Raw genomic sequence first — 57,671 nt, 5'->3', positions numbered from 1 at the left:
AGCAGGCAGATTTCCCTTTTCATAGCGTATCGTGTGTGCTACGATATAGATAAGTTAATACTCGTCAGGAGACTTGGAGAGACCATGAACCGCTCGGCATCCGCCGCAGCGATGTTCGTGGTCTTTTTTTGTACCTTATGATGAGTCGGTTGGCAGATTGCATCGTGAATATATACAAAGCTGGAGGGATACATGATGGGAGAACAGGGATTTGCTGCGCAGGAGAGAACCGCTGTCTTGGAACGTATGGGACATGAGCATTTTGATATATTAATCATTGGCGGCGGCATTACAGGGGCGGGTATTGCGCTGGATGCGGCGGATCGTGGTTTGAAGACAGCATTGGTGGAGATGCAGGATTTTGCAGCAGGTACGTCCAGCCGCTCGACCAAGCTAGTGCATGGGGGTCTTCGTTATTTGAAGCAGTTGGAAGTTAAGATGGTAGCTGAGGTGGGGAAGGAGCGGGCAATTGTATTCGAAAATGGTCCACATGTGACCATACCGGAGCGTATGTTGCTTCCTTTTCACAAGGGCGGCACGTTTAACGCATTTACCACCTCTATCGGGCTGCTGGTATATGATTTCCTTGCTGGTGTTAAGCGTAGTGAGCGCCGTCGTATGCTGGACATCCAGGCTACACTAGAGCGCGAGCCTTTGCTGAAGCGTGATGGACTGAAGGGAAGCGGCAGCTATGTGGAGTATCGTACAGATGACGCTCGCCTGACGATTGAGGTCATGAAGGAAGCTGTTACACGAGGGGCGCTGGCGGTGAACTATGCCAAGGCTGACAAGCTGCTGTATGACAAAGGACGAATAAGCGGTGCAAGCGTAACGGACCGGGTAACGGGAAAACCATACGAAATTCGAGCTTCGCTGGTTATTAATGCAGCTGGACCATGGGTAGACACGCTACGGGAAATGGATCGCTCCAAGGAGGGTAAGGTGCTACGCCTGACGAAAGGTATTCACCTAGTGTTCGATGCTGAGCGCTTTCCGCTCAAACAGGCAGTGTACTTCGATACACCGGATGGACGCATGGTATTTGCCATCCCGCGTGATGGAAAAACTTATGCAGGTACGACTGACACGGTGTATGAGGGGGATACGGCGCATCCCCGGATGACCGTCGAAGATCGGGCGTATGTGCTTCAAGCGATCAACGGAATGTTCCCGGATGTGAAGCTGACTGTTACGGATGTAGAATCCAGTTGGGCAGGGGTACGGCCGCTCATTTATGAAGACGGTAAAAGCCCTTCAGAAATTTCACGTAAGGACGAAATTTGGGAATCCCGCTCAGGTCTGATCACGATTGCAGGCGGCAAGCTGACGGGCTACCGGAAAATGTCCGAACTCGTCGTGGATCGTGCGGTACGGGAGCTGGGGGGCTTGCATGGGCAGAGCTTCCGGGCATGCCGCACCAGACACATCCCGATTTCGGGTGGCAGCGTAGGCGGCTCGGCGGGCTGGGACGCGTACGTAGGTAAGCAAACCGCAGCAGGTGTTGCACTCGGCCTGTCGCCTGAAACGGCTAGAGCATGGGCAATCCGCTATGGCTCCAACACAGAGCGGCTGTTTGCGATAGCGGCACGCAGCATGAAGGAGACTACCGAGAAGGAAGCGGCACTGCCTGTGGAAGTGCGTGTCCCGCTCCTGTATGCGATGGAACAGGAAATGACGGTGACACCGTCTGATTTTTTCATACGGCGAACGGGAGCACTTTTCTTCCAGATTGACGAGGTGAAGCGCTGGAAACAGCCCGCCATCGCATGGATGTCTGAACATGCAGGCTGGAGCGCCGCGCAAGAACGACAATATACGGCTGAGCTGGATGCTTACCTGTATGAAGCTGTAACGCCTTTAGAGGTACAGGTGAAACAAGGTGACGTTAAAGCCATCTAATAGGAACGAGGATGCGTATCCTTTACCGCTCCGCTTCTCTACCATCGTTTCGTTCTCACCGCTGCTTTATGCGGAAAAGGGGCCTACAAAACAAAAGCAGCGATTCTCTATTTTTAAGAGAATCGCTGCTTTTGTTGTATGCAGATTGTTTACAGCATCAAGTGGAACAGGAACGGGGCGGCTGCCAAGGTAAAGAGAGCGGCGAGCACCATCGAGATGCTGGATATCGTCCCCGTCAGCAAACTGAACTCGAATGCTTTGGAAGTGCCCGTACCATGAGCACCGGTACCGAGCAGTACCCCACGGGAGACTTCATTTTCGATACGGAACAGTTTTACAATCACTGGACCGATAATAAGACCGCTCAATCCGGTCAGAATAACGAATACAGCTGTGACCGTCGGATTGCCGCCAATCGTTTGCGATACATTCATCGCAATGGGTGTCGTAATGGAGCGAGGAATCAGGCTGCTCAGCAGGGAAGAATTCAGGTGCATCCACTTGGCAAGCGCCATGGAGGACAACACGGCTACAACAGATCCAGACAGCACGCTAAGCACGATTTGGGTAGCGTGTTTTTTTAACACTGGGAAATATCGGTACAAAGGGACAGCAAATGCAATCGTAGCTGGCTGTAGCAGCATGGACAGCAAGTGGGCGCCCGAATTATAAGAACGGTAATTCACACCCGTCAGCGTCAAAATCAAAATGATAACAACAGGTGTAATGAGCAATGGAGACAAATACACCTTGGGCAGTGTGCGGTACATGCGTTTGGCCATCCAGTAAATAGCGAGTGTCAATACAATACATAGAAGACCGATCATGATGATTTATGCTCCTTTCGTTTACCAAGCAGACTGGCGACCATACCTGTGCAGGCCATCACCAGAAAGGTGCCGAGCAACACGACCAGCATAATGCTCATACCATCGTGTTCCAGCATCGGCCAATAATTCATGACGCCGACAGCGGAGGGAATAAAGAATAATAGCAGCTCGGCCAGCAACCAGTTTGCGCCAACTTCAATCCAGCTTAGCCGGACCAAGCCGGTTTGCAGCAGAATAAAAAGGATTAGCATACCAATGATACTACCGGGTATAGGCAGGTGGAGCCAGGAGACTACCGCGTTCAGGATGAGCGAAAAGGCCATCAGGACGGCGATCTGGAGGACACCGCGTATGAAGCTTTTCATATATAATGACTCCTATCTTTGTGATCGGTTATTTTCAAACTGTAATGAAATTTTACATCACAAGCTTTCATGAGTAAAATGCATATAAAGAATATAATCTATTCCGTTTATCTATGGGAGAAGGTGTAGCTTTGGATATCCGACATTTACAATATTTTTTGGAAGTCGCGCGGTTGCGTAGCTTTACAAAGGCAGCCCAGAGCATGTTTATTACCCAGCCGACGATCAGTAAGACGATTAAAAGTCTAGAAGATGAACTGGGGGTCGCTTTGTTCGACCGAATTGGCAAAAGAATCGAATTGACGGACGCGGGAAAGGTCATTGAGCTTCAGGCACAAGCAATTGTAAAGTCCTTTCAGAGCCTGTCCTCGGAGCTGAGTGATTTGATGAACCTGAAAAAGGGACATATCCGTATTGGCCTGCCCCCTATGGTCGGATCGAGCTTTTTTCCGCGTGTCATTGGAGAATTCCATAAGGCATATCCTGATGTGACCATTCAATTATTTGAGGACGGGGCGAAGAAAGTGGAACGGGACGTAGAAGCCGGGGCATTGGATATCGGGGTGATCGTGCTGCCCGCAGTTGGAGATATGTTTGAGACATTTCTGTTTGTGGAGGAAAAGCTGAATTTGCTCGTTCATCCTACGCATGCATTGGCAGAGTGCAAGGAGGTACCGTTATCTGCGTTGGCGGAGGAGGCATTTGTACTGTTTCGTGAGGATTTTACGCTGCATGACCGTATCATTGCGGAATGTGTTCGTGCCGGCTTTCAGCCGCGTGTAGTGTACGAAAGCTCACAATGGGATCTGATTAGCGAAATGGTTGCTGCAAACCTGGGAGTAGCTCTGTTGCCGGAGGCCATTTGCCGAGATCTGGATTCTGAGCGCTTGCGTGTTCTTCCATTGGTAGACCCCGTCATTCCTTGGCATTTGGGGATGATTTGGCGGAACGATCGCTACCTGTCCTTTGCCGCCAGAGAATGGATATCGTTCACACAGCAATTGTTGCGGACGGAATAGGGCGGGAAGTAGTCAGTCCGCGAGAAGGTGAGTACGATGCAGAATAAAAAAGCTGCCCTGAGGGGCAGCGATGTAGCTTGCTTCTATGAGTGTGTTTGGTTTATTGCACGCTTGGTGTGAAGGTACTTGTCCATAATACGGTCAAGTCTGGAGGATTTGTCCAATACACGTTCATCTTTTAATCCGTGTAAGTCAGCCATGCGATTCAGTTCACGGCGTTCTTTTTCCATGAGTTTTTCCAATTGTTCGAGGTTCACAAAGCCCACCCCCCATGTCGATTGTAAGGCATGTCTCCACTAGCGGCAGAAGTTTTTTTGATAACGATGTTATTTCCATTTTACCACTTTTTATTAACAATAATCCAGCTTTCCTGACATTTAGCGACTAATATCTATGGTTTTGCCAGTTCTACCCGATTGCGTCCTGATCGTTTAGCTTCATACAATGCCTCGTCTGCTTTTTCCAATAAACGCCTCGATGCAATAACAGGAGAGCTGCCTGCCCCGATGGATACGGTTAAGGAGAGTATGGTTCCGTCATTCAAGAGAAAACATTCATTTTCCACAGCTTTCCGAATCTTCTCGGCAAAGTTTGCCGCCTTTTCAGTATCACAGTCTCCGAGTAGAATTGCGAATTCCTCTCCGCCCTTACGGGAGGGATATGCTCTTGTTGTAGATTCCCGATTTAACAAAATTCCCAGTTGGCTTAAGACTGCGTCTCCGTTCAAATGGCCGTACGTATCATTAATTTTTTTAAAGTGGTCAATATCTAGCATCACAAGTCCAAAGGGTTTTTTTGTAGTCTTGGAAGCATGAAGTACCTCTTCGAACAGCGCATCAAAAGCACGCGGACTGTATAGCCCGGTTAAATGATCGCGGTTCGCAGCCTCTTCCAGCAGGTGAATAGCCCGTTCTGTTTTTTTGATATGGGACATCATAAAATAAGTGAACAAGCCGCCAAGAATCTTCACGGTTGTGATCATTATTATAGATTCTAAGTTGGGTGGATCATCCACAAAAAAAGCAGATAACAGCGACACAACAACAGCCCCAAGCACGGCTGACATCCATTTGCCGAGGGCTAGCTTTTTTTCTCGAATAAAGATAAGTGAAAGGACTAGTGTCATGAAGCAATTAACCGTAACAGTCAGAGTAATATCCGTCCATCCCCCTGTGATGTAAATACGATACAGGATGACGATCAGGGTGGTCAGCAGACCGGATACCGATCCTCCTATATAAACAGATATGATAATCGCCAATTGGCGGAGATCAACCACAAAGTGCCCACGGATCCATAAACCGGTCATCATTAACAGAATGCTAAACACGCCCAGCATTAAACCGTTTAATATCTGATGAATGAGTGCATGATTTGTCAGGTAACGTTCATATTTCCGGGAAAATAAATTTCCGAAGAATAAGAAGCTCGTTAATAACGCAAAATTGTTAATTAATTCTTTTAACATATCCCTATCCTTTATGCTGTAATGAGAGTTGTAGTATCGTGGGGAATAAAGCAAAAGGCCTCGTTTCTATATTTCGGTAAAAAGTAGGCATGAGTGAATACCAATCGACCATTAAACGATTCTTCTGTCCCTTACGTTTCGTTTATCTACGTGGTACAGTGAAAGGACTATGACCGGAACGGGTGATCGTATGAAGGAACCAATTCACATATCGGTGCGTCCACTTGTGGAATATGTGCATCGGAGCGGCAGCATTCATAGCGGCTTTCGATCGAATAGCAGTATGCTCGAAGGAACTCGCGTGCATCAGGTTATCCAGAAAGGTTACAAGGAGCATGACCGCAAAGAGGTACATTTACGTACAGAAATTCAGTATAAGGACGAATTGTTTATAATTGAAGGCCGCTGTGACGGACTGATTGAGCTGGATGGCGTATGGACGGTCGATGAAATTAAATCGATCTCTTTGCCTCTCGAAGATATTCAGGGTGACGGTCAACCCGTACACTGGGCGCAAGCATTTCTGTATGCCTATATGATTGCTCGTGAGGAACAACATCATTCCATGCAGGTCCAGCTTACTTATGTGCAGGCACACAGTGAAGACATTCGCCGATTTAGGCGCGAGCTATCCTTTACTGAGCTGGAAGCTTTCGCGCAGGAGATGATTGCTGGTTATGCACCGTATGCATTCCTGCTGAGAGCACATGCGGAAAAGCGGGATGCCAGCATTGCTATGTTGGACTTTCCCTTTGACACGTATCGTTCGGGTCAGCGAACGCTCGCGGGTTCGGTGTACAAGACGATTGCCGAAGGGGTTAACCTGTTTGCCAAAGCGCCTACGGGTATCGGTAAAACGGTATCCACTTTGTTTCCTGCGATCAAGGCGATCGGTGAGGGGCAGGTTAGGCGAGTATATTATGTAACGGCTCGTACCACCACTCGGGCAGCAGCTGAAGAAGCTTATGCCAGAATGCAGACCCAAGGGCTGCACATGCATGTGGTGACTTTGACTGCGAAGGATAAAATTTGCTTTAAGGATGAAAATGATTGTGACGCTGGATCATGCAGCATGTGCGAGGGCTACTACGACCGGATCAACGGTGCGGTATCCGATATTTTGGCGAATGAGACGTTAATGACCCGGGCGGTGATTGAGCGTTATGCGCGCAAGCATAAGGTTTGTCCCTTTGAATTTTCGCTGGATGTGGCGTATGCCTCGGATGGTATAATCAGTGATTATAATTATGTTTTCGATCCACGGATTTCTCTGAAAAGATTGCTGGAGGAGCACAAGCGAAAAGGTGTCGTACTGGTGGATGAGGCGCATAATCTGGTAGAACGCGGCCGGGACATGTTTTCGGCGGAAATTTTGAAATCTTCTTTTTTGGAACTGAAACGAGAATTTAAGCTGCTAAGCTCGGAGATTGCTGCGGCTGCGAGTGCAGTGAACGCACATATGATTACGCTGCGCAAGCAATATGCAGACACAGGAAAAGCAGTGGAGACAGTAGCGCCGCAAGAGGTGCTGGAGCTGCTGGTGCCTTTTGTGGAAGCTGCTGAACGTGAACTGGTAACGGGGAGTAGTACAAGTCGCGCAAGCAGTGAAAGTACGGCCTACGCATTGCTTCTGGATACGTATTTTACTGCTCAGAATATGCTGCGGATTGCTGCTTTATATGATGAACGGTACGTTACTTATGTGGAAGCAGGGCGCAGTGAAGTGAGGGTCAAGCTGTTCTGCCTCGATCCTTCTCACTTGCTGGGACAAGCTATTAAGGGCTACCGCTCAGCCATTTATTTTTCCGCGACGTTGACACCGCTTGCTTATTATCGGGACATGCTCGGAGCAAACGAGGAAGATTATACGTTACAGGTTCCTTCCCCTTTCCATCAGGAGCAATGGGATGTACGTCTGCTGCCGCTCTCCATCCGTTATCGGGATCGCGAGCGTTCCAAAGGGGCGATTGCGGATATGCTGGCTGCATTGGTTGTGGAACGGAAAGGAAATATGCTTGTGTTTTTCCCGTCCTATCCATACCTGCGTGAGGTATATGAGGAGTTCATGCTTCGGGACGTGTCCGCAAATACGTTGGTACAAAGTCCGGGGATGACCGAACCAGAGCGGGATCGATTCCTAGAGGCCTTCCAGCCTGGGCAAGAGCACACCTTGCTTGGCTTTGCCGTATTGGGTGGTGTGTTTGCTGAAGGTGTTGATTTACCCGGGGATCGCTTAAATGGGGTAGTCGTCGTCGGCGTTGGCTTGCCGCAAATTGGAGCAGAGCGAGATGTGCTGCGGGATTACTTTTCGGAACAGGGACGGAATGGTTTCAACTATGCGTATGTATATCCAGGGATGAACAAGGTTCTTCAGGCAGGTGGCAGGCTTATCCGCACAGAGCACGACGAAGGGTTGTTGGTCCTGGTAGATGATCGTTTTGCCAAGGAACCGTATGCTTCTTTGCTGCCAGATGAATGGAAAAGCTACCGTCTGACGGAACAAGCGGGATTAAGGAAGGAATGGATAGACTATGAACTTTAATTTTCATAATGACTCCATACGCGGGGTGCTGCGTAGCTTTGGACATGAGGATGCCGAAGTAGATAATATAGAGACTTTTGTGACATTTGCGCGCTTGGCTAACGGTATTTTCAGAGAAATGGATACAGATTTGACCAAGTTGGGGGCTTCTCAGGGTCGGATTATCGTGCTTAGCCTGTTGCATTGCCACTCGCCGCATCGCATGACACCATCGGAGTTAGCGGAAAAAGCGGATGTCACGCGTGGGACCATGACGGGACTGATCGACGGATTAGAGCGAGATGGCATGATTGAACGTGTGGCTCATGAGAGTGACGGACGGATGGTGACTGTCGGATTAAAAGAGGCAGGACGAGAGCTATTAAGTAAGATAGTGCCTTATTATACGAAGTTGATCCGGTCGTGTATGTCTGAGTTTACGCCGCAGGATCATCAGATGATGAAGGGTTTGCTGGGGAAAATGAAAGGCGGTTTTGAGCGGTCCTTGCCGAAATGCTGAATTCCTGATATAGGGAATAAGGAATAGGAGAGAGAACATGTTCTTTTATACAGATGAGGTCTATGAAGACCGTGATTTTGGATCAATGGATGCCAGAGAAGGTGAGTGGAAAAATTGTGAGTTTACCCGATGTCGCTTTCGGGGTGTGGAGATGAATGAGTCCCTCGTGGAAGGCTGTACTTTTGTGGACTGTGATTTTACCGGAGCCATTCTGAATGCATCTCACTACAAGGAGTCGGCTTTTACCAATTGTTTGTTCACCAGCGCCAATCTGTTCGTAGTCCGGTTTGATAACTGCAAGCTGGTAGGTTCAGATTTTGCGGGGGCCAATATGGATGGTATTACAATTACGGGCGGAGATTGGTCTTATACGAATTTGCGTCATGCAGATTTAAGAAAACAAGATTTGCGAAAAATACGATTCAAGGAAGCCGACTTATCCGAATGCAATTTGGAAAAAGCAGATTTACGAGAGGCGGATCTTAGCCGGGTAAGACTGCACAAAGCCCATCTTCAAGGAACAGACCTGCGCGGTGCGAAGATGGATGGTGTGAATTTTAAAGATCTGGACATCACCGGAGCCAAGTTGGATATCGAGCAGGCAGTAGCGGTGGCCCGCTCCTATGGAGCCAAGGTAGAAGGCTAAAAAGCACGGGATACCGAAGCTGGTTTTGATCTGGAGTACCCCGTGCGGATGAAATGGATGGCTGACTCGAATGTGAAGAACTTAATCTTTAGGGGGTGCCGGCAGTAGTGGGGTTGCTGCTTCCGGGTCCCGGTTTGGCAAATGATCAACTCCCACAGGCTCTAGAGGCTGCTGTGGAACCGTCCAGTTGCGCGCGATATCTGCGGCAGTTCGCTGTTCCAGCAAGCGTTTGGCTACTTCATAACATTGATCGACATGCCGATTGCCAATGGTTCGCATAGCAGTAAAGCCAATTGCCGCGGCTAGCCCTTGCCCCAGAAGGGGAACAAACTTGCTAACCTGCTTGGTAGCGATCCGAATGCCCATCTTTTGCAAAATCTGCACGATAACTTCACGGGTGATGAGTCGCCCAATCAGCTTGCTGCCAATCGAAGTGATAAAACCATACACCATGGATTTGGTTTCTGCGTCCAGACCTTCCAGCTGCTTCTCAGATAATCCGAACTTTCCATTAATGGCTGGCAGTAGCTGCATCAAAATGCCAACATCAGCAAGAACGTCAGCCCCTGGAACTGGAACTAATACCGCTCCACCCGAAGCCGCAGCTCTTTTTGTCACCATGGATTTACACTCTTTACGGATCTGCTCCAACTCTTCTATTGTTTGGGCTGTCATATGCATCTCTCCTTCATACGCTTCCGATTAGGACCCATGATTCTACCCTGTTATTACACACATTTCTACCTATCTTAAGCATGGCGCAAGCAAAAAATCCCTGATTCACGCACTATCGCACATTTACTCCTGTGAAGCGATCAGGCATAATGAAGGGTGGTTGCCGATAAGAACAAGCCTGCTTACGGGGATAAAGGAAGGAAGAGACAGATGAGTCAGACAAACGTTTATTTTAATCATGATGGTGGAGTGGATGATCTAGTATCCCTTTTTATGCTGCTTCAGATGGAGCAGGTTCATTTGACCGGAGTATCGGTGATTCCAGCAGATGGTTATCTGGAGCCTGCGACGGATGCCAGCCGTAAAATTATTGATCGTTTTGGACAAAATAAAGGGCCTGTGGAAGTCGCAAAGTCTAATTCACGCGGTAAAAATCCGTTTCCTGCCGCTTGGCGTTTACATTCCTTCTATGTGGATGCATTACCCGTACTGAATGAATCGGGGCGTATGGAAGCACCGCTTTCATCCCTGCCAGCTCATCAGCATCTGATCGAAAAGGTACGCGGAGCTGAAGGCAAAACGCTGTTGCTATTCACTGGACCGCTAACCGATCTGGCGCGGGCGCTGGATGAAGCACCGGATATTGAAGCAAAGATTGAAAAGCTGGTATGGATGGGCGGCACCTTTGAAAAAGGGAATGTGGAAGAGCCGGAGCATGACGGCACAGCAGAGTGGAATGTATTCTGGGACCCAGAAGCGGCATATCGGGTGTGGCAAAGCGGCATCACGATTGATCTGGTAGCGCTGGAAAGCACAAGCAAAGTACCATTAACTCCAGCAGTACGCAATCGTTGGGCTGCCGAGCGCCGATATGAGGGTGTGGATTTCCTAGGCAACTGCTACGCGGGATGTCCGCCGCTCGTCTATAGCGAAACGAACTCAACCTACTACTTGTGGGATGTACTGACCACTGCATCCGTAGGACGCCCGGACATTGTCAAGAAAAAGACGGTGCATTGCAGCGTGATCGCAGAAGGGCCAAGTCAGGGCAGAACGGTGGAACAGGCGGATGGACGTCCTGTGAATCTGGTGTATGATACAGACCCGGAAGCCTTCTTTACGTATATGGCGGATTTGGCCAAACTGGCTGCTCCCAAACGTTACTAAGTCTGGCAATGTACAGACGTGCGGCATAGGGCGATAATACTGCCTAGTGAGACGTACCCATAACATAAAGCCCGTGAACGTTATGCGTCACGGGCTTCTATTGCATGATATCTCTATATATCACAAGCTAATCTCTGTTTCAGGCAGACTCCTGGTATATTTTCAGGGTGAATTGGAGCGTTATCTCCGTCCCGCTACCAGGTTCACTCCTCCCTGTCATCTTACCCTTCATTCGTTTTAATAGATGTTTGGTAATCTGCCAACCCAAGCCTGGATTACCATATGAGGGGGAGTATCCACGGTCATGTTCAAGCCACAATTTCAATTTATTCGGAGATATACCGATTCCAGTATCCTTCACCTTTAATTCCAGTTCAACCTCAGGTGCATCGGTCACAGATCGGGTGGTTGCAGATAAAGTGACGGCTCCTGTGCTTGTAAACTTCACTGCATTATCTACCAAATTAATCAGCATACGGCGAATTTTAGCCTCATCCCCGATAAAAATAGGTGAGCTGGTGAGATTCCAGTCAAGCTTCAACTCTAGATTCCGCTGTGCGGCTACCTCTGTATACAGACTCAATACATTTTCCATCATCGTTCTCAGATCAAACGGATCTTCAATATCATCGATCTGCCTGGACTCTATATTGCTGTAATCCAAAATATTACTCAACAACGTCATAAGCGAGCGACTGCTCGACTCCATGATGCTCATATATTGCTGTTGTTCCTCTGTTAACTCTGTCGTCAGCATGAGGTCGGTGGCTCCCCATATTTCGGTTAGCGAAAACCGAATTTTATTACTCAGGGAAGAGATCAAATCCAGCTTGCTCAGGGCAGAGATCTCAGCATCTATCTTTTCTTTCTCCAGTTCCACCACATAACCCAGAAATACAGCCATAGCCTGTAGGGCCTTCAATTCGGATTCTGTCAAATGTACAGATGGTGCGTCCAAGATACAAATGGTTCCGTAAGCCTGACCATTTTTCATGCGAATAGGGATTCCTGTAAATGAGTGGTTTCCCATGGTTTTAGTCACATCTAAATCGCATGTGTGCGGGTGAATAGTCGTTTCTGAAATCGTGAGGTGATCCGCAGGATGATCCAACACCAGACTGCAATAGCTAAGCTCAAAAGGGAGCACATCCCCTTTCTTAACGAGTATCTCTTCCCGGTTAAATGAATCAACGATTACATTCGTAATCCCATCATTAGCGGCAATAAAAATGGTGTTTACATGTAGAATATCACTTAGCACATCAATGACGTGCGCGGTAGCCTCTTGAATACTATTATAAAAACCTGTAGGTGAAGTAGTCATGTATCTCCAATCCTGATGCAAAGTGGTGGTTATCCAAAAACTTTAGCAGTTTGTGTATCCCATTCTCGATCCTCTGAATGTGCTTTTGGAGCGTATTGTTAATTATACATGATTATTTCATTATAAACCGATCTTTCTACTTCCATTTACCTATTCGCTTGCGCAAACCTTCATTTTTTAGGTCTAATGCTAGCCTTTCTGGGAAGGTTTTTGTTTGTATTATTACACATTCACGAAAATATATGATTATTTTCATTCTATTTTCATAAATTCATATGTAATCTCATGATATGAAAATTGTGTAATAAAATAGGAGGATAGAACCGGTAATATCATGTAAATATTCTATATAATAGGTTCAGAGGTGGAATTATGAATAGACAGGAAGCCCTAGAACACTTCCATAAGACCTATGCGGAAGATGTACTGAATGAGAAATTACATCAGGCAGCGTCTTTATATGAGCATAGAAAAGAGGAACTCATTTTTTCTTTTATTCAATCCTTTCAATCGATCTGCCTACAAGCCAATTTCACAGAAGTGGCCAAGACAAGGATCGGATACATTACTTATTCTATGAGGCGCACGTATCTGGTGGATCGCAACTATAACTATGTCGTCGAAGCCTATGATAAAAATTGGTTCTTTGATCCTCAACCTTGTTATGGAATCTATGATGCAGGCTGGGCATTCAGCTTTTTAGCAGAATTGGAGGATGAATTGAATCAGCTTCGAAAACCTTATATGAACAAGATTTTTCAGCCTGATGTGGAGCGATTTGTACTCCAGGCTGCAGGGGAATTTCATCAATATATTCTGAAATTAGCGAAAGATGCTATTCAGCAGGTTGTACATTTACCTGAATTCAAGGCCTTGAAATGTGAGGACGATTTGGAAGTAAGAATAGGGGAGTATAAAGGAATCAGTGAGGTGGTGTATTCAAGAGCTTATGGAGTACTACATGATTCAACAGGATAATCGTATTACGGAGTATATGTATCCAGTAGGGACGAATCGCCGGCAGTTATTGGAATGGGCAGAAAGCTCATCATGTGCCGATGAAGAATCTATTTTACAATTTTATGTATCAGGTGATGCGGACTATATTGATTTTATAGAGCATCCGTTACCCATCGTTTCGGAACAACTAAAGGAAATCTTTGATATATATCAAGCCGGATTAAGCTGGAAGTTAGTTGTTTTTGCCGATATGCAGCGAATGCAGCAAACAAGGTATTGGCTGGCAAATCCGCCTAGCCTGATGTGTTTATCACCACGCAGTGAATATCATAGGGACGGTACACTGAAGAAAATCATTTTAGATGAATATGCAGTCGAGAATCATAAAATATTCAGGGTTCAGGGTGCCAATCATCATATCATTGTAGACCTCGATGTGGCTGAATGTATTTTGAAGTTCAATCTGGCAGGCTTGAAATTACAAAAGGTCGATACAGAGGGGCCATCTATACAAAGGAGAGTCTAAGAATGAGTGAGAGCTATGTAGTGGATGGGGCACAGATACATTGCAGCTATGGAAGTCATACAGGAAGATTTAGTGTTTCAGCTAACAGGGGAATTAGTATTGGTGACAAACTACAAGGGAATATTCAGGATTTTCACCCGCAGACGCATATCCCTTCTTTCGGAATGTGTCGTAGTATGCATAATCCTGCAGTCTCTTCTGCTAACAAAGGGAATTCCGGGAAAATCATTCCGCAGTCCTGCAAACCGAGCGTTTCTATGCCTTGGTTGAATGGAAAAAAGGATGTATACGTAGATCAATCTCCGGCTCTGATGAGCTGCTCCACGAACTTATGCATGTGGTGTGGAAAAATCTCGTTCACCACAGACGGGCAGGAATAGTTAACAGATTGTAGGATTTGCATCACATGAAAAGCAACCGGGGGGAGTAAGATGGGACTGGCAGGAACTGTGCTGACTTATGGAAATATTAAAGTAAATGCACCGTATGAGATTATCAGGCTGCTTGATTTTGAATTGACACAGAAGATAAATGAGCACGGCAAGGTGTACATTACTGCTCTCATACCGGATGAGGACCATGCGAAGTATGACGGTTTAGCACATGATGAGGATGTGCTAGAGGTATATGAGATGGATGAAGACCGAGGGACAGTTAGCATCTTTAAAGGAATCGTCACCAATATTAGAATTGCATTCAAAAATGGCGTATATCACATGTACATCGAGGCTGCCTCTTTTACATATCTGATGGATCAACAAAGGAAAAACCGTTCGTTTCAAAACGGAAAATTGACATATTATCAACTATTCCGCGAACTCATAGATGCCTATCCACATGGGGATTTTATTGACCTGACGGACAGCAATCAAAAGTTAGATGGCTTTACTATTCAGTATGGGGAGAGTGACTGGGAGTTTCTGAAAAGAATGGCTTCTCATCTACAAACTGGACTGATTGCCGAGATTACGTCCGTGTTCCCGAGACTATGGTTAGGTGCCTCAAAAGAACAGGTGAAAGGTGAACTGCGCAGCATTAACTTTTCCCTCCAAAAAACAAAGTCAGGCCCCCGGTATACATATGCTGAAGTGGAGGATACGAAGCGTTTTGAACTTGGAGATGTCGTCGTGTTTCGACGAAAGCATTGGGTTATTGATCAAATTCATGCAGAGATGAAGCAAGGTATTATGACATATGACTATGTTCTCGTTCCTGAAGAGGGTATTCCGAGGGAGGTCATACATAATCAGTTTATTAAAGGTACCTCTATTGAAGGGAAAGTTATTGATTTAAATAGTGAAAACGAATCCGTTAAACTTCATCTGTCCGTGGATTCCATGCAGTCCAAAGTTGAAGGGTGCTGGTTTTCTTACCCCACTATGTATACCGGAGATGGGATCGGTTGGCATTGCATGCCTGAGCTGGGGGATCATGTCCATTTGTATTTTCCATCTAACAAAGAAAAGGAGGCTCGTGTAGTTCAATCCCTGCGTAAGAGAGACTACAAAGGAGATGAAATCAGTCAACCGTCAAGAAAGCTATTTCATACCAAAACACAAAAAGTGGCGAGATTCGATGATAAGGAATTAGCCCTCTCCACCCAGAAAGACAAGATACTGGTACGCTTAAACCCTGCATCTGGTATTCATGTGTACAGCCATCACGATCTCACCTTTCACGCCGATACAGACCTAGTGCTGCATGGCAAAAAGGTACAGATGACCGCTACTCGCGAAATATCTCTGACGTGCAAAACTAGCTATATCCGAACCGATGGAGCACTTCATATCAAGGCTAGTAAGTTCATGAAAAATCAGGTACCTGATGCCGAACTGAAAGCTTATAAATCCCTGATTCAAGAATTGAAGGGAAAAGGGTATCCGCAATGGGTGCAGAATTTGCTGCTTCAATTTAAAACGGACTACTACAAAGCCGTGGCAGCCGGGGACAAAAAGGGGGCCAAGGAAGCAGCGCCCAAGGCCAAGCAATTGCGTCAGCAGGTGGCAGAAATAGATCGTATGCCTGCCTGGGCCAGAGCGCAAATGCATGAATACACGTCCCAGTGGTGGGAAGCGCATGGAGCCAACGACAAAGCCAAGCAAAAGCAGATGCATCTTCTCGCGAACCAACTGCGTGACAACGTGCTAATCAACGAGCTGATTCGTGGTCATTCAGCCAAATCCTATCTGGATGCGAATCGGCTGGAGGAGCTGTCTGGGCAATATTCAGATGCGGCCCATAAGCTGACCGCTGCCGACCAAAAGGCTATTGCTAAGGAAGCGGCTGCCCTGCGTAGTAAGTATGGCGTGAACAGCCTGCTTGCCAGAGATAATTTGAACAAGCTTGCCAAGAAGTATCCAGACAGCTTCTCGTACAAGCTACCAACTACAGGCGATTGGGATAAGCAGCTCAACGCCGCTTTGCATGATTTTGCGAAAAAATACGGCCTGGAAAATAAGGGCTATGGTCGTGATGTGCTCGCAGTGTACCTGCATCAAGTAGCCAATGGTATCCTTCCATGGCCTAAGGTTAGCAAGGCTGCAACGCCAACAATTCCAGCAACGACAACAACGAAAACAGAACCGGGCAAGAAGCCGCCGACTACTCCTGAAAAGCCAACGCAGGAGGAACCAAAGCCTACTCCATCCAACAGTTCTGCCGAGGAAAAAAGGAAAGCAATTGTAGAATTCGCTAAGAAGTTTTTAGGCAAGATTCCTTACTGTATGGATACTAAAATTACAACGATGAAGCTGGACCCCAACAATCCACCTATTTATATGGACTGTTCTGATTTTAGTTCCTCGGTGTACTTTACCATATTAAATGTGCGTATAGGCGGTACTACAAGCGATCAAATCCATCGGGGAACAGAGGTTGACTACAAAGCTTTACGATCCAGTGGGGATTATAAAAATTTGAAGTTAGGTGATTTAATCTTATTTGATTGGGGGAGTGGGGGGAAAACCAAATTCAAAGTAGATCATGTAGGAATATATGTGGGAGATGGAAAGTTCATTCACGAGCATGGTAATGCACAAACTCTTGCTGAAATGAAAAAGGACCTCAAGCCATCTCATAATGTAACAATAGATAAATTAAACACAAATTGGGGAAAAGGTTATGGTCTTATATATTCAAACGTTATCGCAATTAGACGTATTATACAAGATGATGGCTCAATAATTAACAAATAAGAAAATAAGAAAATAAGAAAATAAGAAAATAAGAAAATAAGAAAATAAGAAAATAAGAAAATAAGAAAATAAGAAAATAAGTAGTAGCTTAAAACATCATAATAATATTTGATTCCAAGGTATTCTCAGGAGAAAATAGTGCTGCCCCGTTTAGCTAGGTAGGCTTTATTGAGAACGGAAGAGGGAGTGGTAAGAAAGTGAATTTTATAAAAATCATATTGATTGTTACTTTTGTAGCCATTATATCGGCATGTAGTGGGTTTAAAGGAGAGGAAGCTTTCTCGTCTCCTCACCCCCAAGAAATATCATCACACAGGGTCACACAAGATAATAGAAATGTTACTGAAAAAGAAGCACGGTGGCTTTTAAATGGAGAAGAAGACCCATATCCGACTCAATTTTTGACCAATTTAGATGATCCTACAGGGAAGACCTATATACGAATCGATGACTTGGTAGATGCGATGCAAACTAAAGAAGAGCGAATAAAATATCGCGGCTCCCAAGTAACTGTCAGTAGAGTATCAAATGATGGAAGTCGAATGGCGATCGTAAGGACAATCTCTGATGTGGAAGAAGGGGGCGAAAAACACATTCTTGAGGTATATGATCTGAACTCAGGAAAAAAAGAGTCCGAGTTTGAACTGCCTTCAACGTCTTACCCTGTAGTCTCTCCTGATTTAAGTAAATATCTTTATGAGTTGAATGGGCAAGTGTATTTATATGATGCAGTAAAGAGGAAAATGACAAAAATAGACATTGGGAAACGTAAAATAGATTTAGGTATCATTAGTTCAGGATTATTTTCTCCAGATGGCACTAGATTCTGTTTTGAGGAAAATGACCAACCAGGCATCATTATGCTGAATCTGTCCGGTATTAGTGGAGTAAAACGTTTACTTACAGGGTCTATGGTTTCGCTTTTGCAATGGGATCAAGAAGATAAATTAATTTATACAATTTCTGAAGAGGACGACAATTACACAAAAGATGTCTATTCATTTGATATAGAGAGCGGAGAAAAAAGGTGGATAACTAAAAGTACGGCACCATTTATACTATCCCCTGATCAAAAATTGGCGCTGTCCGCAGAATACGAAGCATCAAAAATGTATCTGGTTCATCTGAGCGATGGAAGAAAGGAGGATATATCCTCTTTTACTAAAAACCAAGGAATACGCACGGCTCCAATACAGTGGATCGAAGCAAAAACCAATTATATGAAGTATAGCAACAAGGTTAAAGTGAAAAGAATTACTGCCTCTTCTACGCTACCTGATCAGGGTATTCGTTCTTTTAATGTGGACAATTTAACGGATGGAAATTATTCAACCTCTTGGTGTGAAGGAACCAAGGGGGGCGGAGTAGGGGAAACGGTAACTATAGATTTGGGTTCAACTCAAGAGGTGAGAGGTATAGATATAACCGATAACTTCATGTGGGTTAATAATAAGTATTTAGACGTAAGTAAAATCAAAAAAATGAAACTTGATTTTTCGAATGGGCAATCTGAAGTGTTTGAGGGCAGTGGGGCACGTTTCAAATTTGATGAACCTATACGGACTTCTTTCGTTAAGATTACCATCCTGGAAGTGAAAAAAGGCGCGGACTTCCCAAATACATGTATAGGTGAGCTGAAGTTATTGTGATGAACAGTAGAAAACGGAAAAAAACTGCAGTATGGATAAGTAAAATTACGTTATTGGTCATGATCTTTTCCATGCTATGCGGGTGTATACAATCGAATGAGGGGCAAAAAGTAGGACAGGAGCGGAATGAAACTTATGCTTCTGTCTCTCAGTCCAAGAAACCTCCTCCAACAAAAAGGGCTGTAAATTGGTTGCTCTTTGAAGCGGAAAATGAAAACATGCCTGTGGACTATCTCGTTGATATGGATGATCCTACAGGCAATACGTTTATTGATACAACTGATATTATTGATCGGTTGTACGCAAGTGAGAAAGAGGATTTCCCTAGAAGTGAGCTGGAAATAATGCGATTTTCTAGTGACGGCAAGACTATAGCACTGAGCAGATATACACATATGATAGATTACAGTGCCATCTTTATTTATGACTTATCCACATATAAAAAGTTGTATGAATTTAATATACCTGATAGGGAATACGTCGTAATATCACCGGATTTAAGTAAATGTGTGTACACCAATAATGGAGATTTTTTTCAATACAATATTCAGGGACGAGTCACTCAAAAACTATCTATTTCCAACTATACTGGTTCGGAAGAATCTATTGGATATAGTGTGTTTTCTCCTGATAGTTCAAAATTATGTATTGAAGATAATGGTACTCTATATATTTTTGATCTGATGGCGAATAAAGAGGTTCAACGAATCACAGTGACCAAGGCAATGCAGGTTTATCAGTGGCTTTATAATAATAAGATAGTTTACCGTTCCTATGATGACGAAAAGTGGTACATGTTGAATTTAGATGACGGAAAGAAGAGGATGTTGGCAGAATTCTCTGAGAACCCTGTTTTAACTTTAGATAACCACAGGGTTGCTTATTTGAACTCGAAGGGTGAAATGCAACAACGAGACATCCCAACAGGTCTGCCTATAAAATACTCCAATGTATTCCATAGGATAGGCTATAACGTGTCCCCTACACAATGGATACAAACTACAACGGATTTGATGAAATATCGGAAAAGCATTCCGGCACAGAAAATTGTTGCTTCATCTACACTTCCAGATCAGGCAGGGAACTCCTATGCTGCCCGTAACATCATGGATGGAGATGCGAGCACAGCCTGGTGCGAAGGGGTTAAGGGAGACGGGATCGGGGAGTGGATCAAAATTGATTTCGGCTCTATGCAAGAACTGAAGGGGTTTGAGCTTATTAATGGTTTAGCTAAGTCATCCAAAGCTTTCCAAGCAAATAATAGAGTTAAACGAATGAAACTAGAGTTTTCAAACGGGCAGACCATGATGATAGATAATGATTTTATAAGCAACGAATTTCTTGATAACCCCATTCATACCTCTTTCGTGAAAATAATGATTGAGGCCGTAGAGCGAGGAAGCAAATATAACGATACCTGTATGTCAGAGATACGATTCTTTTAGTATTCGTTAAAAAGGAGAAGACATATGAAATGGAAAGAGCCAACGTTTGGTGCAACCCCTATGTTGAGAGCTTTAACAACTGCTAATGCACACAGGAAAGCACAGGCATTTGATCTTGCAGCAGAACAGAAAAAACAAAAACTAAATTACCCAGACTGGGCCCAGACCTGGATGCGTAAATACAAAGAAGATTGGTATATTGCTCAAGTCAATGGTGACGAGGTAGGTATGCGTAAAGCGCAAAAACTGGCAGAAGGACTTCGAAGCAAATTACGCGAAATGGCCACATTCCCCAAGTGGGCTCAAGAGCAAATGCAAAAAGAAACCGTTGGTTGGATGACTGCGGAGGCAAGTGGAGATATCAGGGAAAAGCTGGCTGCCGAGAAGGCGGGACGAGCTATACGCGAGAAGCTAGGTCTGATTGATACGAGTACTAAAGCACCACCAGAAGTACCCGTTACCACCGAATCGAAAGATGAACCTACAAAAACGAACGTAAAGACTCCGGCTGGAAAATGGATACCTGCTGAATTTCAATATAACGGTAGTTCTGAAGCTGAAAAAACATTCAAAAGACGCTCATTAAATTTCACCAAAATGAAATGGAATCAGGAAAAGTTGCATGGTTTATGGGAAGCTACAAAGAAGATACAAGAAACATATGATATTCAGATTGATCCCCGTTTTTTGTTAGCAATTATTGTTCAAGAGGGAACTGGAAGTTTTAACACTAGTAGTACAAATAGGGCGGCTGATGGTGAGCATGGTGCTGAAACTAATTATGCCAAAGATTTGATGAAAGCCAATAGCCTGATATTCGGGAAAATATTAGGATATATATATTATGGTCAGGAATTTAGGCAAGCAGTAGTAAAAAACAATAAATTGAGTGGTATTACAAGCAAAGGAGATGTTTTCCAATACTGTAATTGGTTCACGCCGATTCTTAGAATGAAATCTAAGCGAGTTGAATGTGGCATATACGCTAGCGATAACCGTTGGGGTGAGAGTGTGCGGAAAATATACAATACCTTTAGTGGGAATGAAGCTTCTAACTATGAACAATATTTGTTGAGTCTTGATAAAAGTGTAACTCAGAAAATTGCTGCATCCGAAGGTATTAAGCTTCCTAATTTTAAATTTAAACCTACCCAAAATGGTAACGATAGCAGAAAAAATGATACGAATGAGTGGAGTATCGTCGGTGAAAGATAAATCACAATTCGAAATGAGGAAAAGAAGTGTACAAACCAAGTTACGGTTATTGCATTATAATGCTTATAATGATTTTTGGAGTAACTGCGTGCGGTTCTACAAGTATCAATAATTATAAAAGTGAGAAAACAGTTAGCGTCAAAGACGAGAGCACATGGAACTATCGAAGTGAAAAAGTCGAAAAAGCCCAGAATATTGCTTCTGCCGATCCGGAGTCCCTTCAGGACGACGACTTTGAGGTCTCATATCGATCACATAAGATTGATAAGAATACGGATATTAAAGAACTTATCCATAAGTGGGGTTACAGTGAAGGATTTGAAGCTAACAATAGAGGATATAATAGTGGGAATGGAACATATAGAAGATGGAGTCTGTCCTATCCTAACTATGAGGAGCCAGAAATAAGATTTGTAGTTTTATCTAAGATTGAACTTGAAGGGGAGGAACTGGTGGATGGTGAAAGCTATTTAGTAGCCGTGAGTTTGGAGAATCCCAAGTTTAATACAAAAAGAGGCTTGAAGATCGGTGATACCCTTGGCAAAGTACTACAGCTCTATGGCAAACCGAGTATTGTAACAAATGGGAGTCTGCTTTATTCCAAGAATGGCTTACATTTGAGGATTCAGTGGGATACTGAAACGGAAAAAGTAAATAATATCTTCATAGAATATAATATGGAGAAATCCATAGAACAGCAACGTAGTGCTGATTATGTAGAAGAGGATGCTCAGCCCGACCCTGATCTAGAACCATATACTATTCAAAGGGAACAATCATTTACCACCACTCTTAATGGATGGGGAGAAGTAAAGTTTATATCCACTTTAAAAGATGAGGATACGAATGATCTGATTCAAGCAAAGTTTTTTTTGGAAGTTAACAGTGACAAAAATGTGGAAAACAAGATCCTGTACGAATTCCCCGAATTTTATGGTAACAAAGGTAGAATGATCGACAGGATCAAGGCAGTAAGTTTTAAGGATTTGAATCAGGATGGACGTACAGATATTGTTATTATTGCTGATTATATCACCGGAGTTAATGCACACGGAATAGAGACTCTACCTGTCGCGGGAATTTACTTTCAGAAAAAGGACAAAACGTACACTACCCTGCCTGAGTTGGATAAGAGTATCAATCAAACTGGACATAACCGAACACTTCAAAATGTCATTCAATACGTAAGCAAATAACGTATAAACGTTCAATGAACAATGTGAAAAGGGAGTTTTTTGAAATCAACTTTATAAAACAAAATAAAATACTATTTTTAATATTGTTATTTAGTCTGCTATTGAATGGATGTTCTGAACAACCTACGAATGAGAAGCAGCAAGCAGTTGAACCCATCAAACCTAGCACTCAAATGATAGAGAAAAAAGCTGTGACTGAACCAGAGTCTGCTGCTCAAAAACAAGATTGGAATAGCAATATTGTGAATCCGATTAATAAAAGAAATGAAAATAACGCCATAGATTCTAACACATTAGATCAGTTTATAAAGAAAATCCAACCCCCAAATGAGCAGCTTCAGAAAATATTAAAAGAAGATTTGGACCATGATGGAAAGCCGGAATATGTACTTGCTTTTGGATTAGAAAAAGAGGAGATTTACAACATATTTGTAGTCCGGGAGGATGATGGTTATCACATCATTGATAAACTAGAGGACCCGGTTATAGTTGTGCATCTAAATACAGATGTGAAAATCATGAAGCTGGATCAAACAGACCAAAAATTTATCGTTGTATACTCTATAGGCGACGGAGGGGCTTATTCAGAGGGATTCTCCATATACACCTTGGAAAATAATCATATCAAGAGTATAAATTCTGATTTTCCTAATGCTACTGGACAAGGAATTCGAACGTTAAAAGATACCGACCATGATGGTGTATTTGAAAGTGTCGATTATTACGAGTTTAGCGACACTCAGGAGCATACCATCGTGGTCTATCAAAAATATGATGGAACAGGACCTGAAAAAAAGGAGATTTTGTATAAAAATAAAAGTAAACAGTTTGTATATCCAAGCGATCCTAAGGCTGTGATATTGAACTACTTGGAAGTTGATTATCTTATGAAGTGGTTTGATTTACCTTTTCCTGAAATGGACCAGCTCACCGATCCGGCAGCAAGGCAAACGTATGATTTTGAGGATGCCATCGATTTATCCGGTTTAGCATATTTATCTTACCCGGTGTTGGAACTGAGTATTAATGAGGTTAGTAGCGATGATAACCGAAAAATATTTTTGGTAAAATATGATTCATTAGAAGAAAGAGCGAAAAAGGAAATTACGTTTACGTTAGAAAAACAGTCAGATAAATGGAAGATTATAAGTATAGAGATAAACGATAAATTGTAGAAAGCGTGATATCCAGCATGAATTACTTGAAGTACTGCCGAACTTGTTGCGTCCTGTTACTACTCATTTCCTGTGTGGTGCTGAATGGGTGCATGAAAGGACAGTATTCTCCAGCAACTGAAACAAATCATGCACTATCTCTCCAAAATGACGATAAAACGATTTCCTATTCGAAAAAGCTGGACACGCTAGTGAAAAAACTCCATATAGTCAACGATGAAAATAAGGATTCTGATACCAGACAAAATAAGCTTGAGGAGTTCACACAGGAACTTAATTTGTTGTTAAATGAGCCTGAAAGTGTAGAGATGAAGGATGAAGAATTAGTAGAAAAGTTCGATAATAATCTCACTATCTTAACAAAATCGTTTCCGTTAAAAAGCGGGCAGCTAAACGTTAGGGTTATGAATTATAGAGCACCTAAAACGGTGACAGGTACGATCGGAGATAAATACACATTTATTCAGTGGTGGAGTACGAAACGACTTGTACATGCCCAGATGATTGAGGATGGCGGGCCAGAATTGACTACAGACTTCGTGGTTCGGGATTCAGACAAGGGAATACAGCTGTTGTTAGGGGGATATGTTTCAATATATCATCCAGATCCCGTATTTGTTGCGTTGTGGGAATTCTCCGGGCAAAAATGGACACAGAAAGAAATAGTAACAGATAAGATAAAGCTTCCGGATGCGTGGGAATTGAACGAGGATATAGATGAGTTTATTTTAGAGAGTCGACAACATGATAGCATAGGTATCGAGGTTTTAGACCACGGCGATGGTTTCTTCATAAACAGTGATGATTCTGAACAAAACCTTATCATTAAGTTCTCCAAAAGTGGAGAAGTCCGTATTGATTCCGAATATAGCACTGCCTTGAATACTCATAGTGAACGGCAAAGCTATGAACTCATTCAAGAGGAATATTCAAAAAATGGGATCGTGATTAAATACCCTCAAATTATAAAACTCAAGGATATTGCAAAGCAGAAATCTTTAAACAAAATTCTTAAGGCTGATGCTTTAGAAGGATTACAAAACTATGCGGATTCCAATTCTGGAGTCCATGTCGAAATTGATTATGAGATCAAACGAGAAAGTGAACGATTCTTGAGTGTTCAATATACGGGTATTCATTATGTGAAGGACGCAGCCTATCCTACTCATATGTTTTATACGACGAACCTGGATATGAAGCAGGTTTCAAGAATAAGATTGAGAGATCTGATAAAAGTCGAGAAACCTTTTATTGAGCTTATAAAAAGCGGGAAGATTACAGCTGTTCAGCCAGAGCAACAAGGGTTAATCGGTGATTTCACAAAAGATGATTTGATTCAATTGTTAACAAATGCGGATGTAACCAAAGGTTCGCTTGCGGAAGTAGAAATGGAATCGTTTAGTTATTTCACAAATGATTTATTGGGGATGAGTGTACCTATGGCACATGTGGTAGGGGACCATGCGGAGTATGAAATTCGTTTTGCACAAATTCCAGAGAATATTAGGCAAAATGAGGAACTATGGAGTGAGTTAAGTTCCGTTGAGGATCAGTCTGTTTCCACAGTTGGCGGTGAAAAGTTGAATACCGACCAATATGAAATTGAAGAGTCGCAGTCTTTTCAAACTACTTTCGAAGGCTTTGGGAAAGTACGGTTTGTATCGACATATGGGTATTCGGAAGGTTTTCGTAAATTCTTTTTCTTCCTATTGGATGGCCAAGGACATATTCTGTATCCATTCCCCGATTTCTACGGGAACCGTGAGTGGGTTGCACGTTACGGAGGAGTAGAAGCAGTGGCCCTCAAGGATGTGAATAAGGATGGATTGAAGGATGTTATCATCATTGCCGATGTTGACAACGGGATTCATGGACCTGGTAGAGCTGACCAATTCCCTATAGCGGACATTTATTTTCAGAAAAAAAATAAAACCTTTACCACGCTCTCTGCATTAGATGAGGCTCTCAACGATCAGGGACATAATCAAACCATTAAAGATGTCATTCAATACGTTAGCAAACAACGGATTAACGTAAACTAACCGACAAAGAGGAGCGGTAACATGGGATATCCAATCATAAAGTATAACGGAACGGTTTTATCTCTTAAAAATCCGAAAGTTAAAGTTGTACAGAAAATGAATGAGCATGTGAAAGTCTTTTTGACAGGTGTGTTAACGGGTGCCCAAATGGAAGAGTACACAGATCATATGAAGGCAGGGGCGAAGTTAGTCGTTTCTTATGTGAATGATGATCAAAAGCAGATTGTATTATTTAGGGGATTAGCCACGCAGTTCAGAATCAAGTTGGTGTCCAATGTAGCCTATTTGGTTGTCGAGGCCCTCTCCTATACGAGCCAGCTGGATGAAGTGCTTCATAGACAATCCTTTCAAAATGTGAAGATGAAGGTGCAGGCATTACTTGAACATGTACTCAAATCCTATCCCAAAGCCAATTGTACGAGCCGCTTAAAAGATCAGCTTTTACAGGAATTTACGGTGCAATTCGACGAAACGGACTGGTCGTTTCTAAAACGTATAGCGTCTCGGCTTGGTTGGGGACTAATACCTGATCCGATTGGTGAAAAACCTCAGTTTTATTTTGGATTACCGGATGGTGTCAATCAGCGTGAGCTCAGGCAGTATAACTACTCCATGACGAGAAAAACCAAACCAGGAGCCAGCAAGGATGACAACCTTTTATATTATAAAGTGCAAACGACAGGGGCTAGAGATGTCCTGCTGCAAATTGGGGCGGAGGTTAAATTTAAAGGGAAAGCTTTATACGTCCTGCAGTCTGTTGCGTTTATACGACATAGTGCTTTGTGGCATGAATATGTGCTGACTACAGCGGATGGAATGAAACAGGATTTGATTGTAAATGAGGACATTCGGGGCATGTCATTGAAATCCAAGGTCATTGGAATCGAGCAGGATCATGTGAAGGTTTTCTTTTATGAAATGGATAAGGTCAAGCCTAACGTCAAGGAAACCTTCGCTTTTCCAACGGCTACATTTTATACATCGGAAGGGAATACAGGATGGTACTGCATGCCGGAGCTGTTTGATTTTGTAGATATCTACTTTCCGACCGCTAAAGAAAAAGACGCTATTGTGACCCACTCGATCCGAAAGAGATCCAAAGGCGGTGACTTTATTAAGGACCCGTCGACGAAGATCTTTATGACCAAGTACCGCAAAGCTATTATTTTTGAGAAAAATGAAATTTTAATCACGGGGAACGACGATGAAGTGGTGATTCGACTGCTGGATGACCATGGAATTGAACTGCGAAGCAAAAAGGATATCCGTGTAAAAGCTGACGGGAACCTGGTATTCAACGCAGGTAACACAATACAGGTCACCGCGAAGGATGCCATCGGTTTAAAATGTAAAACGAGTTTGGTCGAAATGGACGGTAACATCAAAATGACTGGAGAAAAGATAAAGACGCAATAACTAATCCATCGTGAGAGGGTAAAGAATATGGCTAAAGTAACTACAGGAGCAATCGTGAATGAGAAACCGCCTACCCAAGAAGATATGATTCAAGAATGGAAACGTAAAATTAGCAAAGGAGAATATCCTTTTATTCATGTAACTAAGCATAGCACCAAAGGTGAAGAGCGCTAAATATGACTAACGACGACTGGAAGAGGCCCCTAAGGGGCCTTTTCTGCAATCATGGTTCAATATTCTACTTCTTTTTAGGATTCCTACTGTCGATGAACCAAGCAGGTCCTAATACATCTAGGACTTCTTTTTTTTCAAAATCGTAAGCAATGGATATCGAGTGACCTTCATGTCCTTTTATATAGCCGATTAGATAAATCGTGTTATTAACATAGCTACCTATATAGTCATAACTCTTAAATATGAAATCTGCCCTATAGTATTCCTTAATGTACTCTTTTCCAATAGGTATGCCTGTCCGAACGATTTCTTCTTTTTGGCATTCGATGCGTACTGCATGTAAAAGAAAACTCCTACCAGAATGACAAGTGATATAAAGACAAAAAGCCATAGTTGTTTCTTTTTCAAGTTGAAGTATTCTCCTTAAAATTGAGCTAAATATGCTATAAGCTTTCTTAGGAATAAGGTGCATTCTTATCTATAACCTTACTATTAATAAACCAATCCGGTCCCGTAACATTGACGATTTCTTTTGAGTCCAAGTCATAGGATATCCTAATTAAGTCTGTATCGTTTCCTTTTATATAGCCGTAAAGATGTACTCTTGCAAAGACACTGTTTTCTTCAATATTGTAATTTTTTAATACGAAATCCGTATTATAGTGAGTTTTAATATATTTGATACTGACAGTAGTAGCAGACTCCACTACCTCTTCCTCTTGAGCGGTAGAAAAACCACAACCGCCCAGAATGGTTAATATTATGATGAGAACTGTGCAACATTTAAGGATTGTGTTCATTTACGCAACATTCCCCTAACATGCTATTTATAATTTAATGTGAACTACAACCAGAATGCAGTGAACAATGACGTGGTTCTTATTTTTGTTGCAAATATCTCTCAGTAACAGGAAGTATTTTAATGATATTACTTCTTCATATTTAGGAAAAAGTCATCTGTTAGAGGGCATTTGAATACAGACTTGATTTTAGAATGGCGGAACAATCTTATTAGGATTCCTACTGTCGATGAACCAATCCGGTCCAGTTACGTAGAGTACCTTTTTTTTCTTATAGTCGTAATTTAGTGAGATTATCTGACCTTCATGTCCTTTTATATAGCCACGAAGATAAACGGTAGAGTTAACATAGCCGCCAATAAAGTCGTAATTTTTGTATATAAACTCGGCATTATAATGTTTTCTAATGTATTCTTTTCCAATAGGTATGCCAGATTGGACGTACTCTTCTTTTTGTACATCCTCCGTATATTGCATGTAACAAAATATTCCAACGAGGATTGAAACTACTATAAAGATGCTTCCCCAATCCTTTTTCTTCTTCAAGTTGAATTCTTCTCCTTAGTATCTCCTGACTATAAACTCATAACATTACTGCTTTTTATAATAATAGTAGGATAGCTCATTTATTTAATAAAAGGATTAGCTCGGTACAACGTTTAAAAATTGTGTTCATATACGCAAATCTCTTCTAACATACAGTTACAAAGTCCTAATCGTTATTAGGTATGAACTGCGACCCAAAATGCAGTAACCAACGACTTTATACTTATTTTTACTTTCAACTATACCGCAAGTAAACAGGAAGTATTATAATGATTTCACTTCCTTAGATTGGAAAAATATATTCTTGAACTGGAATGAATCATATGTGTTTTTTTTTTTGCATACAAATCTTGATATTTAAAATGGTGGAACATTCTTTTTAGGGTATCGACTGTCAATGAACCAATCCGGTCCGGTTACACTAAGCACTTCTTTTTTTTCAAAATCGTAAGCGATAGATATCGATTGATCTTCATGTCCTTTTATATAGCCGATTAGATGAACCGTATTATTAACATAGCTACCTACATAGTCATAACTCTTAAATATGAAATCAGCCCTATAGTATTTTTTGATGTACTCTTTTCCGATAGGTATACCTGTTCTAACGGCTTCTTCTTTTTTTATATTTGATGCGTAGTGCATGTAATAGAGAGCTCCTATTAGGATGAAGAATAAGATGAGAGCAGTAACCCAAATTTTTTTTCTTTTCAATTTTTAGATGCTCCTTTTTTGAAAGTATCAACTTTTTCTAACTTTATAATATATTAGGTGATTAGACAAGGTGGGGTAATAATTGCAGTATATTAGTGAAAAAACATACTGGAAGATAGCAGATGAGGCTTACCTATTGGATATTGATCCAAAGACTTATAAAAATGAAGATATTCCTGGTTGGAGGGTTGTTGATTTAGACGAAAAACTATTACATGACACGAACGGTTCTGGATTTGATGCGACCGTTTTTCACAATGAGAATAGCAATCAGGTGATTATAGGATATAGGGGAACTGAACCAGGGGGAAGACCAATATGGAGTAGAGCGATGGACATAGGAACGGACATTAGCGATGTTGTGGGCGGACGAGCGAAAAATTTAAATCAAGTTCACGATTATTATATAAATAATCAAGAAGAGATAAAAAAGCTCCCCCCACAGGTACAAAGTTCATTTCATCAGTATGAGTCACAGTATCAGGATAATCAATTTACAAAAGCCCAAACACTGTATGACGAAGTGAAGAAGAAGTACCCCGCTGCTGAAATTTCTACGACAGGCCATTCTTTAGGCGGTGCAGAAGCAGAATATATTGCAGTGAAAAATGGTTTATCATCCGTGAGTTTTGCTGCTCCGGGTATTGTACATTTATTGCCTGAAGATCTTCAAAAGAGGGTAAAAGCAGGAGAATTCAAGAAGACTAATGTGGCTTTTGCCCATCCCGGAGATAGTGTTGGTGGGGGAGCCACTAAGGCTAACCAACATGTGGGGGAAACGTATCATATTGGGAGTGATTATAAGACTGCCAATGTAGCCAAGTTTACTATTCCTGTTTCAATTCCCTTGGAAAGAAAAACCGAATTGGAAAGACTAATTCTTGGCCCAAAATGGACTCCTATTGTTTATGTTCCGATTACATTGCCTATGATACAGCAAGATGCATTCACCAAATTCTATAATTCTGTATTAGGTGGAGAGAACACTCATAGCATGGGAAACTTTACGTTTGATGAAAATGGCAATATCAGCAATCCACTGTACACGATGGACGGTCAATTGGTGGAAGGCAATCCACGGGTGCAGGCATACGAGCAAATGCTGGCCGCGCGAGCAGAGCTCAAGGAAGTCATGGGCGATCTGGTTGAACGCTATGGGGGACAAATGGGGGCCTTCGGGCAGTTTGCTGCTACTGCACTGGGTGTGAATTTGATGGGAGCAGGACAACAAGATGGTCGCACTAATGGTGGGGCATATTTTGTGGGCAACAGAAATGGAGGCACAATTCAATTAACACCTGAGGAGCTAAAGCATGCGGCTAATCAGATGCGTTCTAGCTTGCATGGATTTTCCAGTGATACCCGTGCGTCCATTCAGTTATTTCAGGCTCATATCGGGACAAGTGAAAGTCAGTCTTTGACCCCGCTTGCGCATAGTGCTACGGCGACACTGGATCGGATTAATCGCTGGTATCAGGAATCGATTACAGAGATAGCAGAATATATAGATCGTAAGGGCCAAGAATTTACGATGGTGGATCAATAAGAAAGAGCAGCTGGAAGAACACAACGGGAGGCGAAAGAGATGAGCAGAATATCTTTGAGCCTGGGGGATCTGCGTAGGGCTGTTCAGCAATGCGAGCAGCTAAAGCAAAGACTTCAGCATCAGGAGCAGCAGATGAGAAATATATATGGTAGGCTGCAAGACTGGCGGGGCGAATCGGCTGCTGAATTAACACGTAAAATGGAGACGTTTCTCCAAGGCACAACTGTACGAATACAGGAATTGGACGACCATAAAGAGCAGTTGAAACGTTATATTCGGAAAATGGAAGAAGCTGATCGGCGTGAGGAGAGACGCAAACGGGCTGCACAATGGTGATACAGGCGGACTGCAATAGTTAGGAGAACATCATGAAAGATCAAAATGCATTTGTCATTTTACTTATATTGAATATCGTTTATGGCTTAACGCTATTTGCCTATCCGGCCATGCTGATGGTGGTCGCATTTTCTTTCGATGCACCAACAGCTGGAGATTATCTCAGCAATTATATTTTTGCCTATGTCATAATGAGCTACCCGATAGGAATATTCATATCATGGAGCTGTTGGTATTTTTATCATCGTTATGCTTTTAAGAGGGCGTGTATCATAGCTAACTTTATGCTGCTGTGGCCGGCTACTCTTGTAGTGTCCTCGTGGATTCAATCGGCTTTTTCTTGAAGGGGTTCCCATCTGGCCAGTCAGCTACATAACATAAAAAACCGTACAATCGCTAGGGGACTCCTGCGGGGTACGGTTAAATGCATTTAAGTAAAAACTACATATATAGTAGAAGGAAAAAAATTTCCTCTGGAATGACAACGATAAAACTTTTGGCCAGAGATTTACCGGAGTCTACCTTAAATTACCCTGTGGGCGAATATAGCAGCGTTCGGAAGCTTGAGGATGAGTTAAAAAAGGTGTAAAAATGTTGAAAAGCTACAAAGTTCGACATATTGTTCGCTTTTTCGCATCATATGTGATTGGATTAGGGATTTTTGTTTGCTATTTATCGTATATTTATGTATAATCTATCGTGTTGAAAGATTGATTGTACGTAATATGCTGATGAGGGTGGGTTCATGACGCTGCTCGACAGTAACGAAAGCAAGAAGCGGATGTGCCAGATTTACAATGAAGTTTCAAAGGAACTGTTCGGCTTCGGGACCACGCTGCTGCGGGCCACCGTTGAGAACAACATTGTTACCTTTGTGGCGAAGCACCGGCGTTCTCCACGCTCGGCGGCATTGGAAGTGGAAGCCCCCGGCTTGAAGCTGGAAGTGGATTTCCGAATGTCCATGCTGTACAAGAAGAGACTTCGCGAGAAGCTGATTGAGGATATGGAGCTCGATATAGATGCTTTACTGCGTGATTATGATTCAGCAACGCAGTGGGCTATTACGAACATCATTCTGAAGGAATCCTAATAAAATTGGATATTCGGCTTTTCGCTTCGGATCTATCTGAGGGGAGAACCTGTTATAACGCGCAGCGGGATCAACTTATTCTTTGTTTACGAAGAAAAGTATTCTTGTTTTACAAGAGTACTTTTCTTTTTTGTGTCATAAGGTGTGCATAATAAAAAATAGGGGGAGTTTCATATGAAGAAATGGTTTAAAGGGTTTATGGCTGTGACCTTGGCATCCGTGGTACTGGCAGGTTGCGGCAGTAATGCTACTGGCGGTCAGACAGATGGAAAAGATGGTTCAGCTGATGGGAAAAAGAAACTAGTTATTTCCACATGGGGCTTTTCCGAGGACTTTTTTAACAAAGAAGTGTACGAGCCTTTTGAAAAAGAACATAACGTTGATATCGTGGTCGAAATTGGAAATAACGCGGAACGGTTGAACAAAATCAGTCAAGGCAGCACAGACGTCGATCTGATTTATCTGTCCGATTATTATGCTCAACAAGGAATCCAACAGGGATTGTTTGAGAAGCTGGATCGCAGCAAGGTGCCGAACCTGAACCAAATTTATGATATTGCCAAAGCACCGCTGGGTGAGGAGTATGGTCCTGCTTATACGGTCGGGCGTCTCGGTATTGCCTATAATCCGGAGCTGGTGAAAAAGAATGTGACCTCTTGGGCTGACCTGTGGGGAACTGAGTTCAAAGGAAACGTGACTTTGCCGAATATTACGGCGACTGCCGGACCGATGATGGTAGATGCAGCCTCCAAGGTAGCGGGTAGTAAGGAGTTTAATGAAGACCAAGCCTTCGGAAAACTGAAAGAGCTGAGTCCGAATATCGTTAAGTTTTATAGCAAAACATCTGAGTTTGTGAACATGTTTAGTCAACAAGAAATTGCCGGCGGTCCAATCATGGAAATGTACTTCAAAGATTTGCAGGCGGCTGTGCCAGGAGCGAAATTTGTAGCTCCTAGTGAAGGTGCTTACGCAGTAATGAACACGATTAATGTAGTGAAAGGCTCCGACCAGAAGGAGCTGGCTGAGGAATTTATCAACTGGCAGCTGAGCAAGGAAGTTCAAGAAAAATCCGCCAAGGCAAAGGTTGATTCCCCGGTGAATACGCAGGTGGTACTGTCCGGTGCGGATACAGAGGGAATTACGTACGGTACAGAGGTAGTGAACAAGCTGACCAAGCTGGATATGAAGTTCGTTAACGATCATATCAAGGCATGGACAGATCGCTGGAACCGGGAAGTTGCACAATAATGAAAAAGGTTATATTAGATGTAGATACGGGCATTGATGATGCGTTGGGTATTTTACTAGCAGCCAAAAGTGGTCAGCTGGATATCCAAGCGATTACTACGGTATGCGGTAATGTTTCACTTAAACAAGCAACATTGAACACATGCAAAATCCTCGACCTTTTAGATAGACCGGATATTCCGGTTTATCGGGGGGCGGAGGCTCCCTTAATACGTAAAGGCCTGCACGAGCATCGTGTCCATGGAGAAGACGGTATTGGAGGCGCACTGAGTGGAGTAGTCCCAGCCATGTCAGCGTCCGAAGGTTTTGCACCGGATATCATTATTGATACCGTGATGGCTCACCCGGGGGAAGTGACGCTCATTTGCACCGGGCCACTCACTAATCTGGCATTGGCGCTGCTGAAGTGTCCCGAACTGACGGATCACGTCGATGAAGTCATTTTTATGGGCGGTGTTATTCACGGGTGCGGCAATATTACACCTGTAGCGGAGTACAACATGTATGCTGACCCTGAAGCCGCACGAATCGTATTTCATGCAGGATTTGGTCGGTTGATACAGGTGGGACTGGATGTAACACGGAAGGCTCTGCTGACTGCGGATCATATTGCTCGTCTGACCCGCCCAGCAATTCGTAATTATGTAGCTGAAAGCACGGCCGTTTATACCAAGCGTTATGAAGAACGCAACGGGGTAAAAGCCTGTGCGCTTCATGACCCGCTTGCCGTGGGTGTCGCATTGAATTCGAGGTTAGTCGATACCTCGCTGTTGTATGTCGACGTAGAAACCTCCAGTCGCATATGTGACGGACAAACAGTGGGCGATGTACAGAACCGCCTCAATCATAGCCACAATATGAATGTATGCGAACAGGTGGACAGCGAAGCTTTTCTGGAGCTGTTTATCCAGGTGCTAAACAAGGAATAACATTTTGATAACCGCAAGGAGCTACCCATGAAGAAAACATACTTGTATTGGCTGCTGCTGCCAGGTCTGCTCTTTCTGGCGGTGTTCATGGTCATTCCGATTGTGTTGACGATCGGTTCGACCTTCGTACAGAACAGCTCATTCACCCTAGAAGGCTATCTCCATTTCTTCAAGGACCCTTATTTTCTGAAAATATTGCTGACTACGCTGGAAGTCAGTGTCGTAACGACACTCGTGTGCGTATTACTCGGCTTCCCGACGGCTTATTATATTTCGCAAAAGGCCCCGCGTCGTAAAGGGATTTTGTTAGCGCTGGCTATTTTCCCCTTGTTGACGAGTCCGGTGGTGCGGTCATTCAGCTGGATGGTCATTCTGGGTCGCAAGGGACTGTTAAATAACGTGCTCATCGGTTTAGGACTTGTAGATGAGCCGCTGAATATTTTGTATACTCCGGCAGCGATGATTATTGGTCTGGTTCATTTGTTTTTACCGCTGATGATTATTTCACTGATTGGTGTACTCGAAAATATCGACGGTGATCTTGTTCATGCTGCTCAGAGCCTCGGGGCCTCCAGATTCAGCGCATTTCGTAAAATCGTATTTCCGCTGTCTGTGCCGGGCCTGATCATTGGAAGCATTCTCGTTTTCGTGGGCAGCCTGACTGCATATACGACACCAGCACTACTTGGAGGAAAACAGCGGGTTATCGCTACATTTTTGTATCAGAACGCGATGACGCTAAACGACTGGTTTTTAGCTTCTGTTATTGCAACAATTATGATTGTTATTACATTTATCGTGGTCGGTCTCTTAAATAAGGCGGCCCATAAACTCAATCCGAAGGGGTAGGTGGATATGCGGGAGAAACATTACGGACTAGGCTTCTTTAGCCTGCTGGTCTTCATCTTTCTGCTCGGTCCGCTGTTGATCATATCGGTCACTTCTTTCGAGCCGGGCACGGTATTAAAATTCCCTCCGCAGGGCTTTTCCCTGCGCTGGTATGAAAATATTTTTGAAGTGGATTTGTTTATGTCCACGTTCAAAACGTCCATTGTGGTCTCTCTGCTAGGCAACATTTTGGCACTACTGATCGGTATGCCTGCAGCCTATGCGCTTAGTCGTTTTTCGTTTCGCGGGAAGGATGCGCTGAATGCTTTGTTCCTCTCCCCTTTGCTCATACCGGGTATTGTGCTTGGTTTTACGCTGCTGCGTTATTTGATCATTGTGTACCATTTACCAGTATATGCTGGACTATTGATCGGACATACGGTGATTATGTTGCCGTTCATTATTAGAGTCATTGCATCCAGTTTGTCTAACTTTGATTTTGCGATTGAGGAAGCAGCGCTTAGTTTGGGGGCTGGACGGCTGGAAACCTTTTTCAAGGTGGTTCTGCCCAACATCCGCTCAGGCATTATTGCGGCTATCCTGATTGCCTTTCTGGAATCATTCAACAATGTCGACATTTCCGTCTTCATGACAGGACCGGGCTTCAGCACCCTGCCCATTCAAATGCTGACTTACGTCGAAAATTATTTTGACCCGACGATAGCGGCGATTTCGGTTATGCTGATGATTTTGACCGGTATCCTGATGTTCTTGATTGAACGACTGATGGGATTGTCTTACTTCACTAAAAGGTAATGGAGGCTTCAACCTTATGGCACTGCTTACTCTGGATCGCGTATCGGTCGCTTATGACAACCAACTGATCTTGCAGGATTTCGATTTGCAGCTCGAACGGGGGCAATTGCTCTCGTTGCTCGGACCGAGTGGTTGTGGCAAAACGACCACACTTCGTCTCATTGCAGGATTTCTCGAAGCTAAACAAGGAACATTTTTATTTGGCGATAAGGATTATACTCGGGTTCCGGTGAATAAACGGAACTTCGGCTTTGTATTTCAAAGTTATGCACTCTTCCCACATTTGTCTGTTTTTGATAATGTTGCCTTTGGTTTGCGGTTACGCAAAGTAAAGGAAGATGATGTGAAGCGCCGCGTTATGACGATGCTGGATACGGTTAGCCTGAGGGGATTTGAAAAACGTTTCCCTGGTGAATTGTCAGGCGGACAGCGTCAACGTGTTGCGATTGCGCGAGCGCTTGTGATTGAACCCGATCTGCTGTTGTTTGATGAACCTCTGAGTAACTTGGATGCTAACCTGCGTGTAAATATGCGTGTGGAAATCCGCCGTATTCAACAGGAACTGGGCATCACTACTGTATACGTATCGCATGATCAGGAGGAATGTTTTTCGATTTCTGACCAGGTTGCGATTATGAATAAGGGGAACATCGAACAATTAGATGCTCCATCGACCATTTTTAAATATCCGACGACCGAATTTGTTGCCCGTTTTATTGGGTTTAATAATTTTCTAAGCTTTGATGAGCGTACTGAAGAAGGAGATCGTATTCGACTGAATACAGGCGATCTTTCGTTCGGCGTAGCGCGTAATCAGGGTACGGCCCAGCCGGGTGCTCGTCAGGGCGCTATTCGCCCGGATGATTTGGTCATTCGAACAGAAGGCAACGAGACAGGAGAAAATGAGCTTCCCGGTATTATTAAGGTAAGTACTTACCTGGGGCGTAGCTATCAGTATGTGGTAGAAACGGCGAAAGGCAACTTTACGGCTAATCAGGAAATGGATACGCCTTACCTGAGTGGTCAGCGGGTTACCCTGCATTTTCCGGCAGATAAAATGGTGCTGGTCCAATAATCAGCGGGTTCGATGAAGGAGATACATCATGCGTGCAGACAAAATGATTTTACAAGTTAAGGTGTATAACAGTTACTACAAGACGTTCGAAGAAGGCAATGTAGCTATACTTGATGGCAAGTTTATGTATATCGGTCAGCGTGGTCTGGAGTCTTTCGAGGCTGCTGAAATTGTCGAAGGGCACGGGAAATATATGATTCCCGGCCTAATCGACATCCATTTGCATATCGAAAGCACAATGGTGACACCGGCAACCTTTTCCTATGGGCTGATTCGCAATGGGGTAACGACGATTGTACCTGAACCGCACGAAATGGCGAATGTCTTCGGATTGGAAGGCATTCAGGAAATGATGGAAGCCAGCAAGGATTGCGTGGCTGATATGTTCTACGGCATCCCAAGCTCTGTCCCGGCAACGCCGCTCGAAACCTCAGGAGGCGAGATCGGTATTCCCGAAATTGATGCGCTGCTGCAAACGGGTGAAATGATCTGCCTGGGTGAAATTATGAACTATGTGGATGTCATTCGTGATCCGGAGAGCAAAACGAATCGCATCTTACGCCATGTTCGTGAGCACTACCCGGAGCTGATCATTGAAGGTCATACGCCACAGTTGCTTGATCTGGACCTGCATCAGTTGATCTATGCGGGGATAGGCTCAGACCATACTCACCAAAGTATTGAAGGTATGAAGGCGCGGATGGCTGCGGGGATGTTTATTGAAATCCAGGAAAAATCCATGACCCCTGAAGTGATGGACTATCTTATTCAGGAAGATGTGGCACAACATTTTTGCTTTGTAACGGATGATGTGATGCCAGACTCTTTCGTAGAGCGAGGGCATCTAAACCATATTGTAAGTAAAGCAATCGGAATGGGCATGAAGCCTGAGGATGCCATTTATGCAGCTACGTTTACTCCTGCTGCACGGATGCGTATGCATGACCGCGGAACCATTGCACCGGGAAAAATAGCTGACTTTGTACTGCTGTCGGATCTTGGTCAATTTGATGTGGAGCAAGTCTATAAGGACGGACTCAAGGTATTCGATAAGTTCGAGGAATACCATCAAGCACCAATAAAATGCCGCTTCCCCGCCCACTTTTATCAAAGTGTGAAGCTCAATCCCCTCACGGAGCAGGATTTTACTGTAAAGATGGATGTAGCTGATGGCACACATCAATGCCGTGTTATGATGGTCAAAGATGGCTCTACTTTTACAAGTGAACGGATTGCACCTGCACAAGTAGAGCAGGGGGAACTGGTATGGGAACATGGTGAACATGGACTGATTGCTACGTTTGAGAGGTATGGAAAGAATGGCAACCGTGCTTACGGTTTGATCGGGGGAGATACGATTAAACGTGGGGCAGTGGCAACCACCTATTCGCACGATAACCATAACTTGCTGGTCGTAGGGCATAACAAGCAAGATATGATACTGGCCGCGAATACGGTTCTTGCCAGCCAAGGCGGTTTTTGCGTAGTTGAAAATGGCAAGGTGCTGTCCCATTTGCCTTTAACCGTAGGCGGGATCTTAACAGAAGGACCGCTGGAAATGGTTGCGGCGCATGTGAAGGAGCTGCGTTCAGCCTTGCTGTCGCTGGGCTATCGCCATTACAATCCAATCATGTCGCTGAGCACGCATTCTTTGCCGGTCAGCCCGGCCTTGAAAATTACCGATCACGGCCTGATTGATGTAAATGCTGGCAAGGTTGTACCTTTAATCGTGGAAACTTCAGAGATGCAAGAATAATAAAAGAGCCGACCCTCTTATGGGCCGGCTCTTTTTTGATGCTTTAGCAGACAAAGTTAACATCTTCTATCCTCCTATTGATGTAACCTATGTATAAAAGATAAACAAGTCTTGATTCTGGGTACCCGATTGCATGTAGAGTTTGCTTTACAATTAGTTCATGTAATCTTCATGATTAAAATCGAATAAGGACTTGAAAAACATCGTCACAGTGTTATAATTAAAACAGGATTTAGATTAAGTCTAAATTAATTGATTAAGATTTATTGGATTGACGCATGGAATTTTGAAGAAAATCAGACACTACTGCTAACGAGCATCCAAGCTTTACACCAACTATATTTGAACGAGAGGGGATTTTAAACATGAGTACATTAAATCATACGAACGCACCTACACAAGAGGCTATTCAAGAATTGCACAAGGCATTGAATCGTCAGGTAGCTACCTGGTCTGTATTGTACACGAAACTGCATTATTTCCACTGGTATGTGAAAGGACCTAAATTCTTCACATTGCATGCTAAATTTGAAGAACTTTACAATGAAGCAACAGCTAATCTAGATACGATTGCTGAACGATTGTTGGCTATTGGTGGCCGTCCGGCTGCGACCTTGAAGGAGCATTTGCAACTTTCAGCTATTCAGGAGTCCGCAGGTGAGCAGACAGCTGAGGATATGGTGAAGTCCGTTGTTGCTGATTTTAAAACCATCACTGTTGAGCTGGCTAATGGGATGGAAGCAGCGGAAGCGGCACAGGATAAAGCGACAGAGGATCTTCTTAACGGCTTAAGAGAAGCAATGGATAAACACATCTGGATGCTGAGTGCGTATTTGGGATAACCCATTGGTATAGACTTCCATGTATATGGAGATCAGGTGAACAAGACACACATCCCGTTGGTTCCACTCTGCCACTGGAGTATAATAACGAGAAGGCGTGGAAGACCACAGGCTCTAGAGTTATAGAGCTGCCGGGATGGGGTGTGTGTTATGGAAGTGAAACAACAGCTTTTGCATGAAGCGGAGCAGTTTATATATACATGTTATGAGGAGCTGGGCCGAAGCCGCGATGAAGCGGAGGCCCGGCTTCTTAATATTCGTCACGACATAGAGACTACGGGAACGTATGATCATACGTACGAAGAGCTGGAGCACGGGGCACTTATGGCTTGGCGCAATAGCAATCGTTGCATCGGTCGCTTATTTTGGGACAAGCTTTTGGTCAGGGATGCGCGGGGCGCGTCAGATGCAACGGAAGTGGTTCGCGAGCTCTTGGAGCATATACGCATAGGAACGAATGGCGGTAAAATTAAGCCAACGCTTACTGTATTCCGCGCCTCCAAGCCAGGGCAGCCGAATATCCGCATCTGGAACCATCAACTCATTCGTTACGCTGGATATGAAACCGGTCAAGGGGTCATCGGGGACCCGATCTCGGTAGATTTTACCAATGCTTGTAAAGACATGGGCTGGCAAGGAGCGATGACCCCTTTTGATATATTGCCACTGGTTGTGGAAGCAGGCGGACGGCCTCCCGAGCTATATGATATTCCTGAACATTTGATAATGGAGGTGGCCATTGAGCATCCAGAAATCTCGGGTTTCGCTTCCTTGGGATTACGTTGGTATGCTGTGCCTATGATTTCGGACATGACGCTGGAGATTGGCGGTATTATCTATACAGCGGCTCCCTTTAACGGCTGGTATATGGGAACAGAAATCGGCGCCCGCAATTTTGCGGATACCTTCCGCTATAATATGTTGCCACAGGTGGCTAAGCTGATGGGGCTGGATACGACGAGTGAAACAACGCTTTGGCGTGATCGGGCGCTGGTGGAATTGAATATTGCTGTGCTGCATTCTTTCAAAAAGGCGGGAGTCAGCATTGTCGACCACCATACCGCAGCGGCACAATTCAAGCTGTTTGAGGAACGGGAAGCCAAGGCTGGACGCGCACTGACAGGCAATTGGACATGGCTGATTCCCCCGCTATCCCCGGCGACAACGCATATTTTTCATAATTCCTACGATAATCGGCTTGTGAAGCCGAATTTCGGAGTTCAAGAGAAGTCGTATATGTCGAGACAGGCTAATACAGTATCAGATACAGTGCTTCAGCAGAAACGCCAAGGCTGTCCTTTTCATTCCGGATAACGATGGGAATGACCTGATTGCTGCATTAGGACTCGAGCTTATCCCATGCAACGATAAATAGGGTAGCCAGTGGTCCTATTAATAGGGAGAGAAAAAACCAATTTAGCCCGCTCCGATTTTTGGATTGTGCCAAGCCGGCATTAATCAGGGCAAGTGTTCCCCACCCTACATAATAATCTTCTGACATGGTATTCTCCTTTGTAAAAAGGTATAATATCGTACTGTGTATGGTATGAACACATCCATGATTTCATGAATTTAGAGTAAATATACCTTTATATATTCTAGTTTGAGGAGCGAAGCTAAGTTGGAAAGATATCAGGCAGAGCGCATTGTCGCTGAGCTTTTGGAACGGGCTGCTATAGGTGTGATAGTCAAGCTGGAGAAACGTTTTCCTGGCGGAAGGCTGATTGGGGGTAAATATGCTATGAATGCTCACGCCATTACCATGTATACGGACGTTATCGAAACACAGTGTTTACAGATGTTCGGCAGCATTGATCGAGTTGAGGAGTATTTTACAGTTGTGCTTGCACATGAGATTGGACACGCCGCCGATACGGAATTAGTGGACCTCTCCGATGCGTTGGAGCAAGAGAGTGGGATAGGGACCCGGCAACGACTTGCGCTGCAAATTGAAGAAAACGCATGGAATTATGCGCTTGGGTTGGTGCCTGAAATAGATGCAACGTTTATTTCTGCCGTAATAGACGAGTCCTTGCTGGCCTATCGGGTCCCGATTATGGAGCAGTCTGACATTGCGTAACAAAGATGATCCGAGAGCCGTCAGGCTCTTTTTTTGTTGATTAAAACAGACGAGATTGGGTCGGATGATCTAAAGGAGTAGCTTTTTAAGCTGCGACACGCGTCCCTGGGATAGTTCGAGCATTTCGGCTAATTCTTTTTGAGATACATTAGGGTGCTCCTGCATGAGCTGTTTTAGTTTATTCAGGAGATCATTCTGATTTCTGTAACTCCTTCTTTTCTTGGGCTGGACAGGACGTGCTTCACTCAAATGACTAGAAGGATTATCGCTCTTCAGATTTTCAATACAACTTTTACATATCAGATGATCCCTGAAATAGCTCAAATGATCTACGGCACCACAAAAATAGCAAGAAACCCCCGTATACTTGCGAATCATCAGTCCCTCTGGGGTAATAAAAAAATCGAGGGCATCTCCAATATTAATATTCATAGAATTGCGCAGCTCCTTAGGCAGCACAATGCGGCCTAAATGGTCTAATGGCCGTGTCATTCCTGTGTTCTTCATCATTTTTCCCCTTTCCTGAAATGCGCTTATAGTTGTAGGAATTGTATGTATATATGCTGGAAGTACAAAGCGCTTATATTACAGTTTGTTTTGGTATAGCTATGCTGAAAAAAAAGCTCCGGCATGACGAACAATTACGTCTGCCGGAGCATTGTACAGCCAATGAATCTAAGATGTCATGTCGAACTACTGTGGGTTGGTTGTCCAAATACCGGCTACTTTTAATTGAACTCGTGGAGGCAGTTTCAATGTGGCTAATGTCAGATCGGCCAAATCCTGCGGTTGAAGCATGCGATCCTCATCACCAATAGGTAATCCTGCGTTTGCCGCCAGTTCTGTATTGACAGTGCTTGGAGTCAGCGCGGTGACGCGAATGTTAGATTTGCGAACTTCCTGCATCAGTGCTTCCGTGAAGCCCATCAAAGCAAATTTGGATGCGCAATATGCTGAGCCTGTTGCAAAACCCCGTTCTCCTGCCGTCGAGGAAATATTAATAATGTTTCCGCTCTTTTGCGCCAGCATGCTTGGAAGCACAGCATGTGTGACATAATAGGTTCCCATCAGGTTTACGCGAATAATACGTTCCCACTCTTCGGGGTCCATCTCCGCGACTGTGCCAAAGGTAGCAATGCCTGCATTGTTGATCAAAATGTCGACAGCGCCTAGCTCATGTTCCAGTGAGGCTACAGCGGTAGCGGCCTGTGAGCGATCCGATATATCTGCAACAGCACTCACCACTTTCACACCGTATGTACTCCCCAGTGAATCCTGCAGCTTTTGCAGGTCAGTCAATGTGCGTGAAATTAATCCCAGGTTAACGCCTTCCTTAGCTAAAGTTTCGGCAATTGCTTTACCGATTCCTTTACTGGCTCCTGTAATAATAGCTGTTTTATTCTTAAGTTCCATCCAGTCTCCTCCTTATTAATCTATAATGTGGTTGTGCATCTGGGCACATGGTTACATTATACAAGGTTAAACTCATTGAACCAAACTTCGCCTCTGATGAGGCATTCATTTAGAGGTCTCTATTTGGAAATATAAATATCCCCTGAAGTGGTTTCGACCTTAATCACGTTCACACTACCGGGAACAGATTCGGGAGTATTGATACTCCCAGAGTCAGAGCGGACATTATAAACACCTTTAAAATTGGGAGCTTGCTTAATCTTCACGTCACCAGAATCAGCATTCACTTCCAAGTTGGCTACGGCACGTTGCGTAATATTTGTCTCCCCTGAGGTTAGGGAAATAAGGCCATTACCGCTATAATCACGAATGGTAACATCACCTGAAGTAAGCTTTAACTCCATATCTGCTGCAAGCTGACTGGCTGTAAAATTGCCGGATGTTAAATTTGCGATCAGGTGGGTACTTTGGAGGTTTGTAATCTCGGCAGTGCCTGAAGTAGCGGTGATGGAAGTATTCTGCACGGAGGCATCCTGAAGTTTTACATTCCCTGAATGTGCATCTACCTGTAGGTCAGTTAGTGTTTCGCCAGAGGGCATCTCTACGGTAATCGTTTGATCCAAATCAGGAGTGATCGAAAAGAATGACAAGGAAGGGGCCGGCTCCGATTGAATGGTAAGCTTACCGTTCTCAATTCGGGCATTATGAATTTGGTCGGCTACCTTTGTCTGAACTTCTCCACTAATGCGTATCGTACCTTGGTCGCCAGAGCCAGGAGTAAACAAAATAGAGACATCATCAGAGCTGTCCACTTTCAGCTTCTGTAGCTGACCACGTGTAAACGTCCATTTTTTGTTAATCGCAGTTGTTTCCTTCATGACTTGTTGACTCCATGGGGCACCGTAGGCCACCATTCCGGCTACACCGATGACAATGCACAGACCTGCTGCAATAAACCACTTTTTATTCATGTTGTTAGTAAGCTCCCCTCAGGGTAGTCAGATTCCATTTCCAGTATCGTACAGTGCCCCTGACCATAAGGAGTAAGAGATAACGTACTCCAGGCAGCAGCAATAGACCTATACCCGTCAACGTGATAGAGAAAAAGAATTTGGCCGGGTAAAAGGTGCTGTTTAGCGCATAATCAGTAACGGCGAGAAGGGGGGCTGCAATGAAGCTAACCGCTACCACGGTCAATGAAACCCATACTACCCATAGGGTAGCCATAATCGGGATGGAGATCAGCAAGTTAAGAAACAGTAGCCCTAAGAAAGTAAAAAGATTGCGTGCGAAGCTTCCCTGGCGAAGCGGAGGAGAAGCGTTCCAGGCTGCATTGGGATCATCCAACGCTTCTCGGGCAATATCCTCTGGGTTACCCAGCTCATGGGCAATCTCACTTTCGCTTTTGCCATTAACCAACCCGTAGTCAAAATGCTGGCTCAAATCACTAAGCAGCTCATTGCGTACCTCTGCAGGGAGAGGAGAAAGACGCTGTTCCACCTCTGTAAGAAACTGTTTTCTATTCATCGGAATTTCCTTCCTCCAGTAGGCTTGCGACATTATGGACAAAATCATTCCATTCCCGCGTAAGTATTCTTGTATAATGACTGCCAGTATCGGTCAGCCGATAATATTTGCGAGGAGGCCCCTCGGTCGATTCCTGTAAATACGTTGTGCAGTATCCTTCTGATACCAGACGGCGAAGCAGTGGATATAGGGCTCCCTCGGCTACTTCAATATGACGGGAGACGGCTTGCGCCAACTCGTAGCCATAACGGTCTTTGCGTCCAATTAGAACGAGAACGCACAGTTCCAGTACCCCTTTTTTGAATTGGATGTTCACATTCACGAGCGGTGCTCCCTTCCTGGATGTTATCAATAATTCATAGGTGTCGTTCGGAATAAGGGAAAGAAACGTGTGTTTGTGCATAATTTGTCACGGGTACTAATTATAGAACAGTAGTCAGGTATAATTTAACATCATGTACTGATTAATGCAAGGTACTAAATTTTTAATAATAAAATATTTGTGTCAAAATGGACAGATTTCCTTCCTTGGAGGCTTTATTGAGTAGCGAATGTTGTAGAAAAAAGTATTTTTATTTGGGAATTCATCGAAATATGGCTGGAAGCACAGATAGGATGCCGCTTTAATTTCATTCATTAAAATGATAGATTGTAAAGTATTCAACAGGGTTAAAAATTACTTTTTATGAAGAGGTGGATAAAGAATGGACTGGAAACATTGGTATATGGAACTGGAACAGGATGATGAGTCTTGGGATGTATCTGAGGAGATTGTTCTGCGTGGTGTAGTGCAACTTGATTTTTGCGGGCAGCCCTCGGAAGTAGAAGTCGAATTTATCGTGGGAGCCGATTCCGAAGAACAGGCACAGACTATAGAAGAACCTACACTGTTGCAAAAAAAGACATGGGAGCAGTATATGGAATATTCATCAGCTATTCATCCTCAAGTGTTGGAATCCATACACCATCATTATGCTGGCATCGTGGAAAAGTATCGGAATGCTTACAGTACATGGGGAGAGGACCCGGATGAATATGCGCCTTATGTGGAGCGGCCGGAACAATTGTTGAATCGAATACAGCTTATGTCTATATTGATTTCCGACTCATCGGCAAAGGATGAACTGTATTTGAATTTTAGTTGTTCCTGGGATCGAGAACATGGCTTAGGCGTACATATGAAGCAGATGAAAATGGAGCATATTCAAGGCGCTTATACATTATATGACCTAGAATAAATCCCCTTCCCGGGCTTTTAGCAGAAAGGACCGGAAAGGGGAACAGAATATGTTGAAAATGAAGGCGTGATTCGAAACGATAAAAAATTAGTTGGATACAGCCAATGCAGCCCGGGCTGCTTGAGCCGCTTGTACCATTTGTCGCAAGGCGGCGACAGATTCCTCTTTGGTGCGGGTTTTCAGACCACAATCCGGATTAACCCAGAACAAATCTGATGGCAGTACGCGCAGGGCACGCTGGATCATGCTTAGCATTTCAGATACATCGGGGATGCGCGGACTGTGGATATCGTACACGCCCAGACCGATGCCTTTGTCGTATACCTGATCTTCAAAGCTGACAATCAGTTCTCCGTGGCTTCGCGAAGTTTCAATAGATATAACGTCGGCATCCATGTCGGAGATGGACTGAATCATATGCTGAAATTCGGAATAGCACATATGCGTATGGATTTGGGTCGCAGGTTCAACGGTGGCCGTGGTCACAAGGAAGGCTTGAACCGCCCAATCCAGATAGGCTTGCTGTTGTTCTTTTTTCAGCGGAAGCCCTTCACGAATTGCGGGTTCATCGACCTGAATCATGCTGATGCCCGCTTGTTCCAGTGCCTCTACCTCTGCCCGTAATGCCAGAGCCAATTGTAAAGCAACTTGGCTACGCGGAATATCATTGCGTTCAAAAGACCAGTTCAAAATGGTCACAGGGCCTGTAAGCATTCCCTTAACAGGCTTGGAAGTTAACGATTGAGCGAATGCCGTTTCTTCCACAGTCATGGGCTGATCGAAGGAGACGTCTCCGTATATAATCGGCGGTTTGACACAGCGGGAGCCGTAGGACTGCACCCATCCGTTTTGTGTAAAAGCAAAGCCATTCAGCTTTTCGCCAAAAAATTCAACCATATCGGTCCGCTCAAATTCCCCGTGTACAAGCACGTCAATGCCAATGTCCTCCTGAATATCAATCCATTCCTTGATTTGCTGTTGGATGAACGTCCGGTATTGCTCGGCAGACCATTGTCCTTTGCGATAGTGCAGGCGGGCCTTGCGGATCTCGGCGGTTTGCGGGAAGCTACCAATGGTCGTCGTAGGCAGTGGAGGCAACTTCAGCTTATTTTGCTGAATCTCACGACGCTCGGCGAAAGGAACGCTGCGTGTTAGAGGCTCCTTTGCCAGCAAGTCAGCCAGATCGGCAGCTGTCTGTACACGTGCCGCTGAGCTGTTGAAACGGGCTACCGCATCCGCACTTTGTCCAAGCTTGGTGAGTGCGGATGGATCGTGTTTGCCAAGTGCAGCCGTCAGGACGGCGATTTCCTCAAGCTTTTCATCGGCAAAGGCCAGCGCTTGCACCAGTTCTCGATCCAGCTTGTGCTCTGCTTCCAGACTGACTGGCACATGCAGCAGACTGCATGATGGCTGTACGATAAGCTGCTCGGCAGTGGTCTGTTCTGCTAACTGACCCAGCAGGGTAGCCACAGCGTTAAGGTCGCTGCGCCATATATTGCGCCCGTCAATGACCCCAGCGCCCAGCGTTTTTCCTTTAGGGAAACCATGCTGCAATATATGCTGGAGATTTTCGCCATCATCATACACAAAATCAAGACCCAGTCCCTGTACCGGAAGTGCGGACAGACGCTCATAATGGTCCAGGCTGCCAAAGTAAGTTTGCAGCATTATATTTAAAGAGGGCGCAGCTTGGGCCAAAGCTTCATAGACTTCCTGAATAATGTCCAGATCCTCTACTGGGAATGAGGTGGTCAGGACAGGTTCATCGATTTGGACCCACTGAACACCTTCTGCTGCTAGTTCAGACAGGACACGGGTGTATAAAGGCAGGAAGGTTCTTATAATAGAAGCAAGCTCCTTGCGATCATAGCCTTTGGAAAGGGTAACGAATGAATAGGGGCCGATGAGGACCGGTTTCCCATCAATGCCTAGCTCTTGTTTTGCTTCACGATAAGCCTGTAAAGGTTTATTTTCAGTGAACACCGGGACTGCGTTTGCCAATTCAGGAACGATGTAGTGATAATTGGTATTCATCCATTTGGTCATTTCACTGGCGGTTGCTCCCTTTTGACCACGAGCGATCCCGAAATACACGGACAGAGGAATCGGACCTGCAGGACGATGGTTGAACCGTTCGGGTACTAGACCAAACATCACAGATGTATCCAGCATGTGATCATAATAGGAGAAGTCTCCGACAGGAATGCGATCAATCCCCTTGTCACGCTGCTTGCTCAGATGCTCCAACCGTAATCTTTTCATCTCCGTTTGCAGTTCGCTTTCGCTAATACTGCCGTTCCAGAAGCGTTCCAGTGCTTTCTTCCATTCCCGGTTTTCGCCGATACGCGGATATCCCAGATTACTGCTAATTAAGCCGGATAATTCAGGCCATTCAATGACGGACATGTACTTTTCCTCCTAGTGGGTGGCTGTTTTATTTTTACGTACCAAAAAAGGCATTCTTCCCCCTAGAGTTAAAAATAAGTAGGGGAAAGAATGCCTCCGTGATTAAAAAATCAAAAATACGGCGACTGCTCTTAACACCTCCCTATCTTCCGTAGGTACTTGCGATGTTGTTAAAATAGGCAGGTCTCCTGACTTACGGATCATGACTCTCAGCATCCCTTCCCGGTCTGTGGACCAGTGGTTGTATGAACAGCTGAAAGTTCCCCGTTTACAGTGGCGGGACCGTGCCGGATTTGCACCGGCTTCCCTTTTAAGCCTGATCTGAATAGAACAGACACCTATCTCCAAGCTATGCGGTTAAGGTATGACGAATAATTATGCACTCGTATACTTGTTCACCATCATAAGTGAAACTTGCAGGATGCGCAATAGAAACTGCAATGGAATCTGTTAGGGATATGCCAAAAAAGACAAGCCTCATCCATGATGGAGACTTGTCCTAGATTAGATATAGCATATGCCGAGTAAGCTTCGCTTTAAGCCAATGAAACGGTGTAACCTGCCTGAATGCTGGCTTTTACATCTACCAGACGCTGGTTGCGGCTGCCTCGGAAGGGAAGGGTCAGGTCCTTTTGCTGTTCTACAAAGCGACCATCCACAATCACATCGCACAAAAGTGCTAGCTCCTGTCGCTCCTGATCTGTGAGTAGATCTTCATAGACAAAGCCAGTGTAAGCCCACACGGTTCGGTCGGGACAGGCCGCACGGAAGTCGCGCACAAATTGCGAGCATTCTGCTGCTGAGAAAAACGGGTCTCCCCCGCAGAGAGTCAGTCCGTCCAACAACGGATTATCCATGATGTCACGAATGACCTCCTGTTGTCGTTGGGGGGTGAATGGCTCACCTGCATGGAAGCTCCACGACGCTGGATTAAAGCATCCGGGACAGGCATGACGGCAACCGCTAATGAACACGACGGTGCGCAGGCCGTATCCTTCGTTCAGAGATTCCGGAATGTAGCCACACAAATTCACTTATGTTTCACCCGATCTCGAACTTCTGCTTGTTTTGCAGCATTAAAGCGAACGGTATAATCCCCTGTCAGATATCCGGTTACCCGACGTAAGCGCTGAAAGTGTGTGTGCTCCTCATCTGTGCCACATTGGGGGCAGCTTGTCCCGATAATCCCTTCATAACCGCATTCTGTACAACGATCCACCGGGTGGTTGATGGAGAAGTAGCCGATGTTCTGATGTAGCGCGTACTGAACAATTTTAAGAAACGCATCCGGGTTATTCCGCGCATTACCGTCCAGCTCAATGTATGATATCGCACCAGCGTTGCATAGGTTATGGAACGGAGCTTCCAAGCTGATTTTGCGAGCAGCCGGGAGCGTGTAATACACGGGAATATGAAAAGAATTCGTGTAATATTCTCGATCATTTACCTCAGGAATAATCCCGAAATCACGTTGATCCAGCAAGGTGAACTTGCCCGACAGACCTTCGGCAGGCGTAGCGAACAATGTAATATTCAAATTGTGATATTCACTCATTCGATCGCAATACACGCGCATAGAAGTGATGATTCGCTGTGCCTCGCGGTATACGAAATCATCCTCCCCGTGGTGTTTCCCGTATAGTGCCTTCATGCACTCAGCCAGTCCGATGAATCCGATCGAAAGCGTACCGTGTTTTAGTATGCTTCCCACCTTATCATCTGGCTCTAGTTGTTCTCCACCTTCCCATACCCCTTCGCGCATCATAAAGTCCGAGGCTTTGGCCGGCTGGCTGGTCTGGATTTGATAGCGATGGATTAAGCCATCCACCGCAATGCGCATAACTTCTTCTAGTCTCGCATCAAAGCGATCACGGTCAGGTGTCAGGCGTTTGCCTGTGCAAATACCATACTCAATGCCAAGCCGCACCAGATTAATGGTATTGAAGGAGAGATTTCCCTTGCCACTCTGCCGATTTCTACCGAAACGGTCAGAAATGGTGCGGGTACGGCAACCCATTGTCGCTATAATGGTATCCGGGTCATCAGCACGGTAAAAAGGCAGGTTGAAGGTGGCATCTACATTCACAAAATTGGGATACATCCGTCTGCTAGAGCATTCTACCGCCCGTAAGAACAAATCATAATTGACGTCGCCTTCTGCCTGATTGATTCCCTCTTTGCATTGGAAAATATGCTGTGGAAAAATAGGAGTTTCCCCGCTACCCAAGCCGCGAATCGTAGCCTCCAGCAGCGATTGAGTAACAAGCCGTCCCTCAGCAGACGTGCACATTCCGTAATTCAGTGAAGTGAATGGAATCTGTCCACCCGCGCGACTGCTCATGGTGTTCAGGTTATGAATGAGCGATTCAGCAGCCTGTCGGGTTTCCGTCTCCGTCTCTTCGCGAGCGAATGCGTATGAACGAGGGCAGGCTTCTTGCAAATGGGGATTGGCCATATGTAGTTCATCGTCAGTCAGACTGGATTCTATCTCTTCCTCGAACAGCCGAAGTCCCTTGCGCAGATGCTTGCGGAAGGACCGGGCAACGTATGGGGCAAGGTCCCAATCTATTTTATTGGCGGAGACACCTCCGAATTGGCTATTTTGCTGAGACTGGAATATGATGGCAACTAGTGCCATGGCGGACATAATCGTTTGCGGTGTGCGTACAGAGCCATTGCCTGTATTGAATCCGTCTTGTAGTAACCGGCCAAAAGGGATAAAGATACAATTCGTAGTTCCGAGTGCGTATTGGTCCAAATCGTGAACATATACATATCCGTGATCAATCGCGTTCGTCAGTTCAGGCGGAAGTACCCGCAGGCGCGCATACCATTTGGCATACTCGGACCCAAGCTTGCTCATTTTGCCGCTGAACGATTCTCCATTCAGATTTGCATTCTCCCGCAGCATGTCCAGATCTTGTGCCCCAATGACCCGCTCGCCGATGTCGTATAATTGATGTTCCTCCAGCACTTTCATCGTAAAACCCTCCATATAGTAAAATATATATATTTTTCACAAAAACAACATATTGATGATATATAGTGATAACCAATTGTTTCGATCTATATATTGTATATACGTATACATCGGGAGTATGTGACTATTGTCACATTAGCAAGAGCGGCCGACACGAAAAAGCCAGGTATAGAGTAAGGGGCACATCCGTAGATATGCGCCTTACTCTATACCTGGCAATCGAAGTTGTGACAAAAAAATGAATAGGGTCGTCGGTACATTGTGTATGATTTTGGGATATAGATTTTAGAAGGTTTAGAGTAGCTTTTTCAACTGGGACACCCGGCCTTGGGAGATATCGAGCATTTCTGCATACACTTTTTGTGGCAGGTTCGGGTGATCCTGAATTAGCTTGCGAAGCTTTTTTACCATTTCACCTTGCTGCACTCTGGATTGCTTGGGCTGCCACGTTGTGTTGTTTCGGATCGGCTGGGTATGTTCTTGAGCCTGGATAGCATCATTGCTTGTGGCATGCACATTTTCATCGGTCTTTAATAATTGAATGCAATCAGCGCAGATAAAGCTGTCCCGAAAATAAGTTAAGTGATCCACCGCGCCGCAAAATTTGCAGGAGACACCCGTGTATTTTCTTAATACAAATCCTTCTTCATCTACGAAGAATTCAAGCGAATCACCGATATTGATATCCATTGTGGTGCGCATTTCCTTAGGGAGTACAATTCGCCCCAATTGATCCAGGGGCCTTGTCATTCCGGTATTTTTCATCAGCGTTTCCTCCTTCAATGATATATCCTGATTATACCAAAAAATATTATTTTTAGCTTTGTATATTGAAGGTAAAATGCAACTTTTTTTGTCTTTATGCTGCGGCTCTCTTTCATCCAGTATAGGATTTTTTCGGTATTGTTGCCGGGATACTCCCTTTTAGCTATGATATATAAAACGCTTTCATGTATGCCTTTTCATTATATTCTTAAATGGGATAAGGAGGATGACGGATATGAGTCATGAAACAACGGGTATCGAATATTTATTTCAAGATCCGAAGATTCATCTGGATGAGCGTGTACGGGATCTCGTGTCACGACTAACCTTGGAGGAAAAGATCGAATCCATGTTGCAATACCAGCCGGCCATTGACCGATTGGGAGTCGCAGCTTACAAGCACGGTACGGAAGCGGCACACGGGATAGCATGGTTGGGTGAGGCGACTTCATTTCCTCAGCCAGTAGGATTGGCATGTACTTGGGATACGGAGTTAATGCGTCAAATCGGATCTGTTATCGCAGATGAGGCGCGTGTCTACTATCGTCGTGATCCCAAATTAAACGGTCTGACCTTGTGGGCACCTACGGTGGATATGGAGCGTGACCCAAGATGGGGACGCAATGAGGAAGCTTACGGCGAAGACCCATATTTGACGGGAGAACTGTCAAGGGAGTTAGTCAAGGGAATACAGGGAGATCATCCGGTATATTTGAAAGCGGTTGCCACTTTAAAACATTTTCTGGGTAACAATAATGAAGTGGATCGGGGAAGCGGCTCCTCCAGTATAGACCCACGGAACCTGCGAGAATATTACCTAAGAGCCTTTGAGAAGCCTTTTATGGAAGGCGGCGCCCAGTCGATGATGACTTCCTACAACCTAATTAATGGAACGCCTGCTACGTTATATCATGGGGTTAACGATATTGTCAGGGACGAATGGGGGATGGACGGCTTTGTCGTAAGTGATGCGGGTGATGTCATGGGGATTGTCAACGATCATCAGTATTACGATTCCCACACGCCAGGTGTGGCCGAATCTATTCGGGCGGGAATTGACAGCATTACAGATGATGCGGAGCTCTCCAAGCGGGCGATTCGAGAAGCTTTGGCACAAGGATCGCTGCAAGAAGAAGACTTGGATCGGGCATTGTTTCATACGTTCCGTGTCCGTTTTCGGTTGGGGGAATTTGATCCGGCTGCAGACAACCCCTATGCCTCGATCGGAGAGGAAGCTCTCGTGACAGAGCAAGCCCGTGAATTGTCGTTGCGTGCGGCGAGGGAGCAGATCGTATTGCTTAAAAATGAGCATGAACTCTTGCCATTGGACCCTGCCCGGTGTGGCAAAGTAGCGGTCATTGGTACGCATGGCAATGAGGTGTACCGCGACTGGTATTCCGGTACGCTGCCCTACCGGGTTACACCGCTGGAGGCGATTCGTACCAAGCTGGAAGGCGAGGACGAGAAGGAACGCGTCGTGTACCTTGATGCCAAGGATCGCGTGACCTTGACGGCGGCGAATGACGGATCGAAGCTCGCAGTTGATTCTTCTGGTGAGATGCGCCTATCCCAGGATGGAGACCCAACGGTATTGACCATGACGGATTGGGGCTATGGCAGTGTGACGTTACATGATGAGCATCTGGGTACTTACGTGACGAGTGATGAAATAACGCTTCGTGTGACAGCTGATGAAGCGTATGGCTGGTATGTCAAAGAGGTCTTTGGGCTGACTCCTGTTGGACAAGGAGAGCATCTGTGGACGACATGGAATGGAAAACCAGTCATTGCCGGAACAGAGGGCTCATTAAAGGTAGGGGAGGCTGAAAAATCCGCACTTAACGCTGTAGAGTGTAACGCCTCAACAGCCTCGACAGTTTCAGGACAGAGCCATACAACATTCCAGGTAGAGACGGTGTCAGATGGTTTAGCGGAAGCGATAGCCGCTGCGCAAGCGGCAGATACAGCAATTGTATTTGTTGGAAATCACCCGCTCATCAATGGAAAGGAAGAGAATGATCGCCCAGGCTTGGAACTGGCAGCTTCCCAGCAACGGCTTATCGAGGAAGTGTATCGCGTCAATCCGAATACGATTGTGGTTCTGACGGGTAGCTATCCATTTGCCATCCCTTGGGTTCAGGAGCATATTCCAGCGATCGTATACACGTCTCATGCGGGACAAGAGCATGGTACGGCAATAGCGGATGTGTTATTTGGAGATTACGCGCCAGCGGGGCGTTTGAACATGACCTGGGTTCAGAGCGAGGATCAATTGGGCGACATCAAAGATTACGATATTATTCGCGGTGGTCGTACCTATCAATATTTTGAAGGTGTATCCTTGTATCCATTTGGCCATGGATTGACGTATTCGCCTTTTGAATATAGTGACCTGCGTACAGATGCCCTGAAGGATAGCGTAACATCTATTGCTGCACTGGATGCCATGGATACGCTCCAGGTGTGGGTAGAGGTGACGAATCGGGGCGTAGCTGCTGGTGAAGAGGTTGTGCAACTCTATGTACGGCCTGGTGCCTCACGAGTAAAGCGACCATTGAAGACATTGTGCGGTTTTCAACGTATTCGCTTAGAGGCAGGTGAGACGCGAACGGTTTCCTTTACGATTCGGATGAAGGATTGGGCGATCTGGGATGTTACGCGGGATTGCTATTGCGTTGAATCGGGTGAATATACACTGCTGGCTGGTGCTTCCTCAGCGGATATCCGATTGGAGCACCCTGTGTACGTTCGAGGCGAAGTCATTCCACCACGCCAAGCCGGACGAAGTATCCGCGCTGAAAACTTCGATGATTGCTCCGACATCGTACTAGATGAAAGCAAGGAGCAAAAGGAGGCCTGTGTACGTCCGCGCACACCTCAACGTTCTGGTTGGATTGCCTTTCATGGCGTAGACATGGATACTGTGAGTGTGACCGAGCTTCAGTGCCGTGTGTCGGGCAACAGCAGTGATGCCACAATTGAGCTGTGTTTGGATGCACCCGATAGTGAAGCCGTGGCACGTGTGAACGTGGGCAATACAGGAGGGGCGCAAGCATGGGTTACACTCTCCGAAGCGGTACATTCAGTCTCTGGCATACGTGATGTATATCTGTTGTTGAGCGGGGAAGTGCGGTTAGCTCATTTTATTTTGGGCGATCATGCTACAGAGGATTCCGGCTTTCAGGCTTGAACTTACTTCTGACATCACGTACAATGCATTCAACGAAGTTTCTACAGCTTAGGGGTGTCATCTCATTTGAATAGTGAAAAAAGACTACGCACCGCAACGCCCAGATGGCTTGGGGTGGCGGTAAAGGCGCTTGTCTATTTGGAAAAGCACGGAGAACTCTGTGCCAGCGGTTCTATTGCCCGTTCCATTGACTGCGAAGTCACTTTGGTGCGCAGGGTGCTGACGCGACTTGTACAGGCAGATTTGATTGCAGCACGCGAAGGTCGTGAGGGAGGCTATGTGCTTACCCGTTCGGCCGACCATATTACACTTGCCGATATATACCACGCCATTGAAATATGTGATCCAATTTTCCCGGGTATGATGCATGAACCGGAAACCAATCCTTTTTGTGAGGAGTTGGCGATAGCCGTATCCGAAATTTTAGCCGAGAGCGAACGACGTATGCTGGAAGTATGGGGGGCCCATACGCTGGCTTCGCTTGCCAAGCGTACATCACTCGTGGTGGGGAAATGCAATCATAATGAAGATTCAAAATGATAATAGCCGATACAACTCTCAAAAGAGGGTTGTATCGGCTATTTCTATGAAATGGTCATGCCTCAAATTATATTTCATATGAGCAAACCCGGTTACGTCCTGCATTTTTAGCTTCGTATAGAGCTTTATCTGCCTGCTCCAATAGGGCTGCCCCGGACATATCTTCCCCGGTACCTGGAAAGGTTGTCACGCCGATGGACACGGTGACTTTAAGAATAAACCCGTCCGCTAAAACAAACTCATACTGATTTACTCCGCTAAGAATTTGATTAGCTATGCGAAGTGCTTGCCGAAAAGCGCAATTCGGCAAGAGTACGGTGAATTCTTCTCCCCCGCTGCGGGTGACTACATCATTAGGACGACATTTTTCCATTAAAATCTGTCCAAGCTGGCGCAGCACTGCATCTCCTGCGGCATGTCCGTAGGTATCGTTGACTTCCTTGAAGTGATCAATATCCAACACCAGTACGGATAAATGCTCATGACGTTGGCGAGCTTGAGGGAGCTTCTCTTCCAATGAGAACTCAAGCTGCCTTCTGTTGCTTAAATTAGTGAGATGGTCTGTGTAGGAGGTATGCTCCAGACGAAGTAACAGCTCATTGGATGTGTTGATAGATTCAGCAATGAGGTACAGAAGACATCCGCCGACCATGGAAATGAAGAATTGGAGCGGATACACGTGCAGAACATCATCAAGATTTTTCAAATTAATCATAAGGGGACAGAATATAATGCCCAAAGCAAAAACGTTCATAATCATCAGCTTGGGTAAACGTGACCAGGACAGATGTGACAATAAAGCGCACCCCAGGCCAACGAGTATCATAAAAATAGCGCCTACGATGGCTTGATCGTTAATACCAAACAGCAATAATCTACCTATACATATAAACAGAGTAGCCGTGAGCGCTGCTGGGCCGCCGATGTAAGTGGCGGTAGCTACGATGGCCAGATGACGAAGATCGGCAATCGTATTAAATCCTACTGGAATTGAATAGTACATCATGACAATGCCGTAGCACCCAAAAAGGGCGCCTCCAATCCAATGCATCTTACGCTTCAAGGTGTGCAGACGGATTTTATATCTTTGTGATATGAGGCCGGTTATGTACAAAAAGGTGACAAGGATACAGGTATTTACAAAAAACGTACTGAACAAGATGTTAACCCTCCCGAGAGGCATATTTCTTCATTTTATCAAAAAAACTGACATTAAGCTTGCAAATGAAGAATTTATTGAAATTTATTACGCGGGTACGCTTATAACGTTTCGTTCACGTATTTGGTGCATAACTGGGAATAGATTGAGCATACTCCAAAGATACAAGAATAAGGAAAAATGGGCGGTATCTATTGCTGCCTTACTGGAGATGAGGTTTGCTCATGATTCGCTATCCCTATCGCAAACATAATAAAAAGTCGGGTGCGGGTAAGAACAATGGAAATTCTCCGCGCTATCTAAAAATCGATACTTGTTTGGAAACCAACTTGCAGCAAATTAAGAAATTGACGTCAGATAGCCCAGACTTTCTGATGCGTCGCTTTAAATTGGGGCTGAGGGCGGAGGTTCCCGCCGCTAT

Annotated in this window: 57 protein-coding genes and 1 riboswitch (2 of these 58 only partly in view); of the genes, 36 read left to right on the top strand and 21 right to left on the bottom strand. The window is 44.7% G+C overall.

Translation table 11 applies throughout. The annotated features are described in order from the left end of the window. Together glpK and NSS94_RS23575 are read left to right on the top strand one after the other, a co-directional pair. Nucleotides 1-2, top strand: a 2-nt sliver of a protein-coding gene (gene glpK, locus NSS94_RS23580; protein ID WP_165145910.1) for a glycerol kinase GlpK. Its footprint begins 1,489 nt before the window's first position; just 2 of its 1,491 coding nucleotides fall inside the window; the start codon falls outside the window, past its left edge; only part of the stop codon is in view: it crosses the left edge, with 2 bases visible at nt 1-2. A 193-nt stretch (nt 3-195) separates the two neighbouring features. Continuing rightward, nucleotides 196-1,899, top strand: a complete 1,704-nt coding sequence (locus tag NSS94_RS23575) for a glycerol-3-phosphate dehydrogenase/oxidase (protein WP_341040250.1) — start codon at nt 196-198, stop codon at nt 1,897-1,899. 149 nt (nt 1,900-2,048) lie between these two features. Here NSS94_RS23575 and NSS94_RS23570 read toward each other — a convergent pair whose 3' ends face one another. Together NSS94_RS23570 and NSS94_RS23565 are read right to left on the bottom strand one after the other, a co-directional pair. Beyond that, nucleotides 2,049-2,726, bottom strand: a complete 678-nt coding sequence (locus NSS94_RS23570) for a CidB/LrgB family autolysis modulator (RefSeq protein ID WP_029518653.1) — start codon at nt 2,724-2,726, stop codon at nt 2,049-2,051. Beyond that, nucleotides 2,723-3,094 carry a CidA/LrgA family protein gene (locus NSS94_RS23565; RefSeq protein ID WP_029518652.1) on the bottom strand — a complete coding sequence of 124 codons (372 nt, stop codon included), beginning with the start codon at nt 3,092-3,094 and terminating at the stop codon, nt 2,723-2,725. The genes NSS94_RS23570 and NSS94_RS23565 overlap by 4 nt, the downstream gene beginning before the upstream one ends. Nucleotides 3,095-3,225: 131 nt before the next feature. Between NSS94_RS23565 and cidR the strand changes: the two genes are divergently transcribed. After that, nucleotides 3,226-4,113, top strand: a complete 888-nt coding sequence (cidR, locus tag NSS94_RS23560) for a cidABC operon transcriptional activator CidR (protein ID WP_328801165.1) — start codon at nt 3,226-3,228, stop codon at nt 4,111-4,113. Nucleotides 4,114-4,196: 83 nt separating this feature from the next. Here the strand turns inward: cidR and NSS94_RS23555 are convergent, their stop codons facing one another. Together NSS94_RS23555 and NSS94_RS23550 are read right to left on the bottom strand one after the other, a co-directional pair. Next, complete coding sequence (locus NSS94_RS23555) at nt 4,197-4,370, bottom strand: aspartyl-phosphate phosphatase Spo0E family protein (RefSeq protein ID WP_013312483.1); 174 nt, start codon at nt 4,368-4,370, stop codon at nt 4,197-4,199. A gap of 134 nt (nt 4,371-4,504) precedes the next feature. Continuing rightward, complete coding sequence (locus NSS94_RS23550; RefSeq protein ID WP_029518651.1) at nt 4,505-5,581, bottom strand: GGDEF domain-containing protein; 1,077 nt, start codon at nt 5,579-5,581, stop codon at nt 4,505-4,507. Between the two features lie 169 nt (nt 5,582-5,750). Here NSS94_RS23550 and NSS94_RS23545 point away from each other — a divergent pair, with 169 nt between their 5' ends. The 3 genes from NSS94_RS23545 to NSS94_RS23535 are packed head-to-tail and all read left to right on the top strand — an operon-like array spanning nt 5,751 to nt 9,268. Then, entirely contained in the window at nt 5,751-8,123 is a 2,373-nt protein-coding gene (locus NSS94_RS23545; protein WP_341040248.1) for an ATP-dependent DNA helicase, read from the top strand. Continuing rightward, entirely contained in the window at nt 8,113-8,622 is a 510-nt protein-coding gene (locus NSS94_RS23540; RefSeq protein WP_029518649.1) for a MarR family winged helix-turn-helix transcriptional regulator, read from the top strand. The genes NSS94_RS23545 and NSS94_RS23540 overlap by 11 nt, the downstream gene beginning before the upstream one ends. Nucleotides 8,623-8,659: 37 nt before the next feature. Further along, a complete protein-coding gene (locus tag NSS94_RS23535; protein ID WP_029518648.1) occupies nt 8,660-9,268 on the top strand; it encodes a pentapeptide repeat-containing protein in 609 nt (202 codons plus the stop codon). A gap of 81 nt (nt 9,269-9,349) precedes the next feature. Here the strand turns inward: NSS94_RS23535 and NSS94_RS23530 are convergent, their stop codons facing one another. Then, nucleotides 9,350-9,943: a hypothetical protein gene (locus NSS94_RS23530; RefSeq protein ID WP_341040247.1), complete on the bottom strand. Its 594-nt coding sequence runs from the start codon at nt 9,941-9,943 to the stop codon at nt 9,350-9,352. Between the two features lie 210 nt (nt 9,944-10,153). Between NSS94_RS23530 and NSS94_RS23525 the strand changes: the two genes are divergently transcribed. Then, a complete protein-coding gene (locus NSS94_RS23525) occupies nt 10,154-11,110 on the top strand; it encodes a nucleoside hydrolase (protein WP_013312477.1) in 957 nt (318 codons plus the stop codon). A 139-nt stretch (nt 11,111-11,249) separates the two neighbouring features. On the opposite strand, the gene NSS94_RS23520 is transcribed toward NSS94_RS23525, so the two are convergent. After that, on the bottom strand, nt 11,250-12,434 hold the full coding sequence (locus NSS94_RS23520; protein ID WP_341040245.1) for a GAF domain-containing sensor histidine kinase: 1,185 nt from the start codon (nt 12,432-12,434) through the stop codon (nt 11,250-11,252). A 372-nt stretch (nt 12,435-12,806) separates the two neighbouring features. Here NSS94_RS23520 and NSS94_RS23515 point away from each other — a divergent pair, with 372 nt between their 5' ends. The 12 genes from NSS94_RS23515 to NSS94_RS23460 all read left to right on the top strand — a co-directional run bounded on the left by NSS94_RS23515 (nt 12,807) and on the right by NSS94_RS23460 (nt 27,426). Continuing rightward, on the top strand, nt 12,807-13,412 hold the full coding sequence (locus NSS94_RS23515; RefSeq protein WP_069010977.1) for a hypothetical protein: 606 nt from the start codon (nt 12,807-12,809) through the stop codon (nt 13,410-13,412). Then, entirely contained in the window at nt 13,396-13,920 is a 525-nt protein-coding gene (locus NSS94_RS23510; RefSeq protein WP_165145931.1) for a hypothetical protein, read from the top strand. Before NSS94_RS23515 ends, NSS94_RS23510 begins: the two co-directional genes overlap by 17 nt. Before the next feature lie 2 nt (nt 13,921-13,922). After that, nucleotides 13,923-14,300, top strand: a complete 378-nt coding sequence (locus NSS94_RS23505; protein WP_029518643.1) for a DUF4280 domain-containing protein — start codon at nt 13,923-13,925, stop codon at nt 14,298-14,300. Between the two features lie 51 nt (nt 14,301-14,351). Continuing rightward, nucleotides 14,352-17,114 (top strand): NlpC/P60 family protein, encoded by a 2,763-nt coding sequence (locus NSS94_RS23500; RefSeq protein ID WP_341040244.1) that lies wholly within the window; start codon nt 14,352-14,354, stop codon nt 17,112-17,114. A gap of 197 nt (nt 17,115-17,311) precedes the next feature. Further along, on the top strand, nt 17,312-18,763 hold the full coding sequence (locus NSS94_RS23495) for an NADase-type glycan-binding domain-containing protein (RefSeq protein ID WP_029518642.1): 1,452 nt from the start codon (nt 17,312-17,314) through the stop codon (nt 18,761-18,763). Beyond that, a complete protein-coding gene (locus tag NSS94_RS23490; protein WP_341040243.1) occupies nt 18,763-20,208 on the top strand; it encodes an NADase-type glycan-binding domain-containing protein in 1,446 nt (481 codons plus the stop codon). Before NSS94_RS23495 ends, NSS94_RS23490 begins: the two co-directional genes overlap by 1 nt. Nucleotides 20,209-20,232: 24 nt before the next feature. Continuing rightward, nucleotides 20,233-21,423, top strand: a complete 1,191-nt coding sequence (locus NSS94_RS23485) for a hypothetical protein (protein WP_341040242.1) — start codon at nt 20,233-20,235, stop codon at nt 21,421-21,423. A 59-nt stretch (nt 21,424-21,482) separates the two neighbouring features. After that, complete coding sequence (locus NSS94_RS23480; RefSeq protein WP_341040241.1) at nt 21,483-22,619, top strand: hypothetical protein; 1,137 nt, start codon at nt 21,483-21,485, stop codon at nt 22,617-22,619. Nucleotides 22,620-22,633: 14 nt separating this feature from the next. Further along, nucleotides 22,634-23,794 (top strand): hypothetical protein, encoded by a 1,161-nt coding sequence (locus NSS94_RS23475; RefSeq protein ID WP_341040239.1) that lies wholly within the window; start codon nt 22,634-22,636, stop codon nt 23,792-23,794. A 17-nt stretch (nt 23,795-23,811) separates the two neighbouring features. Then, nucleotides 23,812-25,836 (top strand): DUF4163 domain-containing protein, encoded by a 2,025-nt coding sequence (locus NSS94_RS23470; RefSeq protein WP_341040238.1) that lies wholly within the window; start codon nt 23,812-23,814, stop codon nt 25,834-25,836. Between the two features lie 21 nt (nt 25,837-25,857). Beyond that, nucleotides 25,858-27,252, top strand: coding sequence for a hypothetical protein (locus NSS94_RS23465; RefSeq protein ID WP_341040237.1), 1,395 nt, complete (start codon nt 25,858-25,860; stop codon nt 27,250-27,252). 27 nt (nt 27,253-27,279) lie between these two features. Continuing rightward, the gene (locus NSS94_RS23460; protein ID WP_023990839.1) at nt 27,280-27,426 is read left to right on the top strand and encodes a hypothetical protein; all 147 of its coding nucleotides are present in this window, start codon (nt 27,280-27,282) and stop codon (nt 27,424-27,426) included. A gap of 64 nt (nt 27,427-27,490) precedes the next feature. On the opposite strand, the gene NSS94_RS23455 is transcribed toward NSS94_RS23460, so the two are convergent. The 4 genes from NSS94_RS23455 to NSS94_RS23440 form a co-directional block, all read right to left on the bottom strand. Next, entirely contained in the window at nt 27,491-27,898 is a 408-nt protein-coding gene (locus tag NSS94_RS23455) for a hypothetical protein (RefSeq protein WP_239645242.1), read from the bottom strand. Then, the gene (locus NSS94_RS23450) at nt 27,882-28,226 is read right to left on the bottom strand and encodes a hypothetical protein (RefSeq protein ID WP_029518635.1); all 345 of its coding nucleotides are present in this window, start codon (nt 28,224-28,226) and stop codon (nt 27,882-27,884) included. Before NSS94_RS23450 ends, NSS94_RS23455 begins: the two co-directional genes overlap by 17 nt. A gap of 189 nt (nt 28,227-28,415) precedes the next feature. Then, entirely contained in the window at nt 28,416-28,772 is a 357-nt protein-coding gene (locus NSS94_RS23445) for a hypothetical protein (protein ID WP_165145949.1), read from the bottom strand. A 357-nt stretch (nt 28,773-29,129) separates the two neighbouring features. Next, nucleotides 29,130-29,486 carry a hypothetical protein gene (locus NSS94_RS23440; protein WP_029518634.1) on the bottom strand — a complete coding sequence of 119 codons (357 nt, stop codon included), beginning with the start codon at nt 29,484-29,486 and terminating at the stop codon, nt 29,130-29,132. Between the two features lie 82 nt (nt 29,487-29,568). On the opposite strand from NSS94_RS23440, the gene NSS94_RS23435 reads away from it, so the two are divergent. The 12 genes from NSS94_RS23435 (at nt 29,569) to NSS94_RS23380 (ending at nt 41,266) form a co-directional block, all read left to right on the top strand. Continuing rightward, nucleotides 29,569-31,032 (top strand): hypothetical protein, encoded by a 1,464-nt coding sequence (locus NSS94_RS23435; RefSeq protein ID WP_029518633.1) that lies wholly within the window; start codon nt 29,569-29,571, stop codon nt 31,030-31,032. Nucleotides 31,033-31,071: 39 nt separating this feature from the next. Further along, a complete protein-coding gene (locus tag NSS94_RS23430; protein WP_014278615.1) occupies nt 31,072-31,368 on the top strand; it encodes a WXG100 family type VII secretion target in 297 nt (98 codons plus the stop codon). Between the two features lie 32 nt (nt 31,369-31,400). Beyond that, nucleotides 31,401-31,712, top strand: coding sequence for a hypothetical protein (locus NSS94_RS23425; RefSeq protein WP_318627978.1), 312 nt, complete (start codon nt 31,401-31,403; stop codon nt 31,710-31,712). A gap of 401 nt (nt 31,713-32,113) precedes the next feature. Then, a complete protein-coding gene (locus tag NSS94_RS23420) occupies nt 32,114-32,458 on the top strand; it encodes a hypothetical protein (RefSeq protein WP_029518631.1) in 345 nt (114 codons plus the stop codon). 174 nt (nt 32,459-32,632) lie between these two features. After that, complete coding sequence (locus NSS94_RS23415; protein WP_029518630.1) at nt 32,633-33,706, top strand: ABC transporter substrate-binding protein; 1,074 nt, start codon at nt 32,633-32,635, stop codon at nt 33,704-33,706. Continuing rightward, nucleotides 33,706-34,635 (top strand): nucleoside hydrolase, encoded by a 930-nt coding sequence (locus NSS94_RS23410; RefSeq protein WP_307351176.1) that lies wholly within the window; start codon nt 33,706-33,708, stop codon nt 34,633-34,635. The genes NSS94_RS23415 and NSS94_RS23410 overlap by 1 nt, the downstream gene beginning before the upstream one ends. A gap of 27 nt (nt 34,636-34,662) precedes the next feature. Further along, nucleotides 34,663-35,484 (top strand): ABC transporter permease, encoded by an 822-nt coding sequence (locus tag NSS94_RS23405; protein ID WP_013312457.1) that lies wholly within the window; start codon nt 34,663-34,665, stop codon nt 35,482-35,484. Nucleotides 35,485-35,490: 6 nt separating this feature from the next. After that, complete coding sequence (locus NSS94_RS23400) at nt 35,491-36,279, top strand: ABC transporter permease (RefSeq protein ID WP_013312456.1); 789 nt, start codon at nt 35,491-35,493, stop codon at nt 36,277-36,279. A 16-nt stretch (nt 36,280-36,295) separates the two neighbouring features. Next, nucleotides 36,296-37,354 (top strand): ABC transporter ATP-binding protein, encoded by a 1,059-nt coding sequence (locus NSS94_RS23395; RefSeq protein ID WP_250240713.1) that lies wholly within the window; start codon nt 36,296-36,298, stop codon nt 37,352-37,354. Between the two features lie 28 nt (nt 37,355-37,382). Next, nucleotides 37,383-39,110 (top strand): adenine deaminase C-terminal domain-containing protein, encoded by a 1,728-nt coding sequence (locus tag NSS94_RS23390; protein ID WP_340957241.1) that lies wholly within the window; start codon nt 37,383-37,385, stop codon nt 39,108-39,110. A 365-nt stretch (nt 39,111-39,475) separates the two neighbouring features. After that, entirely contained in the window at nt 39,476-39,952 is a 477-nt protein-coding gene (locus tag NSS94_RS23385; RefSeq protein WP_039271713.1) for a Dps family protein, read from the top strand. Nucleotides 39,953-40,102: 150 nt separating this feature from the next. Continuing rightward, nucleotides 40,103-41,266: a nitric oxide synthase oxygenase gene (locus tag NSS94_RS23380; RefSeq protein ID WP_341040234.1), complete on the top strand. Its 1,164-nt coding sequence runs from the start codon at nt 40,103-40,105 to the stop codon at nt 41,264-41,266. A gap of 25 nt (nt 41,267-41,291) precedes the next feature. Here NSS94_RS23380 and NSS94_RS23375 read toward each other — a convergent pair whose 3' ends face one another. Next, nucleotides 41,292-41,453 carry a hypothetical protein gene (locus NSS94_RS23375; protein ID WP_176715742.1) on the bottom strand — a complete coding sequence of 54 codons (162 nt, stop codon included), beginning with the start codon at nt 41,451-41,453 and terminating at the stop codon, nt 41,292-41,294. Nucleotides 41,454-41,573: 120 nt separating this feature from the next. Here NSS94_RS23375 and NSS94_RS23370 point away from each other — a divergent pair, with 120 nt between their 5' ends. Then, entirely contained in the window at nt 41,574-42,032 is a 459-nt protein-coding gene (locus NSS94_RS23370; RefSeq protein ID WP_069012080.1) for a hypothetical protein, read from the top strand. Nucleotides 42,033-42,101: 69 nt separating this feature from the next. Here NSS94_RS23370 and NSS94_RS23365 read toward each other — a convergent pair whose 3' ends face one another. From NSS94_RS23365 to NSS94_RS23345, 5 genes are all read right to left on the bottom strand, one after another. Beyond that, nucleotides 42,102-42,539, bottom strand: a complete 438-nt coding sequence (locus tag NSS94_RS23365) for an AbrB/MazE/SpoVT family DNA-binding domain-containing protein (protein WP_029518622.1) — start codon at nt 42,537-42,539, stop codon at nt 42,102-42,104. Nucleotides 42,540-42,725: 186 nt separating this feature from the next. Beyond that, complete coding sequence (locus tag NSS94_RS23360) at nt 42,726-43,445, bottom strand: 3-ketoacyl-ACP reductase (protein ID WP_341040233.1); 720 nt, start codon at nt 43,443-43,445, stop codon at nt 42,726-42,728. A 119-nt stretch (nt 43,446-43,564) separates the two neighbouring features. Further along, on the bottom strand, nt 43,565-44,416 hold the full coding sequence (locus NSS94_RS23355) for a DUF4097 family beta strand repeat-containing protein (RefSeq protein WP_340933553.1): 852 nt from the start codon (nt 44,414-44,416) through the stop codon (nt 43,565-43,567). A gap of 4 nt (nt 44,417-44,420) precedes the next feature. Further along, on the bottom strand, nt 44,421-44,972 hold the full coding sequence (locus NSS94_RS23350) for a DUF1700 domain-containing protein (RefSeq protein WP_340933551.1): 552 nt from the start codon (nt 44,970-44,972) through the stop codon (nt 44,421-44,423). Next, on the bottom strand, nt 44,965-45,294 hold the full coding sequence (locus NSS94_RS23345; protein ID WP_029518618.1) for a PadR family transcriptional regulator: 330 nt from the start codon (nt 45,292-45,294) through the stop codon (nt 44,965-44,967). Before NSS94_RS23345 ends, NSS94_RS23350 begins: the two co-directional genes overlap by 8 nt. Before the next feature lie 382 nt (nt 45,295-45,676). Between NSS94_RS23345 and NSS94_RS23340 the strand changes: the two genes are divergently transcribed. Beyond that, nucleotides 45,677-46,210, top strand: coding sequence for a DUF6985 domain-containing protein (locus NSS94_RS23340; RefSeq protein WP_039271702.1), 534 nt, complete (start codon nt 45,677-45,679; stop codon nt 46,208-46,210). A gap of 87 nt (nt 46,211-46,297) precedes the next feature. Here NSS94_RS23340 and metE read toward each other — a convergent pair whose 3' ends face one another. The 4 genes from metE to NSS94_RS23320 all read right to left on the bottom strand — a co-directional run bounded on the left by metE (nt 46,298) and on the right by NSS94_RS23320 (nt 52,361). Then, nucleotides 46,298-48,616: a 5-methyltetrahydropteroyltriglutamate--homocysteine S-methyltransferase gene (gene metE, locus NSS94_RS23335; RefSeq protein WP_341040232.1), complete on the bottom strand. Its 2,319-nt coding sequence runs from the start codon at nt 48,614-48,616 to the stop codon at nt 46,298-46,300. Nucleotides 48,617-48,777: 161 nt separating this feature from the next. Then, nucleotides 48,778-48,973, bottom strand: a riboswitch (cobalamin riboswitch). Between the two features lie 179 nt (nt 48,974-49,152). Then, nucleotides 49,153-49,650: an anaerobic ribonucleoside-triphosphate reductase activating protein gene (gene nrdG / locus NSS94_RS23330; protein ID WP_341040231.1), complete on the bottom strand. Its 498-nt coding sequence runs from the start codon at nt 49,648-49,650 to the stop codon at nt 49,153-49,155. Next, the gene (locus NSS94_RS23325; RefSeq protein ID WP_029518614.1) at nt 49,647-51,596 is read right to left on the bottom strand and encodes an anaerobic ribonucleoside triphosphate reductase; all 1,950 of its coding nucleotides are present in this window, start codon (nt 51,594-51,596) and stop codon (nt 49,647-49,649) included. Before NSS94_RS23325 ends, nrdG begins: the two co-directional genes overlap by 4 nt. 294 nt (nt 51,597-51,890) lie before the next feature. Next, nucleotides 51,891-52,361 (bottom strand): AbrB/MazE/SpoVT family DNA-binding domain-containing protein, encoded by a 471-nt coding sequence (locus tag NSS94_RS23320; RefSeq protein ID WP_029518613.1) that lies wholly within the window; start codon nt 52,359-52,361, stop codon nt 51,891-51,893. A 235-nt stretch (nt 52,362-52,596) separates the two neighbouring features. Between NSS94_RS23320 and NSS94_RS23315 the strand changes: the two genes are divergently transcribed. Continuing rightward, entirely contained in the window at nt 52,597-55,551 is a 2,955-nt protein-coding gene (locus NSS94_RS23315; RefSeq protein ID WP_341040230.1) for a glycoside hydrolase family 3 C-terminal domain-containing protein, read from the top strand. Between the two features lie 66 nt (nt 55,552-55,617). After that, nucleotides 55,618-56,091: an Rrf2 family transcriptional regulator gene (locus NSS94_RS23310; RefSeq protein ID WP_029518611.1), complete on the top strand. Its 474-nt coding sequence runs from the start codon at nt 55,618-55,620 to the stop codon at nt 56,089-56,091. Between the two features lie 67 nt (nt 56,092-56,158). On the opposite strand, the gene NSS94_RS23305 is transcribed toward NSS94_RS23310, so the two are convergent. Further along, on the bottom strand, nt 56,159-57,250 hold the full coding sequence (locus NSS94_RS23305; protein WP_209947722.1) for a GGDEF domain-containing protein: 1,092 nt from the start codon (nt 57,248-57,250) through the stop codon (nt 56,159-56,161). 224 nt (nt 57,251-57,474) lie between these two features. On the opposite strand from NSS94_RS23305, the gene NSS94_RS23300 reads away from it, so the two are divergent. Further along, nucleotides 57,475-57,671, top strand: the 5' end (the start) of a protein-coding gene (locus NSS94_RS23300) for a spore germination protein (RefSeq protein WP_029518609.1). Its footprint extends 1,438 nt past the window's final position; the window shows 197 of its 1,635 coding nt (coding positions 1-197); it begins with the start codon at nt 57,475-57,477; the stop codon falls past the right edge of the window.

It is taken from the genome of Paenibacillus sp. FSL L8-0644 (assembly GCF_038008165.1).
GTDB lineage: Bacteria > Bacillota > Bacilli > Paenibacillales > Paenibacillaceae > Paenibacillus > Paenibacillus polymyxa_D.
The sequence above is the reverse complement of the archived record's forward strand: the minus strand, read 5'-3'. Positions and strand labels throughout refer to the sequence as shown.

What these genes read in the sequence shown, in the direction of transcription:
- NSS94_RS23505 (WP_029518643.1), top strand. Translation starts at nt 13,923, where the DNA reads ATGAGTGAGAGCTATGTAGTGGATGGGGCACAGATACATTGCAGCTAT.
- NSS94_RS23570 (WP_029518653.1), bottom strand. Translation starts at nt 2,726, where the DNA reads ATGATCGGTCTTCTATGTATTGTATTGACACTCGCTATTTACTGGATG.
- NSS94_RS23355 (WP_340933553.1), bottom strand. Translation starts at nt 44,416, where the DNA reads ATGAATAAAAAGTGGTTTATTGCAGCAGGTCTGTGCATTGTCATCGGT.
- NSS94_RS23575 (WP_341040250.1), top strand. Translation starts at nt 196, where the DNA reads ATGGGAGAACAGGGATTTGCTGCGCAGGAGAGAACCGCTGTCTTGGAA.
- NSS94_RS23535 (WP_029518648.1), top strand. Translation starts at nt 8,660, where the DNA reads ATGTTCTTTTATACAGATGAGGTCTATGAAGACCGTGATTTTGGATCA.
- NSS94_RS23500 (WP_341040244.1), top strand. Translation starts at nt 14,352, where the DNA reads ATGGGACTGGCAGGAACTGTGCTGACTTATGGAAATATTAAAGTAAAT.
- NSS94_RS23360 (WP_341040233.1), bottom strand. Translation starts at nt 43,445, where the DNA reads ATGGAACTTAAGAATAAAACAGCTATTATTACAGGAGCCAGTAAAGGA.
- NSS94_RS23540 (WP_029518649.1), top strand. Translation starts at nt 8,113, where the DNA reads ATGAACTTTAATTTTCATAATGACTCCATACGCGGGGTGCTGCGTAGC.
- NSS94_RS23385 (WP_039271713.1), top strand. Translation starts at nt 39,476, where the DNA reads ATGAGTACATTAAATCATACGAACGCACCTACACAAGAGGCTATTCAA.
- NSS94_RS23475 (WP_341040239.1), top strand. Translation starts at nt 22,634, where the DNA reads ATGAACAATGTGAAAAGGGAGTTTTTTGAAATCAACTTTATAAAACAA.
- NSS94_RS23320 (WP_029518613.1), bottom strand. Translation starts at nt 52,361, where the DNA reads ATGAAAAATACCGGAATGACAAGGCCCCTGGATCAATTGGGGCGAATT.
- NSS94_RS23425 (WP_318627978.1), top strand. Translation starts at nt 31,401, where the DNA reads ATGAAAGATCAAAATGCATTTGTCATTTTACTTATATTGAATATCGTT.
- NSS94_RS23520 (WP_341040245.1), bottom strand. Translation starts at nt 12,434, where the DNA reads ATGACTACTTCACCTACAGGTTTTTATAATAGTATTCAAGAGGCTACC.
- NSS94_RS23460 (WP_023990839.1), top strand. Translation starts at nt 27,280, where the DNA reads ATGGCTAAAGTAACTACAGGAGCAATCGTGAATGAGAAACCGCCTACC.
- NSS94_RS23515 (WP_069010977.1), top strand. Translation starts at nt 12,807, where the DNA reads ATGAATAGACAGGAAGCCCTAGAACACTTCCATAAGACCTATGCGGAA.
- NSS94_RS23480 (WP_341040241.1), top strand. Translation starts at nt 21,483, where the DNA reads ATGCTTATAATGATTTTTGGAGTAACTGCGTGCGGTTCTACAAGTATC.
- NSS94_RS23550 (WP_029518651.1), bottom strand. Translation starts at nt 5,581, where the DNA reads ATGTTAAAAGAATTAATTAACAATTTTGCGTTATTAACGAGCTTCTTA.
- NSS94_RS23420 (WP_029518631.1), top strand. Translation starts at nt 32,114, where the DNA reads ATGACGCTGCTCGACAGTAACGAAAGCAAGAAGCGGATGTGCCAGATT.
- NSS94_RS23380 (WP_341040234.1), top strand. Translation starts at nt 40,103, where the DNA reads ATGGAAGTGAAACAACAGCTTTTGCATGAAGCGGAGCAGTTTATATAT.
- NSS94_RS23405 (WP_013312457.1), top strand. Translation starts at nt 34,663, where the DNA reads ATGAAGAAAACATACTTGTATTGGCTGCTGCTGCCAGGTCTGCTCTTT.
- NSS94_RS23565 (WP_029518652.1), bottom strand. Translation starts at nt 3,094, where the DNA reads ATGAAAAGCTTCATACGCGGTGTCCTCCAGATCGCCGTCCTGATGGCC.
- NSS94_RS23375 (WP_176715742.1), bottom strand. Translation starts at nt 41,453, where the DNA reads ATGTCAGAAGATTATTATGTAGGGTGGGGAACACTTGCCCTGATTAAT.
- NSS94_RS23490 (WP_341040243.1), top strand. Translation starts at nt 18,763, where the DNA reads ATGAACAGTAGAAAACGGAAAAAAACTGCAGTATGGATAAGTAAAATT.
- NSS94_RS23415 (WP_029518630.1), top strand. Translation starts at nt 32,633, where the DNA reads ATGAAGAAATGGTTTAAAGGGTTTATGGCTGTGACCTTGGCATCCGTG.
- NSS94_RS23400 (WP_013312456.1), top strand. Translation starts at nt 35,491, where the DNA reads ATGCGGGAGAAACATTACGGACTAGGCTTCTTTAGCCTGCTGGTCTTC.
- NSS94_RS23325 (WP_029518614.1), bottom strand. Translation starts at nt 51,596, where the DNA reads ATGAAAGTGCTGGAGGAACATCAATTATACGACATCGGCGAGCGGGTC.
- NSS94_RS23365 (WP_029518622.1), bottom strand. Translation starts at nt 42,539, where the DNA reads ATGAAGAACACAGGAATGACACGGCCATTAGACCATTTAGGCCGCATT.
- NSS94_RS23485 (WP_341040242.1), top strand. Translation starts at nt 20,233, where the DNA reads ATGAAATGGAAAGAGCCAACGTTTGGTGCAACCCCTATGTTGAGAGCT.
- NSS94_RS23530 (WP_341040247.1), bottom strand. Translation starts at nt 9,943, where the DNA reads ATGACAGCCCAAACAATAGAAGAGTTGGAGCAGATCCGTAAAGAGTGT.
- NSS94_RS23430 (WP_014278615.1), top strand. Translation starts at nt 31,072, where the DNA reads ATGAGCAGAATATCTTTGAGCCTGGGGGATCTGCGTAGGGCTGTTCAG.
- NSS94_RS23525 (WP_013312477.1), top strand. Translation starts at nt 10,154, where the DNA reads ATGAGTCAGACAAACGTTTATTTTAATCATGATGGTGGAGTGGATGAT.
- NSS94_RS23395 (WP_250240713.1), top strand. Translation starts at nt 36,296, where the DNA reads ATGGCACTGCTTACTCTGGATCGCGTATCGGTCGCTTATGACAACCAA.
- NSS94_RS23390 (WP_340957241.1), top strand. Translation starts at nt 37,383, where the DNA reads ATGCGTGCAGACAAAATGATTTTACAAGTTAAGGTGTATAACAGTTAC.
- NSS94_RS23470 (WP_341040238.1), top strand. Translation starts at nt 23,812, where the DNA reads ATGAATTACTTGAAGTACTGCCGAACTTGTTGCGTCCTGTTACTACTC.
- NSS94_RS23545 (WP_341040248.1), top strand. Translation starts at nt 5,751, where the DNA reads ATGACCGGAACGGGTGATCGTATGAAGGAACCAATTCACATATCGGTG.
- metE (WP_341040232.1), bottom strand. Translation starts at nt 48,616, where the DNA reads ATGTCCGTCATTGAATGGCCTGAATTATCCGGCTTAATTAGCAGTAAT.
- NSS94_RS23510 (WP_165145931.1), top strand. Translation starts at nt 13,396, where the DNA reads ATGATTCAACAGGATAATCGTATTACGGAGTATATGTATCCAGTAGGG.
- NSS94_RS23465 (WP_341040237.1), top strand. Translation starts at nt 25,858, where the DNA reads ATGGGATATCCAATCATAAAGTATAACGGAACGGTTTTATCTCTTAAA.
- NSS94_RS23455 (WP_239645242.1), bottom strand. Translation starts at nt 27,898, where the DNA reads ATGCACCTTATTCCTAAGAAAGCTTATAGCATATTTAGCTCAATTTTA.
- NSS94_RS23340 (WP_039271702.1), top strand. Translation starts at nt 45,677, where the DNA reads ATGGACTGGAAACATTGGTATATGGAACTGGAACAGGATGATGAGTCT.
- NSS94_RS23350 (WP_340933551.1), bottom strand. Translation starts at nt 44,972, where the DNA reads ATGAATAGAAAACAGTTTCTTACAGAGGTGGAACAGCGTCTTTCTCCT.
- NSS94_RS23450 (WP_029518635.1), bottom strand. Translation starts at nt 28,226, where the DNA reads ATGAACACAATCCTTAAATGTTGCACAGTTCTCATCATAATATTAACC.
- NSS94_RS23315 (WP_341040230.1), top strand. Translation starts at nt 52,597, where the DNA reads ATGAGTCATGAAACAACGGGTATCGAATATTTATTTCAAGATCCGAAG.
- NSS94_RS23410 (WP_307351176.1), top strand. Translation starts at nt 33,706, where the DNA reads ATGAAAAAGGTTATATTAGATGTAGATACGGGCATTGATGATGCGTTG.